Annotated in this window: 46 protein-coding genes; 29 read left to right on the plus strand and 17 right to left on the minus strand. The window is 62.0% G+C overall.

Annotated features, from left to right (window positions below; translation table 11 throughout):
- Positions 1-410: 410 nt before the first annotated feature.
- From J4F42_05400 to J4F42_05425, 6 genes are all read left to right on the plus strand, one after another.
- The gene (locus J4F42_05400; GenBank protein ID MCE2484926.1) at positions 411-1,025 is read left to right on the plus strand and encodes a TetR/AcrR family transcriptional regulator; all 615 of its coding nucleotides are present in this window, start codon (positions 411-413) and stop codon (positions 1,023-1,025) included.
- A gap of 251 nt (positions 1,026-1,276) precedes the next feature.
- A complete protein-coding gene (locus tag J4F42_05405; protein MCE2484927.1) occupies positions 1,277-1,729 on the plus strand; it encodes a hypothetical protein in 453 nt (150 codons plus the stop codon).
- 18 nt (positions 1,730-1,747) lie between these two features.
- Positions 1,748-1,894: a hypothetical protein gene (locus J4F42_05410; GenBank protein ID MCE2484928.1), complete on the plus strand. Its 147-nt coding sequence runs from the start codon at positions 1,748-1,750 to the stop codon at positions 1,892-1,894.
- A gap of 34 nt (positions 1,895-1,928) precedes the next feature.
- Complete coding sequence (locus J4F42_05415; GenBank protein ID MCE2484929.1) at positions 1,929-2,399, plus strand: helix-turn-helix transcriptional regulator; 471 nt, start codon at positions 1,929-1,931, stop codon at positions 2,397-2,399.
- A 225-nt stretch (positions 2,400-2,624) separates the two neighbouring features.
- A complete protein-coding gene (locus J4F42_05420; GenBank protein MCE2484930.1) occupies positions 2,625-3,536 on the plus strand; it encodes a rhomboid family intramembrane serine protease in 912 nt (303 codons plus the stop codon).
- 37 nt (positions 3,537-3,573) lie between these two features.
- A complete protein-coding gene (locus J4F42_05425) occupies positions 3,574-4,233 on the plus strand; it encodes a TIGR03619 family F420-dependent LLM class oxidoreductase (protein ID MCE2484931.1) in 660 nt (219 codons plus the stop codon).
- A gap of 384 nt (positions 4,234-4,617) precedes the next feature.
- On the opposite strand, the gene J4F42_05430 is transcribed toward J4F42_05425, so the two are convergent.
- On the minus strand, positions 4,618-5,499 hold the full coding sequence (locus J4F42_05430; protein MCE2484932.1) for an LLM class F420-dependent oxidoreductase: 882 nt from the start codon (positions 5,497-5,499) through the stop codon (positions 4,618-4,620).
- Positions 5,500-5,555: 56 nt separating this feature from the next.
- A complete protein-coding gene (locus J4F42_05435; protein ID MCE2484933.1) occupies positions 5,556-5,954 on the minus strand; it encodes a hypothetical protein in 399 nt (132 codons plus the stop codon).
- Positions 5,955-6,091: 137 nt separating this feature from the next.
- On the opposite strand from J4F42_05435, the gene J4F42_05440 reads away from it, so the two are divergent.
- Positions 6,092-7,081, plus strand: a complete 990-nt coding sequence (locus J4F42_05440) for a D-glycerate dehydrogenase (protein MCE2484934.1) — start codon at positions 6,092-6,094, stop codon at positions 7,079-7,081.
- A gap of 102 nt (positions 7,082-7,183) precedes the next feature.
- Here J4F42_05440 and J4F42_05445 read toward each other — a convergent pair whose 3' ends face one another.
- From J4F42_05445 to J4F42_05470, 6 genes are all read right to left on the minus strand, one after another.
- A complete protein-coding gene (locus J4F42_05445; GenBank protein MCE2484935.1) occupies positions 7,184-7,417 on the minus strand; it encodes a hypothetical protein in 234 nt (77 codons plus the stop codon).
- Between the two features lie 30 nt (positions 7,418-7,447).
- Positions 7,448-7,732: a hypothetical protein gene (locus tag J4F42_05450; GenBank protein ID MCE2484936.1), complete on the minus strand. Its 285-nt coding sequence runs from the start codon at positions 7,730-7,732 to the stop codon at positions 7,448-7,450.
- 22 nt (positions 7,733-7,754) lie between these two features.
- Positions 7,755-8,831 carry a hypothetical protein gene (locus J4F42_05455; GenBank protein ID MCE2484937.1) on the minus strand — a complete coding sequence of 359 codons (1,077 nt, stop codon included), beginning with the start codon at positions 8,829-8,831 and terminating at the stop codon, positions 7,755-7,757.
- 88 nt (positions 8,832-8,919) lie between these two features.
- A complete protein-coding gene (locus tag J4F42_05460) occupies positions 8,920-9,180 on the minus strand; it encodes a type II toxin-antitoxin system VapC family toxin (GenBank protein ID MCE2484938.1) in 261 nt (86 codons plus the stop codon).
- The gene (locus J4F42_05465) at positions 9,149-9,316 is read right to left on the minus strand and encodes a hypothetical protein (protein MCE2484939.1); all 168 of its coding nucleotides are present in this window, start codon (positions 9,314-9,316) and stop codon (positions 9,149-9,151) included. Before J4F42_05465 ends, J4F42_05460 begins: the two co-directional genes overlap by 32 nt.
- Positions 9,295-9,528 (minus strand): type II toxin-antitoxin system prevent-host-death family antitoxin, encoded by a 234-nt coding sequence (locus J4F42_05470; GenBank protein MCE2484940.1) that lies wholly within the window; start codon positions 9,526-9,528, stop codon positions 9,295-9,297. Before J4F42_05470 ends, J4F42_05465 begins: the two co-directional genes overlap by 22 nt.
- 209 nt (positions 9,529-9,737) lie before the next feature.
- On the opposite strand from J4F42_05470, the gene J4F42_05475 reads away from it, so the two are divergent.
- Genes J4F42_05475 through J4F42_05490 form a run of 4 tightly spaced genes read left to right on the plus strand, consistent with a single transcriptional unit; the run spans position 9,738 to position 13,702 of the window.
- Positions 9,738-11,762, plus strand: a complete 2,025-nt coding sequence (locus J4F42_05475) for a TonB-dependent receptor (GenBank protein MCE2484941.1) — start codon at positions 9,738-9,740, stop codon at positions 11,760-11,762.
- Positions 11,662-11,949: a hypothetical protein gene (locus J4F42_05480; protein MCE2484942.1), complete on the plus strand. Its 288-nt coding sequence runs from the start codon at positions 11,662-11,664 to the stop codon at positions 11,947-11,949. The genes J4F42_05475 and J4F42_05480 overlap by 101 nt, the downstream gene beginning before the upstream one ends.
- A 59-nt stretch (positions 11,950-12,008) precedes the next feature.
- A complete protein-coding gene (locus J4F42_05485; GenBank protein ID MCE2484943.1) occupies positions 12,009-13,061 on the plus strand; it encodes an ATP/GTP-binding protein in 1,053 nt (350 codons plus the stop codon).
- 2 nt (positions 13,062-13,063) lie between these two features.
- Entirely contained in the window at positions 13,064-13,702 is a 639-nt protein-coding gene (locus tag J4F42_05490) for a hypothetical protein (protein MCE2484944.1), read from the plus strand.
- A 335-nt stretch (positions 13,703-14,037) separates the two neighbouring features.
- Here J4F42_05490 and J4F42_05495 read toward each other — a convergent pair whose 3' ends face one another.
- From J4F42_05495 to J4F42_05505, 3 genes are read right to left on the minus strand one after another with little or no spacing between them, the layout of a single operon-like run.
- Positions 14,038-14,238: a hypothetical protein gene (locus J4F42_05495; GenBank protein MCE2484945.1), complete on the minus strand. Its 201-nt coding sequence runs from the start codon at positions 14,236-14,238 to the stop codon at positions 14,038-14,040.
- 27 nt (positions 14,239-14,265) lie between these two features.
- Positions 14,266-15,642, minus strand: a complete 1,377-nt coding sequence (locus J4F42_05500; protein MCE2484946.1) for a sigma-54-dependent Fis family transcriptional regulator — start codon at positions 15,640-15,642, stop codon at positions 14,266-14,268.
- Between the two features lie 36 nt (positions 15,643-15,678).
- On the minus strand, positions 15,679-16,965 hold the full coding sequence (locus J4F42_05505) for a GHKL domain-containing protein (GenBank protein ID MCE2484947.1): 1,287 nt from the start codon (positions 16,963-16,965) through the stop codon (positions 15,679-15,681).
- Positions 16,966-17,159: 194 nt separating this feature from the next.
- Here J4F42_05505 and J4F42_05510 point away from each other — a divergent pair, with 194 nt between their 5' ends.
- The 4 genes from J4F42_05510 to metH all read left to right on the plus strand — a co-directional run bounded on the left by J4F42_05510 (position 17,160) and on the right by metH (position 22,519).
- Positions 17,160-17,720 carry an RNA polymerase sigma factor gene (locus J4F42_05510; protein ID MCE2484948.1) on the plus strand — a complete coding sequence of 187 codons (561 nt, stop codon included), beginning with the start codon at positions 17,160-17,162 and terminating at the stop codon, positions 17,718-17,720.
- Complete coding sequence (locus J4F42_05515) at positions 17,710-18,507, plus strand: hypothetical protein (protein MCE2484949.1); 798 nt, start codon at positions 17,710-17,712, stop codon at positions 18,505-18,507. The genes J4F42_05510 and J4F42_05515 overlap by 11 nt, the downstream gene beginning before the upstream one ends.
- A gap of 21 nt (positions 18,508-18,528) precedes the next feature.
- Positions 18,529-18,894, plus strand: coding sequence for a DUF3106 domain-containing protein (locus J4F42_05520; GenBank protein ID MCE2484950.1), 366 nt, complete (start codon positions 18,529-18,531; stop codon positions 18,892-18,894).
- A 94-nt stretch (positions 18,895-18,988) separates the two neighbouring features.
- The gene (metH, locus tag J4F42_05525; protein MCE2484951.1) at positions 18,989-22,519 is read left to right on the plus strand and encodes a methionine synthase; all 3,531 of its coding nucleotides are present in this window, start codon (positions 18,989-18,991) and stop codon (positions 22,517-22,519) included.
- 62 nt (positions 22,520-22,581) lie between these two features.
- Here metH and J4F42_05530 read toward each other — a convergent pair whose 3' ends face one another.
- Both J4F42_05530 and J4F42_05535 read right to left on the minus strand, forming a co-directional pair.
- Positions 22,582-22,782: a type II toxin-antitoxin system HicB family antitoxin gene (locus J4F42_05530; GenBank protein ID MCE2484952.1), complete on the minus strand. Its 201-nt coding sequence runs from the start codon at positions 22,780-22,782 to the stop codon at positions 22,582-22,584.
- 100 nt (positions 22,783-22,882) lie between these two features.
- The gene (locus tag J4F42_05535; GenBank protein ID MCE2484953.1) at positions 22,883-23,119 is read right to left on the minus strand and encodes a hypothetical protein; all 237 of its coding nucleotides are present in this window, start codon (positions 23,117-23,119) and stop codon (positions 22,883-22,885) included.
- Positions 23,120-23,394: 275 nt separating this feature from the next.
- Here J4F42_05535 and J4F42_05540 point away from each other — a divergent pair, with 275 nt between their 5' ends.
- The 14 genes from J4F42_05540 (at position 23,395) to J4F42_05605 (ending at position 36,760) form a co-directional block, all read left to right on the plus strand.
- A complete protein-coding gene (locus J4F42_05540) occupies positions 23,395-24,192 on the plus strand; it encodes an alpha/beta hydrolase (GenBank protein MCE2484954.1) in 798 nt (265 codons plus the stop codon).
- A gap of 20 nt (positions 24,193-24,212) precedes the next feature.
- Complete coding sequence (locus tag J4F42_05545; GenBank protein MCE2484955.1) at positions 24,213-25,361, plus strand: hypothetical protein; 1,149 nt, start codon at positions 24,213-24,215, stop codon at positions 25,359-25,361.
- Between the two features lie 13 nt (positions 25,362-25,374).
- Positions 25,375-25,794, plus strand: coding sequence for a Zn-ribbon domain-containing OB-fold protein (locus tag J4F42_05550; protein ID MCE2484956.1), 420 nt, complete (start codon positions 25,375-25,377; stop codon positions 25,792-25,794).
- A 133-nt stretch (positions 25,795-25,927) separates the two neighbouring features.
- Positions 25,928-26,596 (plus strand): PHP domain-containing protein, encoded by a 669-nt coding sequence (locus J4F42_05555; GenBank protein MCE2484957.1) that lies wholly within the window; start codon positions 25,928-25,930, stop codon positions 26,594-26,596.
- A gap of 11 nt (positions 26,597-26,607) precedes the next feature.
- On the plus strand, positions 26,608-27,051 hold the full coding sequence (locus J4F42_05560) for a MaoC family dehydratase N-terminal domain-containing protein (GenBank protein MCE2484958.1): 444 nt from the start codon (positions 26,608-26,610) through the stop codon (positions 27,049-27,051).
- Positions 27,048-27,470, plus strand: coding sequence for a hypothetical protein (locus tag J4F42_05565; GenBank protein MCE2484959.1), 423 nt, complete (start codon positions 27,048-27,050; stop codon positions 27,468-27,470). Before J4F42_05560 ends, J4F42_05565 begins: the two co-directional genes overlap by 4 nt.
- A 74-nt stretch (positions 27,471-27,544) precedes the next feature.
- Positions 27,545-28,288 carry a VacJ family lipoprotein gene (locus J4F42_05570; protein MCE2484960.1) on the plus strand — a complete coding sequence of 248 codons (744 nt, stop codon included), beginning with the start codon at positions 27,545-27,547 and terminating at the stop codon, positions 28,286-28,288.
- A 6-nt stretch (positions 28,289-28,294) separates the two neighbouring features.
- A complete protein-coding gene (locus J4F42_05575) occupies positions 28,295-28,933 on the plus strand; it encodes an ABC transporter substrate-binding protein (protein MCE2484961.1) in 639 nt (212 codons plus the stop codon).
- Positions 28,934-28,952: 19 nt separating this feature from the next.
- The gene (locus tag J4F42_05580) at positions 28,953-31,877 is read left to right on the plus strand and encodes an MMPL family transporter (protein ID MCE2484962.1); all 2,925 of its coding nucleotides are present in this window, start codon (positions 28,953-28,955) and stop codon (positions 31,875-31,877) included.
- Positions 31,878-31,888: 11 nt separating this feature from the next.
- Complete coding sequence (locus tag J4F42_05585) at positions 31,889-32,374, plus strand: hypothetical protein (GenBank protein ID MCE2484963.1); 486 nt, start codon at positions 31,889-31,891, stop codon at positions 32,372-32,374.
- On the plus strand, positions 32,371-32,934 hold the full coding sequence (locus J4F42_05590) for a hypothetical protein (GenBank protein MCE2484964.1): 564 nt from the start codon (positions 32,371-32,373) through the stop codon (positions 32,932-32,934). Before J4F42_05585 ends, J4F42_05590 begins: the two co-directional genes overlap by 4 nt.
- Before the next feature lie 96 nt (positions 32,935-33,030).
- Positions 33,031-34,104, plus strand: a complete 1,074-nt coding sequence (locus tag J4F42_05595; GenBank protein MCE2484965.1) for an aminotransferase class V-fold PLP-dependent enzyme — start codon at positions 33,031-33,033, stop codon at positions 34,102-34,104.
- Between the two features lie 87 nt (positions 34,105-34,191).
- Positions 34,192-34,953 (plus strand): phosphocholine cytidylyltransferase family protein, encoded by a 762-nt coding sequence (locus tag J4F42_05600; GenBank protein ID MCE2484966.1) that lies wholly within the window; start codon positions 34,192-34,194, stop codon positions 34,951-34,953.
- A 43-nt stretch (positions 34,954-34,996) separates the two neighbouring features.
- Positions 34,997-36,760: a glycosyltransferase family 39 protein gene (locus J4F42_05605; GenBank protein ID MCE2484967.1), complete on the plus strand. Its 1,764-nt coding sequence runs from the start codon at positions 34,997-34,999 to the stop codon at positions 36,758-36,760.
- Between the two features lie 161 nt (positions 36,761-36,921).
- Here the strand turns inward: J4F42_05605 and J4F42_05610 are convergent, their stop codons facing one another.
- The 4 genes from J4F42_05610 to J4F42_05625 all read right to left on the minus strand — a co-directional run bounded on the left by J4F42_05610 (position 36,922) and on the right by J4F42_05625 (position 40,121).
- Positions 36,922-37,509 carry a hypothetical protein gene (locus J4F42_05610; GenBank protein MCE2484968.1) on the minus strand — a complete coding sequence of 196 codons (588 nt, stop codon included), beginning with the start codon at positions 37,507-37,509 and terminating at the stop codon, positions 36,922-36,924.
- Entirely contained in the window at positions 37,464-38,855 is a 1,392-nt protein-coding gene (locus J4F42_05615) for a hypothetical protein (protein ID MCE2484969.1), read from the minus strand. Before J4F42_05615 ends, J4F42_05610 begins: the two co-directional genes overlap by 46 nt.
- A complete protein-coding gene (locus J4F42_05620; GenBank protein MCE2484970.1) occupies positions 38,791-39,345 on the minus strand; it encodes a hypothetical protein in 555 nt (184 codons plus the stop codon). The genes J4F42_05615 and J4F42_05620 overlap by 65 nt, the downstream gene beginning before the upstream one ends.
- 200 nt (positions 39,346-39,545) lie before the next feature.
- Complete coding sequence (locus tag J4F42_05625) at positions 39,546-40,121, minus strand: hypothetical protein (GenBank protein MCE2484971.1); 576 nt, start codon at positions 40,119-40,121, stop codon at positions 39,546-39,548.
- Between the last annotated feature and the right edge of the window lie 582 nt (positions 40,122-40,703).

Here is a 40,703-nt window from a genome sequence, read left to right on the forward strand (position 1 = left end):
CAAACGCGCGGTCAGCTTTCTGGGAGCTATCTATCTGGCCGCCTCGGTGATCCTCCTTAACTGATGACACTCCCTAGGGCCTCAGCCGCAGCGTCAGCTGTTCCGTACTCAGCCTCGGGTGCAGGGGCTCGACGTCGCTAGGTGTCGGGGTCCGGCGTTGCGCAGACTCTCTCGGAACCGACGCCGCTCCTGGTCTCCCCGTCCCACACTCCAGGAGCGGAGGCAACACACCGTCCCTTCCCGCGGTGTGTTTACCACCTCCCCGGCCCGGCGGAACCGACCGGGGAGGTGGCCTCACACGTCTGAGAACGGCCACAGTGTCACGCTTGCTGGCCTCCCGTTGAACTCACTTGCCGCCCCCAAAAATAGCGCGAAAGTGCCACAAGAGAGAGACGAGGAGGAGAAAGAACATGGCGGGCCTCTCACACGCCGACCGGTCGGAATTGACGCGCCGGGCCCTGCTCGACGCGGCCCAGGAGTTGTTTGCCGCGCAGGGATATGCCGCCACCTCGGCCGTAGCGATAGCGCGGCGCGCCAAGCGGACCCAGGGTGCGCTGCAATATCACTTCACCGACAAAGCCACGCTCTTCCAAGCCGTGTATGCGGAGCAGAATGCGGCGGTGCTCGACTTCATCGTCGAGCGCATGCAGGCCGCGGACGGGGAGCTGTGGCAGCAGACGGTGGTCGCAGCGGACGCCTATCTGGAAACGGTCACCGACACGCGCCGATTACGCATTTTGTATCTCGATGCCCCGGTCGTGCTGGGCAGGACCGCTCTTCACCGGACCGGGCCGTGGCTCGGCTTGCTCCGCCAACTGTTCGCGCCCCTCCTGGCCACGGGCGTCATCGCGCCGCTGCCGCTCAATCCGTTGATCCATCTGGTCTGGGCGGCCTTATACGAAGCGGGGAACTACGTGGCCTACGCCGCCGATCCGCGCCGGGCGCAGGCCGAGATGCGCACCCTCTTGCTGCGCGCCCTCGACGGACTGCGGCCCAGACCCGAGAGGCGGCCCGATACCGGCTGATACCGGCCACAGTGTCACGCTCGCATGCGGGCCAAGCAGGGCCTCGACCGGCCCGGTGACAGGGAGTGTCCCGAGTCACATGACTCGGGATAGGTGTGGAATTTTTACCTGTTTCTACTACATTATGCCTCAGCAGGACCACGTGCAGCAGCCTGGAGATTCTTCCGCGAGATTCTTCCGCATTGACAGGACTACGCGGCGGGAACGATGTAGGACAGGCGTCATCCACGGGGCTTGCCGGAAGCCGTGCCATGAGCGACCAAGACGCATTCGACCGTATTCTCGCGTCCTTACACGACGCCATGCTCGACGATACCCTGTGGCCAGCCACCTCGGCCCTGATTGATGAAGCCTGTGGCGCCAAGGGCAATGCCCTGCTGGTCGGCGAAGGGCCGAAGCACGCTATCCAGGATCACTTCGTTGGGCTGTCCTACCGGGGGCAGCGCCGCGCAGACTGGGAGCGTGAGTACCTCGAAATCTATCTTCCCATTGCCGAACACGCGCCGCGTTTCCGACAACTGCCCGACAGCCACCTCGTGCACATCACCGACCTGTACACCGCCCAGGAGTTGCAAACCTCACCCACCTACAATGAAGCCTTGTCCAAAGGCGATGCCCAAGACGGCTTGACTGTGCGCCTGGACGGGCCGGGCGGCTCCATCATCTCCTGGAGCCCCCTGGACCCCGTCACCCCGGGCGGCTGAGGGTCTCAACAGCTCGCCATGATCAAGGGAGTGCTACCCCATCTCCGGCAGTTTGTCCGCGTCCGCCAGGCGCTGGCCGGCGCCGAGGCGCTGGGGGCGTCCCTGACCGCCCTGCTCGACAACACCCAGATCGGCATCATCCATCTGGACCAGCGCGGCCAATGACCGCGCCCGAGACCTCCTGCGCCACGGCCAGGGAATGACCGACCAGGGTGGGGTGCTCCGTGCCCAGACGCCGGCGGACCGGCCCCGACTTGCGCGCCTGGTGGCCGCCGCCTTGCCGACCTCCAGCAGCCCCCCCATCAGCGGAACAACGACGCTCCACCGGGGCGCCCTGCTGCCGCGCTTCGTGGTCCACGTCAAACCCGTGGGGGGCGGACAGCAGGGCTATGGCGCGCGGCGCGCTGCCGTGCTGGTACTGGTCGCCGAGCCGGGGCGGCCGCCCTGTATCGATCCCGGTCTGGTGGCCGCCACCCTGGGTCTCACCCCGGGGGAGAGTCAGGTGGCAGTCTGGGTGGCGGAAGGGTGGACGGTGCGCGAGATGGCCGTGGCGACAGGACGCACGGACAAAGCCATCCGCTGGCACCTGCAGCAGATCTACCACAAACAGGGCATCTCACGGCAGGCGGACTTGGTGCGGCTGGTGCTGTCGCTCGCGACAATCGCCTGACCGGGGTAGTCAGGGGCTGGGCCGGCACAATTCTCCGAACGCGGTATTCGGTGCTGGGCCGGCACAATTCTCCGAACGCGGTATTCGGTGCTGGGCTGGTCCCCTGTCCATTCAGCATCGCCTCCCAGCCTTGCCACTGGCGCGATTGAGCCTGGGAGAGGCAGAGGGGGCGCGGCGGCTCTGCCCTGTCTTGCCAAACGGGGAACAGCGGCAAGAATAGGGGCAATGCCGTTTCAGCCGCTCCGACACGTCACCAGCCATCAACACGCCGAGGACATCTCCCTGCTGCTGCAAAGCCTGGGTATGGAGGTGCATATTGACGAGCCCACGCCCCAAGCCGGATGGCTGATCTGGGTCGAGAGCGCCCGCTATGACGAGGCTCGACGGGTGTTGGCAGAGGAGGAGGCCGCAGCGCAGACCCCGGTCGCGGCGGTCCACACCCCGGGGCGATCCGGCGATTTTGCCTGGGTGCTTGGTCTGGTCCTGATCAATATTGCGGCCTGGGCGATCATGGAGCAGCACGGCGGAACCCACGACCGGCACACCCTGCTGCGCTTTGGCGCCGTATACAGCCCGCTGCTGTACGCCGGGGAGTGGTGGCGGCTGGTCACCGCCCAGTTCATCCACATCGGTGTGCGCCATCTGTTCGGCAATATGGCCGCGCTGCTGGTGCTGGGCGGCCTGACCGTGCGGATTCTGGGACCCGGCCGCCTGCTGTTTGTGTACGTCGTAGCCGGGGGGTGCGGCAATCTGGCCGGTTTTGCCTTTGGCTCGGACACGGCGCTCAAGGCCGGGGCCTCGGGCGCGATTTTCGGACTGCTCGGCGCGCTGGCGGGCAGCCGACTGCGCCAGCTGCACCGGCAGTCGGCCTCGGCTCGTCCAGCCCGCTTTAAGCCGTGGCATATTCTCGCTATGGTTCTGGCCTTGTACGGTTTTATCGGCGGGGTCCAGTACCCGTATACCGATCATATCGCCCATTTTGGCGGCATCCTGGGCGGCATGCTGGCCGCCGCCATCCCGACCGCTGCGGAAGACGCGGAGCGGAGGATACAGGCGGGACTCGGGCTGTTGGCCGCCAGCGTGTGCGTGGCGGCCTGGCTGTGGGCGGTGGTGACAGGGCTGCATGCCACATACTGAACGGAAAAGAGGAGGATCAGGCGCGGGCGGGGCGTCTGTGTGCGACCGCGCGGCGCTGCGTGAGGTGGCGATGGCCGCCGAGGCGGAGGGTTACGACTGTATTCTGATCGGCGACCATATCGTGCTGCCGAAGACAATCACCACCCCCTGGCCGTATGAAGAGTATAACGACGGCAAACCCAACTATGACATTTACACCCAGATGGAGTGGCTCGACCCGTTTGACACGGTCGCCTTTATGGCCGGGGTGACGGAGAAAGTGCGGCTGGGCCTGGGGGTGCTGATCGTGCCCTACCGGCATCCCTTTGATGTCGCCCGGCGGGTGGCAACCATCGACATCCTGAGCGGTGGGCGCTTTGTGCCCGGCACCGGAGTCGGCTGGCTGGCCGAGGAGTTCAAACTGCTGGGCGTGCCGTTCGAGCGGCGGGGCAAACGGACCCGCGAATACATCGCGGTGATGAAGGCGCTGTGGACCGAGGACAAGCCGCGCTTCTCGGGCGAGTTCGTGCAGCTGGAGGAGGACGTCAACGTGCTGCCGCGGCCCTTGCAAAAACCCCACCCCCCGATCTGGGTCGGCGGCGAGTCGGTGTATGCCCTGAAACGGGTGGTCGCCTTTGGCGATGGCTGGCATATTGCGCTAAAGAGGAAACGCGTTGTCCTTCAGCATCTATCGGTGAACACGTTTCCTCTTCGCTGACGTTTGAGCAGATTGCGAGCATGCTGGAACAGCTCAAACGCCTGAGCGAAGAGGCCGGCAGAGATTATGCATCCCTGGAACTGACCGCCATGAGTGAAAAGGCAATCGTGATAACTAACGATATCCAGATGAGATCACGATTGCCTTTTTCCGACGCGAATGAGCCAGGACACGATACAGCGCTACCGCGACTTTGGGGTGAAGACCCTGTTTACCGTCCCGCTGAGTCGAGACCCCGACGGCATCGTGCGTGAGGTCCGTGAGTTTGCCAAAAGGGTGCAGGATGCGGGCTAACAGAATGCGGGCTGGCCGGCCCTACTCGTCACGCCGCAGAATCTGATCCAAAGTAATCAGGAGCAGACGCCCGAATCGGGCGTCTCGTCTCTACAGACTCGCCGACGGAACAACGAGCTTCTCGGCCAGCTTTTCAATCTCGCCCCGAATCTTGCTCGGATCGTCGGCAAAACCGCCGACAATCACCTGATCCACCCCGAGATCGCGGTAGCGCTTGATCTGCTCCATCTCCACTGTCGAGCCAAGCCCCGGAGACACCGCAAAGCTTAGCGCCTCGGGGTCACGGCCGGCGGCTGTGGCGTACTCTTTCATGCGCGGGATCTTTTCCTGAGCGGCCTCGAAGCTCACATTCACCCCAAACCAGCCGTCGCCGACCTCACCGACCCGCTTGAGGGCCGGCGTGCTCTCGCCGCCAAAGATAATCGGCGGGTGGGGCTTTTGGACCGGCTTGGGCAGCATGACCGACTTGGGAAAGCTACAGAATTCACCGTTGAATTCGGGTTCGTCCTCGGTCCACAGCAGCTTCATGGCCTGCAAATACTCGCGGGTGCGCTGGGCGCGGCGCGGCCACGGCACCCCGACCGCGTCAAACTCCTCGGCCAGCCAGCCGATGCCGACACCAAAATCGAAGCGTCCGCCGGACAGTTTGTCGAGGCTGGCGACCTCCTTGGCCGTGACCACCGGGTTGCGCTCCGGCACCAGACAGATCCCGGTGCCCAGGCGGATGTTTGTGGTCGTGGCCGCAGCAAACGTCAGGGCCGTGAACGGGTCGAGGATATCGACCTGAGTTGACATCGGCAGCCGGCCGTCCTGGGAGTACGGATACTGGGAGGCGTACTGGTTGATCAGCACCACATGCTCGGGCGCCCACAAGGAGTGGAACCCGGCCTGTTCAGCCGTCTGGGCGGTGACCGTCACGTTCTCGGGCTCGGCCCCAATACCAATTCCCACTGCAAAATAGCCAATCTTCATCGCTGTCCCCTTTCTTCATACAAAAAGGCAATCGTGTAGGTACCACGATTGCCTTTCTAGGTTTTTTCACGCTTGGCCCGGGCCTCACGTCCCTTGTCCGGGGTCGGGTCTTTGACCAGCCCGTAAATCTGGCGGCCCTCATGGTCTTCGGGCAGATGCTCGGTAATCGGCACGCCCTCGGGAGTCACAAACAGCAGACAGTGACAATACTTCCACTGTTTCATCTCGTCGCAGGCGCACACCCACTCGCGGCTGCGCTCGACCTCGGCCTGTTTGTCAGGATAGAAATTGCACGGGCACAGCGGCCGGCCGACCTGGTCGATATTGCTGGCCAGGCCCATGATGACCGACTCGGTGACCTCCTCATCCGGATGGCGCGAGGTACCCGTCTTGTGAAGATACTTCTCCACGTAAATCCGCATCCGCTTGAGGCTTTTTTCCGACGGCTGTTCCATACCGGCGCTCCCTTTCCTCGGCTGGCTGCACGAAGAGGAAACGTGTTCACTAGATTGATGCCGTTGGACAACACGTTTCCTCTTTGTCTAGTATTGTCTGTCTGCGGCAAAAGATAAAGAGCGTGAGAGGCAGCGGCGTGTCACAACCAAAGATTTATGTCACCCGAACCCTTCCCGACCAGGCCCTGGCACTGCTCAGACCGTGCGGGCGGCTGGGGCTGTGGGAGCCGGACGAGGCCGTGCCCCGCGACACCCTGCTGCACGAGGTCCGGGACACGACCGCCCTGCTCAGCATGGTCACCGACCGGGTTGACGACGAGCTGCTCGATCACGCTCCCCAGCTCCGCATCGTGGCCAATATGGCGGTCGGCTATGACAATGTGGACGTGGCGGCCCTGAGCCGTCGCGGGGTGCTGCTGACCAACACGCCGGGCGTCCTGACCCAGACCACCGCGGATCTCAGCTTTGGCTTGATTCTGGGCATTGCCCGGCGCATTGCCGAGGCCGACCGGTTTGTGCGGGACGGGGGCTGGCAGGCGTGGGGGCCGCTCTTTTTTGTCGGCCGCGATGTCCACCACGCCACCCTGGGCATCATCGGTCTGGGCCGGATTGGCACCCAGGTCGCCCAGCGGGCCAGGGGTTTTGACATGCGGGTGATATACACCAACCGGGGCCGGAATCGGGAGGCCGAACAGCGCCTCGGCTGCGTGCGGGTTGATCTGCCGAGCCTGTTGCGGGAGTCCGACTTTGTGAGCGTCCACGCCCCGCTCAGCCCGGACACCCACCACCTGCTGTCGGGCCCGCAGTTTCGGCTGATGAAGAAGACCGCGTTTCTGATCAACGTGGCACGGGGCGGGCTGGTCGATCAGCGCGCCCTGTATGAGGCGCTACGCGACGGGGAGATTGCCGGGGCCGCGCTCGACGTGACCGACCCGGAGCCGATCCCTATGGACGACCCCCTGCTGTCGCTCACAAACTGTCTGATCGTACCCCACATCGGCAGCGCCAGTCTGGCCACCCGGACCCGCATGGCCAGCCTGGCGGCCGAGAACATCACCGCCTTTCTGGCCGGCCAGACACCGCCGACACCGGTCAACCCGGAGGTCTTGACCCCGTCTCAGGGCTGAGGGGCCGGGGAGGTCGACTTCTCCCTCGGCCTGATCTGGTATTTCTGAGCCGCGTGTGACGCAAAAAAGCGGGCGTTGCCGCCCGCTGTGTAATGAAGCCGCCTATAAGGCTGCGGCGCGCGCGTCTTCGCTGATCAGCCGGGCCACGATGGTATCCATGACCGCGTCGGCACGAGCCCAGACTTCTTCGTGTGTCAGGGGCACGATGGGATGCGGCACCGTCACCACCTCATACGAGGGAACGCCCAGGTTGGTGCACTGCACCTTGGCTGCGGCCACAAATTCGGTGGTGGAAATATTGGCGGTCGGAATTCCCTGCTCTTCAAAATAGGCCACGTCGTGCGAACTGCACGAAATGCACGAGCCTCAAGAGCTGACCGCTTCGATGAGCCCCTGGCAGCGGGACACAATATCCTGGCGCGCCTGGGGATTGACGACCCGGGTGGGGGCCGGCTTGGCGTGGCGGACCACCTCGGCCACCCCGTAGCGATCCTTGAGCAGCGTCTCAATGCGATCCAGAAAGATGTTGCTGTTGGGGAAGCCGATGTCTACCAGCGCCAGGGTGGTGCCCCGCAGGCTGGAGAGACGCGGGGCCAGCGCTTTTTCGGCCTTGCCGCTGTAACCAATCGGGTCAAGCATGTCGTCTGCCATGTCGTTCCTCCTTGTCACAAAGCTAGAGTGCTATTTTTTTGCTCACCGGCGTGCTGCCCAGGTCGTCGGCAACCCAGCCGGGAATGGTGACCGAAAAACGGCCTGCGGTGCCGCCCGCAACGACGACCAAGATCGAGTCCGGCGAGCGGAATTTACGGACACGGTCATTGACCACAAAGCCGCCCTTTTCGGCCGCATTCAACAGGCTGGCGCCAAAGCCCTCGCCGCCCTTGTCGCCCGGCCTGAGGTCGTCTATGGCGCGTGTGACCTGTTCGTACAGAAACTGCCGCACGTCTGTGCGTGACCAGCCGTCGGCCGCAATGACCTGGGCGTGCTCCGGGCTCAGGACCAGGATTGTATCGCCAAACAGCGGATAGTTTTTGTAATTCCACAGACCGCCGCCCATGGTCAGGCCGACCGAGTACATCAGCTGTTCGGCGCTCCGGCTCTGAAAGTCGCTGATCTGCTGCGGCCCGCCGCCGGCAAACAGGGTGATGGCCGATTCGTCCTGAGTGAAACCCCGCTCGGTATGGAACGGCGGCCAGGGCGAGTCTTCCTCGTTCTCGCCAATAATCGCGCTGTACTGACCGGGCTGGCCCATGGTCGCCTTGGTCAGCTCATGCGGACGGGCGCCACCGATATTCATGATGGTCAGCCGCAGGGCGCGGCCGATGGTGGCGTTAGGCCGGAAACCGTGGCCGAGCGCGTTATGCCCACAGTTGAGCCCGATGTGCAGCCGGGCCGGGCCGTTGATAATCGCCCACGGCGCTGCGGAAAAGAGGGTGACATTCATGCCGTGGGCGCACAGCCGTTCGTCGCACAGGGCTTCGACACCGGCCAGCACGACCGGAAAATACGTCGGCGCACAGCCGGCCATCACCGCGTTCACCGCCACCCGCTCGACCGTGGCCTCGCCATAGCACGGTCCCAGCACACCGATGAGATCGTCCCTGGCCCGATCCGGCGCGCCGGCCAGCATGCGTTCCACCCGCTCACGGGTCGGCGGTACGGCCGGCAGGCCATCGGTCACCCCCCGCTCGAATAACTGCTCAATGGGATCATCAGCAAGCGTCAATGTGTCAGCTGCGGCGGTCGCCATGACGTGCCCTCCGTTGGCGTCGTAGTCTAAGAGCTTGGATCGGGGATTGCAAGCGCGAAAAGTCTATGGCTACGCAGGCACCTCGCTCTCAGGAGATGATGGAAATCCCGTACTGAGAAAATACCGGATCGGTCGTGACCACTGGCAAATTGTGTAGCTGAGCTACGGCAATAATCATTCGGTCACATGGATCAGCGTGAATAGCGGGTAATTCAGTGGAATGGATGCAGACATCCAAGGTCAACGGCAGCACTTCAATATCGTGATGATCAAGGACGGCTGAGAACCAATCTGAGGGCTGAGCCGGGAGGAAAAGCTTATTTTTTTCGGACTTTGATGCCGATTTCAAAACCGCTGATCGCTAAGACATAAACCATGGGAGCACTGTCAATGCGTTGCAAGGTCGTTTGCGATAATTTTCCTCCTCCCTGAGCCAACCACAAAAGCGCACAGGTATCGAGGATCAACTGCTGCTCTCCGGCCATTCGTCCTCAGTGAGCGCTTCAGTCGGGTCGTAGTCGATATTGATCTTACTCATCACCGGGTGTGGATTGAGCCGACTTCTCTTACGGTGCGGGACCAAGTCAGCCACAGGCTTGCCATTTCGACAGATGTGGATTGCTGTCCCCGTTTCTTCCACCTCGGAGAGCAGAGCCGAGAGCTTTGTTTTCGCTTCGTGTACACTAACGCTCTTCACACAACACCTCTCTTTGGACTTCGAGCCTTAGTGTATCGAGCCCGCTTTTGCAAGCGTTACGAGAAGGGCTATATGAGAGCGACACTCATAAGGTCGTCTTCGAGGGAGGCAGACACCCTGACGGGCGAGCCGGAGAGCAGCGAGGAGGCACAAGCATGGTGGAACGCTTGTTTATAGAGAATGATCGCGTCTTCAATATAGGAAGAGTGGTGGCACTCCTTGCCCTGCTGGCATGCGCCACGCCGTCCGTCGCGCAACAAGCGTTCACAAGCGGGCCACCAGCCCAGCGGGCATTTGAGGAAATCACCGTCACCGCCCGCAAGCAGGAGCAGCGCGCCTTTGACGTGCCGTTGTCGCTATCCGTGCTGCGGGGCGAGGGGCTCGACCGGCTGCGCGCCTCGGGCATGGACATCCGTTTTCTGACCAACCGGGCGCCAAGCCTGCAGGTTGAGTCGGGCTCTGGCCGCGTCTCGCCGCGTTTCTATATTCGCGGCCTAGGCAATACCGACTTCGACATGAACGCCTCCCAGCCGGTTTCGGTCATGCTCGACGGCATTCCGCTGGAGAACCCGTTCCTCAAGGGCATCCCGATCTTCGATGTCGAACGCGTCGAGGTCTTGCGCGGACCCCAGGGGACGCTGTTCGGACGCAACACGCCGGGCGGCATCCTGAAGTTCGAGTCGGCCCTCCCGACCTGGGACCTCGAGGGCTACAGCCGGCTGTCGTACGGACGCTTTAACGGCGTCAACTTCGAGGGAGCGGTGTCCGGTCCGCTGATTCCGTCGGTACCAGCAGCGCGCGCCTCGCTGCTGGTACAGCGCCGGGACGACTGGGTGGACAATAGCTTTACCGACGAGGACGACGCCTTTGCCGGTTACCGCGAGGTTGCCGGCCGTGTGCAGTTCCTCTGGACGCCGGTCGAGAACTTTTTCGGGCGCTTTAAGGTCCAGGTCCGGGACTTCGACGGTGACGCGCGGATGTTCCGGGCAAATGTGGTCAGGCAGGGCCGGTCCGACCTGGGTCCGGGTTTCCGGCGCGACAAGGTCTGGCTGGACGGCAAAAACTCGCAGACCCTGGGCGAACACGGTTTCTCCGCAGAGATGCAGTACACGCTGGGCGACTCCCGCCTGATCTCGCTGACCGGCGGGGAATGGCTCGACAGCTTCTCGCGCGGCGACGTGGACGGCGGCTTTGGCGCGGTGTGGAGTCCGCCCAGCGGGCCGGGCCTGATTCCGTTTCCGTCCGAGACGGCCGACGGCGTCTCTGCTCTGCGCCAACTGACTCAGGAAGTCCGGCTGGAAAGCACGGCCTGGCAGCGCCTGGACTGGCGGGTCGGCTTCTTCTACTTCCACGAGGACATGGAGGCCGAGGGCTTCAGCTACGACACGCTGGCCGGCAACGAGCAGAACGGCTACATCCGCCAACAGCAGCGCACCGAGGCCTGGGCCGTGTTCGGCGCGGCCACCCTGACGCTGACCGAGAAGCTTGAGGTGGCCGCCGGCATACGTGTCTCCGAGGACGACAAGCGCTTCAAGGCCGAACGCCTGGTGTCGCCAATCGGCAGCGGTCCGCTGGGTCCGCTGCGCACAACGGCGCGCGCCCTGGTGCCGAGCTGGGACCTGAGCCTGCGCTACCAAGTGACGCCCGGGATGCAGCCCTATGTGCGCGTTGCCAGCAGCTTTCGCGCCCCCAGCGTTCAGGGCCGGCTGCTGTTCAGCGACGAGGTGAGCGTGGCCGACACCGAGGACATCATCTCGGTCGAGACCGGCCTCAAGCTGCGCCTGTGGCAGCAGCGCCTCCACCTCGACGTGGCGGCCTATCACTTCTGGATGCACGATCAGCAACTCACCGCAGCCGGCGGCGGGACCAACGCCATCCGGCTGCTGAATGCCGAGCGCACTATCGGCCGGGGCGTCGAGGCCGAGGGCTCGCTGAACCTGGGCTACGGCCTGCGTCTGACGGCCGGCATGAGTTACAACTACACCCGGCTGGACGACTCGGACCTGGCGGTCCAGCCGTTCGGCTCGCCCTGCACGGCTGGACCCGCCCGGCGCAGTTCCCGGCACGGTCTCTATCGACGGCAACCGTTTGCCCCAGGCGCCGCGCTGGATCGCCAACGCCAGCCTGAGCTATATGCGGCTGCTGCCCGGCGGCTCGGCGCTGCTGTTCTCGACCGACTGGGCGTACCGCAGCCGCATCAACTTTTTTCTGTACGAGTCGCGCGAGTACCGTGACAACTACCTGCTTGAGGGCGGCCTGCGCCTGGCCTGGCTGTCGGCCGAGGGTGGCCTGGAAGTGGCAGCCTTTGGCCGCAACATCCTGAACGACGTGTCGCGGACCGGCGGTATCGACTTCAACAATCTGACCGGCCACGTCAACGAGCCGCCGGTCTGGGGCATTGAAACGGTCGTACGCTTTTGAGTTGCGCCAAGTCCGGGGAATCGCGTATCTGTGGAGAGATACACCAAGGGGCAGCAACCATGTTGGAACGCTTGAATATACGGAATTATCGCGTCTTCAACGACCTCAAAATCGACCGACTGAGCCGCATTAACCTCATTGCCGGCAAGAACAATTCCGGCAAGACCAGCCTGCTTGAGGCAATCTTTCTGCTGGCTGGGGGCGGAAATGCGAAAATGGCGCTGCATTCTCACGGAGTAGGATTATACCTCGGTTCAAAGACCGGCGAGACCTTGTGGAAACCGATGTTCTCCGAACTGGATATGAGCCGATCCATCGAGATCGTGGGGCATCATAAAACGCTCGGTCAATTGACTCTGGAAATCTCTCTGGAACAACCGCGCACCACTGAGATTTCTCTTGATCGTACTGGCGGCGCCTACTCTAACGCCTATTCCGACGCCTACAAAACGTATGAATGGACGCTCGTCTTTCAGTACACCGACCCCAATGGTCAACAACCCAAAAGCCACATACGCCAGAAGAAGGATGCGTTTGAGATCGAGCCGATTCATACTGATTTCGCGTTCGAGGCAATGATTCTCCCCTCAGGAATTGGCGATATCCGGGAAGAGGCCCAACTTCTGGGAAGGTTGAGAAAATACAAACGAGGTCAGGTGCTCTTGGAAGCCCTTCGAGTCATTGAACCGAGGCTGCAAAGCATTGAGGACAATTCTGCTAGCGGCGCGCCCATGATCTGGGGCGATATCGGGTTACTCGAACTGATACCCTTGTCGGAAATGGGCGAGGGCATGACCCGAGTCGCCCGGCTTATTTTGGCTATAGCTTCCACGCCCGGCGGTGTAATCTTGGCGGATGAGATCGAAAACGGCCTGCACCACTCCATCCTGCCCAAAGTCTGGAAAGTCGTCGATACGGCGGCCAAGCAATTTAAGACGCAGGTTTTTGCCACTACGCATAGCTTTGAATGTGTAGAAGCGGGGCATAAAGCCCTTGGCGCAGAAGGTTTTCTCCTGCATCGGCTTGAAGCCAACGGCACAGAGAACCGCTGTGTCACCTATGAGCCCGAGGAAATTGACGTGGCACTTCGACACAACCTGGAGATTCGCTAGAAATGTCTGAGCCAAGCACGATCGAGTCGAGAATCCAGCTTCTCGTCGAGGGAAACGACCAGCGCAATTTCTTTGAAGCGTTCATTGACCATCTATCACTTGCGGATATTCAGATTCAGAACTTTGGGGGTGTTACCGACCTGCGCCCCTTTCTGTCGATACTTGTGAAGAGGTCGGGATTTCGTGAGACCGTCCAGAGCGTCTGCATCGTTCGAGACGCGGAAACCTCCGCCCAGGCGGCCTTTCAGAGCGTTCAGTCTTCGCTTGAGAAGGCCGGACTTTCCGTGCTGCGGAAGTGGGCTGGCTCCGACACGAGCGTGTACGCACTGGCTGGTGTCCGCCGGCTGAGGACCCGCATGAGGATCGCCTATACCGGCTGTCCCTACGCCACTGATCTCTGTCCGCCGGCCGAGTTTGTCTCGGGAGCGGATACCTGGACTGAGCATCTCATCGGCTGGACGAGCGGCGTCGGTCTGGAAAAAATGCTTGGACAGAACCTCGCGCTGCGGGGTGAATTTCGTTACGTCGGCTACGAGAACCATAGCTGGCTCAGCTTACCCGACGATGGGAAAATCCGGGTTCCGGCGGAAATGGACAGCGACGAGGTAGATCTGTCGTTGAGCTTGGTCTGGTACTTCTGAATCCGGGCTACATCGCTTGCCGGCCCTTGAGAATAAGCGAACTACCTACCAGCCCGATCACGATCCCGAGTATGCCATCGACGTACATCATGACCCAGCCGCCGGCCAGGGCGACGATTGTTCCTAAGACCATCAGATTCATGCGTGCCTCTCAGAGCCAAGCCTCAGGCCCCCATCCCTTTACTCCACAGTAAGGTGTTCAACGATCCGCCCTGCTCATAGTGACAGCCACGCGCCTTCTCTGACAACACCTAGGAGACAAGCGTATCGTATTCAGCGCGAGTACCGATCCAGAACCAAGTGATATCGCCTGCTTCTTCGATTCCTAGAATATCTCAAAGCTCCCGGGCCTTCCCCGTCGCAAACTCCGCGCGAGCCTCGTCGATGAGGCGTTCCAGCTTTCCGGTACGGGCGTCGGCCTCAATCTGTTTGTCCCACAGCTTGTGGTCGAGATCGATAAACCAAGTCCGAAACTTGGCCAAGTCTTCTGGCGATAGGTGCAATACCTGTTGCTCAAGCCGTTCAAGTTCGCTCATGTTTCACACCTCACCTGTGGTCGTTCTTCATAGCGCCTGCGCCCCACGCTGAATCTCGATCCCATATTTCTCAATCTTGCGATACAGGCGCTGCCGGTCAATGCCGAGCAGTCGCGCCGCCTCGTTCTTATTGCCCCGACTCTTGCCCAGGGCGGCGGCGATGAGGCTCTTTTCCATCTCTTCCAGGCTCGGCAGCCGGGCCTCAGCCTGAAACGGGGGCGGTGCCTCGTGCAAGCCGGCAATCGGCTCCGGCAAGTCGCCAAGCCCAATCTCGTGCCCCGGACACAGCGCAAACAAACGCTCGATCACGTTCTGCAACTCCCGAATGTTGCCGGGCCAGGCATAGGCTTGCAGCTTGGCCAGCGCCTGGGGCGCAATCGTTTTGGGCTCGACCTTGTAGGCCGCACTGAACGCGGCAATGAAATGGTCGATCAAGAGCGGAATATCCTCACTCCGCTGGCGTAAGGGCGGCAGATGGATGGGGATCACGTTCAGCCGATAGAACAGGTCTTCCCGGAACGCGCCGTCTTCGACCGCCTGGGACAGGTCGCGGTTGCTGGCCGCAATAATCCGCACATCGACGCTGACCGGTTTGCTGGCGCCGAGCGGGGAGACCTCGCGCTCCTGGATGGCGCGCAGAAACTTGACCTGCAGGGCGAGCGGGATCTCGGCGATTTCGTCCAGGAACAGGGTTCCGTCGTGGGCGGCTTGAAACACCCCGTTGTGATCGGCAATCGCGCCGGTAAAGGCGCCCCGGCGGTGCCCGAAGAGCTGACTGTCGAGCAGGGTCTCTGACATCGCCCCGCAGTTGAGGGCTACAAACGGCTGGGCGGCCAAGGGCCCCTTTTGGTGGATTGTGCGGGCCACCAGCTCCTTGCCGGTGCCACTCTCGCCAGTGATCACGACCGTGCTCTTGTTGGTGCTGACCGCCTGAATCACCGCGTAGATGTCCCGCATGACCGGACTCTGACCGATCAGCTCGCCAAACTTCTTATACGCCCAGACCTCGCGTCGCAGCTGGCTGACCTCTTGCTGCAAGCGTCTGGTTTCGAGCAGCTTCTCGACCTTGATGAGCAGCGCGTCCGGGTTACACGGTTTGGTCAGATAGTCGGCCGCCCCGCACTGCATGGCCTCGACCGCGCTCTCAATAGTCCCGTGTCCGGTCAGAACAATGACGGCACAGCCCCGCTCCTCAATATTCATGCGGCGCAGCAGCTGCATGCCGTCCATGACCGGCATTTTCAGGTCGGTGATGACAATGTCGAACGGGCCGGCGTCGAGTTGGCGCAGCGCCTCGCGGCCGTTGCCCGCAGTGCTGACCACATAGCCCCGGCGCTGCAGAATCCTGGCCTGGGTTTTGGCCATGTTGATTTCGTCTTCAACCAACAGGACTCGGGCAGACATGGCAGTCCTGGCCCCCTCTGCTCCCCGTCTCCGGCCCTAGGTCGCACCTGCGGCCGGAAGTTTGTGGCTGGGGGAGATGATGGCGTCCTGGTGACACGGGCAGGGCAGGTCGATCAGAAAAGTCGTACCCCGCTCCGGCTCACTCTGGACGGTGATATTGCCCCGGTAGCGCTTGAGCACCGAATGCACGACCGATAGGCCCAGACCCGTGCCCTGGCCCGGCTCCTTGGTGGTGAAAAACGGGTTGAAGATATCCTTAAGGTGCTCCCGGGCGATGCCGACTCCGGTATCGCCAAATTCGATCCGGACTTGCGTGGGGTCGTGTCGCTGGGTGCGAACCCGGAGTTGTCCGCCCCGGGGCATGGCCTGAACGGCGTTGGTGATCAGGTTCAAAAACACCTGCCGCAGGGCATTCTGGTTGGCAAAACACGTCCCCACCTCGCCCCACGCGGTCTGGACGGTGACCTGATGGTTGGCCAGGTATTTCTGCATCAGCTGGAGCGTCTTGCGCAGCAGATCGTTCAGATCAACCGCCTCCAACTCGGTGCCGCTGTCGCGCGAAAACTCCAGCAGGTTGGTGATGATTTCCTGGGCGCGGGCGATTTCTTCCTTGGCAATCTGAAGGTCTTCGCCGATTTCGGGCTTGTCGGTATCGACAATCTGGCCCAGATCGTAGATCGCGTTCAGGATAATGCCCAGCGGATTCCGAATCTCGTGCGCGATCCCGGCCGCCAGCTGACCGATCGCCGCCATCTTTTCCGACTGGATGAGCTGGCTCTCCAGCCGTTTATGGGTTTCCTGCTCGTTGCGCAGGGCTTCCTCGTGGGCCTCAACAAAAAAATCGGTGATATGCAGGATGCGCTCGGAGAATTCCTGATCCAGCAGGCTGGCCAGCTCGGCCAGGCGTTTGCGATCCGCGGCATAGGCCGTCTGCAAGCGTTCGAGCAGCAACAGCCGGATCTTCATCTGCCCGGATAAAAATCGGGAAGCGGGCGAGTGCGAGATGAACCCGTGCCGGGCGTGCTGGTAGAGATAGGCGTAGGTCTCGGTGTTGGACGGATCTTCGATATGCGTGGCCCAACGCGCCAGGGCGTCGTACATATTCCGGGAGATCTCCGGCATCAGGCTGGCCTGAATATCAAACACCGGCGCGATGCGCGCCGTCCATTCCGAGACGACCTCGGCCGCGTGGCTGCGGATGAAGGCCGCCAGCTCGGTCCGCAGCGGGTTGCGTCGGCGCGGCCAGGGGATCAGCGCACAGCCGCGCATATAGTTTGCAATCCGTCGCAGGTGGGCTGCGAGTGGCTGTTCAAAAAGCGGCACACCGGACTCCTTTTTCCTCTCCCCTAGCGCCTCCGGAGGGGTGAAACAAGCCCTTGACGGCTCTTCATTTTCTGGCCTGTCCTGGCTATGCTGAGCGGCCCTCGGTTGCCGAGACGACCGAAGTCGGCGCAACCTCGTGCGCGCATAGATGTTTGATGAAGCACCACACGCATTCTGTTGGGGAGGACCCCGATGTGCAGCTCATGCTGCGCTTTCAGAATGGAGACATGCAGGCATTCGATGCCCTCTTCCAGAAATATGCTCCGGCGCTCGTCAACTTTGCGGCCCAGTTCCTCGGCAATCGCGCCCGGGCCGAGGAAATTGCCCAGGACGTGCTGCTCAGAGTCTACGGCCAGCGGGACCGCTATCAACCCACCGCCAAGTTTTCGACCTGGCTGTTCAAGATTGCCCAGAATCATTGTCTCAACGAGGTGCGCAGGCGAGAGTACAAGCTGCGGCGTGAACCGCTTGATCCGCAGGAGGGGCAGCCCGAGCCGAACCTGCCGAGTCCGCAGGCAGGCCCCGAGCAGGTCTTGGAGGGAGAAGAGCTAGCAGCTAGAATACGCGGGATATTGCTCGCAATGCCAGACAATCAACGGACGGCGATTTTGCTCAGCCGCCAGGAAGGGATGTCCTACCAAGAGGTCGCCACAGTCATCGGGTGCACCCAGAAGGCTGTCAAAAGCCTGGTTTTTCGCGCCACCCAACGCCTCAGGGCAGGACTCCAGGACATAATGGACGAGGATGAAGCCTAGCCGAGAAACCCAGGTCACGCCGGAGCTGGTGGCCTATCTTGACGGCGAACTCTCGGAGCGGGACCACAGGCGGGTTGCCGCAGCCGTGGGAGACTCCATGCCCCTGCGGGAGGAAGCCACCCGTTTTGCGCGGGTAGGCGCTGTGGTCGCCGGGCTGGAGCGGGTCGCCCCGTCCGCAGACTTTGCCGCCACTTTTCGGCGACGGCTTGAGCGTGAGGGCCGGCTTGAGCCCGAGTCGCGGCTCGACCGCTGGCGCCGAGCATGGTCCGCATGGCAAGCCGGAACAGGCTGGAGACTGGACACTCGGGACTGGACGCCGGTCTTGGTGCCGGTCGCCAGCCTGCTCATTATTCTGGCGACCCTGTTCTCGGGCACACTCTCGTCGATGCCCTCTCCCCAGCTGACCCGGTCGGAGCGGATTCTGGCTCAGACGGAGGCGATGCGCGCGAGGGCTGTCCTGGCGGACGACTCATCCCGCCTTCCTCCCCCGTCCGAGCCTCGGCCCCAGTCAGAGCGGATTCCGACTCAGGTGGTGGAAAACGCGGCTTTTTTCCGTGACTACTGGCTCACCGCGCGCCTGGAGCGCTGGACCCATTTTGAGGACATCATGCGCACCCGGGTTCCGCGCCGTCCCGACAGCCTGACCCAGGAGCAGCTGCCCCCCCCGCTCATTGAGAACCCCAGCTTTTTTATGCATTATCAGATTCTGCGCCGGATGGAGCAGTTTCGGCATTTTGAATCCGTCCAGAGTCTGCCGTTTGATCGGGCAGACCAACGGCAAGGCTGAGCACTCGAGCGAGGAACAGGTATGGAGTCTCCACACATCATCCGAGGCGTCGTGGCCGGCGCGCTGCCGCTCATCCTGACGCTGGCCTGTTGGCCGGGACGAGCCGCAGCGGACGACGATTCTTTCCGACTCAGCCCGGTTGACCAGGGCTGGGAGGAGATGTCGCCGACTGAGCGGGAACGAGCCCTGAGGAACTTTCGGCGCTTCGAGCAGCTGCCCGAAGACCGCAAACAAGACCTGCAAGAGGCGTATGACGCCTGGCAGCAGCTGCCCGCGGCAGAGCGTGAGCGCCTTCGACACAACTATCGGCGCTACCGCGAAATGAATTCCTACGAAAAAGAAGAATTCCGCCTCAAGTACAGGCACTGGCAGTCGCAGCGGCGCTGACCGCCCCCGCCTGCCCCTGTTTCCCATCGTTCTATCACTCTCACCTGTCTGTGACCCTTTCTTCGGTCGGGTTTGACCGCTAGGATGGGCGGCTATGGCCTCTTCAGACCCTGCTCTTCCTCCTGTATCTCCGCTTGCCCAGGACCTGCTGTGCCTGCTGTCCGAGCGCATCCTGCTGTTCGACGGGGCGATGGGCACCTCGATCCAAGACCGCCACCCCGATGCCGCCGCGTTTGGCGGACCTGACTACGAGGGCTGTAACGAACACCTGGTACTCACCGCTCCGCACCTCATTACCGATATCCATGTCGGGTTTCTCGAAGCCGGCTCCGACATTATTGAGACGAATACCTTTGGCGCAACCCGCGTCGTCCTGGCCGAATACGGGCTTGAGGGCACTGCCACAGAGATCAACCGGGCTGCGGCCGAAATCGCCCGGCAGGCGGCCGACCGCTATAGCACGCCGGCCAAACCCCGCTTTGTGGCCGGCTCCATGGGCCCGACAACGAAGACGATCTCGGTGACCGGCGGGGTGACGTTTGCCGAGATGCGGGCCGCGTATGCCGAACAGGCCGAGGGGCTCGTACGCGGCCGGGCTGACCTGCTCATCCTTGAGACCGCCCAAGACGCGCTCAACCTGAAGGCCGGTCTGCTCGGCATTGATGACGCGTTCTCCACGCTCGGCCTACAGGTGCCGGTGGTTGTGTGCGGCACAATCGAAACCATGGGCACCACCCTGGCCGGTCAGGGCGTTGAGGCGCTGTACGTCTCGTTGGCCCACAGAGAGCTGCTGGCCATGGGTCTCAACTGCGCGACCGGCCCGGACTTCATGACCGACCATCTGCGCAGCCTGTCCGAGCTGTCCCGCTTTCCGGTCATGTGCATGCCGAACGCGGGTCTGCCAGATGAAGACGGACACTACAACGAATCCCCCCAGCTGCTGAGCGCCAAGCTGGAACGCTTTGTCGATCAGGGCTGGGTCAACATGATCGGCGGCTGCTGCGGCACCACCCCGGCCCATCTGCGGCTCCTGGCCGACATGCTTGACAGCAAGAAGCCGCGCCAGCACCGCCCGCCACGCCGCAGCGTTGTGTGCGGTCTCGAACCGCTGGTGATCGACGAAGACAAGCGGCCGGTCCTGGTCGGAGAACGGACCAACGTGATTGGCTCGCGGAAATTCAAACGCCTGATCAGCGACGGGGCGTTTGAAGAGGCGTCCGAGATTGGACGGCGGCAGGTCCGGGGCGGCGCCCAGGTGCTTGACGTGTGTCTGGCCGACCCCGACCGCGAAGAACAGCAGGACATGACGACCTTTCTGGACATCCTGGTCAAAAAGGTCAAAGCCCCGCTGATGATCGACTCGACCGATGCGCGGGTCATCGAGGCCGCGCTTGAGCGCTGCCAGGGCAAGGCGATCATCAACTCGATCAACCTCGAAGACGGTGAGGAGCGCTTTCAACACATCGTCCCGCTGCTCAAACGCTACGGCGCGGCCGTGGTCGTCGGCTGTATTGACGAAGACCCGGTTCAGGGCATGGCGGTCACCCGCCAGCGCAAGCTCGATATCGCCCGGCGCAGCTACGAGCTGCTGACCCGGCAGTACGGCCTGGACCCGGAAGACCTGATCTTCGATCCGCTGGTGTTTCCGCTCGGCACCGGCGACCGCAACTATATTGGTGCGGGGCAGGAAACGGTCGAGGGCGTGCGGCTGATCAAAGACGCTCTTCCCGCCTGCAAAACCATCCTCGGCATCAGCAATGTCTCCTTTGGCCTACCGCCGGCCGGCCGTGAGGTGCTGAACTCGGTCTTTTTGTACGACTGTGTCAAAGCCGGCCTGGATATGGCGATCGTCAATAGCGAAAAGCTGGAGCGCTACGCCTCAATTCCAGAAGAAGAACGCCGGCTGTCAGAGGACCTGATCTACTGGCGGGGCGCCGATCCGGTGGCGGCCTTTGCCGACCATTTCCGGCAGCGCAAAACAAGCCCAAAGGCGGAGATGGGCAGAGACCTGCCGCTCGACGAACGCCTGGCGCGCTATATCGTTGAGGGCTCCAAAGACGGGCTGATCAACGACCTGAACGAGGCGCTCCAAGACCGCCAACCGCTCGATATCATCAACGGCCCGCTCATGGCCGGCATGGATGAGGTCGGCCGCCTGTTCAATAACAACGAACTCATTGTGGCCGAGGTGTTGCAGAGCGCCGAGTCGATGAAGGCTGCGGTCGCCCACCTTGAGCCGTTCATGGAAAAAGCGGCTGAGGCGCTCAAAGGCACGGTCATGCTGGCGACGGTCAAGGGTGACGTGCACGATATCGGCAAGAACCTGGTTGAGATCATCCTGGGCAACAACGGCTATCGGGTCGTCAATCTGGGCATTAAGGTCGCCCCGGAAACCCTGATTGCGGCTCACCGGGAACATCGGCCCGATATCATCGGCCTGTCCGGTCTGCTGGTCAAATCCGCCCAGCAGATGGTGGTGACGGCCCAGGATCTGCACAACGCGGGCGTGCGCTGCCCGATTCTGGTTGGCGGGGCCGCCCTGACCGCCCGGTTTACCGCCAACAAAATCGCCCCCGAGTACGAGGAGTTGGTGTGTTATGCCAACGACGCGATGAACGGGCTCGATCTGGCCAACCAGCTGCTCGACCCCGACAAACGCCCTCACCTGGTCCGAAAAATCGCGGCCGAACGGAAACGGTTGGCGCGACCGACGGCCGAGCCGGCACGCGTCGCCAGCAACGGACAGTCGGCGCCGCAAACGTCGTCGGTGACCCATGCCCAGCCCATACCCAGTCCGCCAGACCTGCGTGTGCACGTGATTGAGGATCACGACCTGGAAGAGATTTTCACCTATATCAACCCGACCATGCTGTACGGCAAACACCTGGGCCTCAAGGGCAACCTCGACACCCTGCTCGAACAGCAGGATGACAAGGCCGTGGCGCTACACGCCCAGGTGCGCGCCCTGCAGGATCGCGTGGTGGCGAAAAACCTGATGCGCGCCAAGGCGGTCTATAAGTTCTTTCCGGCCCAGTCTGAGGGCAATACGCTGCTGGTGTACAACGCGGCCGGCAGTCAGGTGGTCGAGACCTTCACGTTTCCGCGCCAGCTGCACGGCCAGGGGCTGTGTCTGAGCGATTTTGTGGCCCCACGAACCGCCGGCCGGATGGATTATATTGCGCTCTTTGCGCTGACCTGCGGCGGCGGCATCCGTGTGCTGTCGGAGGGCTACAAACAGGCCGGGCAGTATTTCGCCTCACACGCCGTGCAAGCCCTGGCGATTGAGAGCGCCGAGGGGTTTGCCGAACTCCTGCACCGGCGCCTGCGCGAAATGTGGGGCTTTGCCGACCCGGCCGACCTGAGCATGCGCGACCGCTTCAAGGCCCGCTATCGGGGGGTGCGGGTCAGCTTCGGCTATCCGGCCTGCCCACGTTTGGAAGACCAGCGCATCCTGTTTCGGCTCTTGCCCACAGACAGTATCGGCCTCCAGCTGACCGAAGGCTGCATGATGGAGCCGGAGGCGTCGGTGTCGGCCCTCGTGTTCCACCATCCCCAGGCGCGCTATTTCAGTATCCTGGAAGACGAGCTGAGTGCCTTCGAGCAGCGGCTGAGCGCCGTCGATTGACACACGCGGCACCAGCCCTCGTACCGCGTTGAGATGGTTGACACCCGGGACCTTTGGCATACCTAGACAGCTACCTCAACTTCTCTCGTTTCCGCGCCTTCAAGCTGCTCCGCCACAACAGCAAGATATTCACGGATAGCGTCGGCAATATTCCTGAGAGCCTCTTCTTCTTCGGTGGTTCCTTGGGAAACGCATCCTGGCAGCCCAGGGACCCAGACACTGATTCCTTCTTCTGATCGGTGAAAGGCGACTGTGTATTTCATCTCGGGTCAACCTCCATACGCTTTGCATCAGCGAACAGACTCTGAAGTGCTAAAGGAGTTCAGCTCGCCAGAAAGTATCGAAGAGTTCGACCGTATTCGCTTAAGGAGCCGCTTCCAGGGCCAGCAGTTTCTTTTCAACCGATTTCGGAAAATCGACGAACGCAAAGAGACTCTTGTGGTACAGATAGTCCTCGCCACTCTCATCAACAATACGGACCAAGTCATCCCGAGCGGCTGCCTCATCTGTAATGATTCGGTAGACTTTACCGGGGATAAGCGACACCTGGTAGTCGGCGTTGTCCAAACACAGGGCAAAGCGTTTTTTCGGTTGTCTCATGATTCGTCCAAGTAGCGTTTAATCTTCATGTCTCTCTTGCCGATACCGTGCGCCTCATACCAGTGCAACTCTACCTTACGGACAGCGCCATTGGGAAGACGTACTCGGGCGATGCCCTTCAACCTTCCCTAGGCTGATCCTTACCACCAGTATATCCTGAGAGTCGCGTCAGTGCCGCAACATGAGGCTGCCCGAGCATGGAGCGGCTGCGCCTTCTCTTGACAAAGCCCAGCCACCCGACTAGTCAGGGGGCAGTTTTTTCCTGAGAGGGGCATATGCCAACAAAATACGTTGAGGTGGACGGCTACGCGGTCCATTATTTTCATACCGGCCAGACAACCCTGCCCCCGGTCGTTCCGGATGTCAGCCGGGGCAAACTGATCGTGTATATTCACGGGGCGGGCAGCAACGGACATTTTGCCCACAAACTGCTCGATGTCCTGTCGGCCCAGCACAGCCCGCTGTCCTTTGATTTTCCGGCCCACGGCCGTTCGAGCGGCATCGACAGCCTGGGCAGTATCACAGCCTATAGCGATTTCACCTACAGTTTATGGAAAACGCTCGGCGTGCGACCGGCCGTGTTGATGGGCCACTCGATGGGCGGGGCGATTGCCCTGGACCTGGCCGTGCGTCACCCCGAGATGGTCGATGGGCTGATCCTGACCTGTACGGCCGCCACCTTCAACATTCCGGACGAGCGGGTTGAGACCTGGGCGCAGGTCATGAAGGGCCGTCAGCCCCAGCCGTTTACCAAAGATTCCTGCTCGCCCAAGACGCCCCAGGACATTGTCCAGCAGGGCTGGATGGAGCAGATCAAGACCGACCCGCGCGTCCGTCACTTCGACCTGGTGGCCTGCCAACAGGTCGATCTGCGGCCCAGGCTGGGTGAGATCAAGACCCCGACCCTGGTGCTGGCCGGCCAGGACGATAGCGCCACGCCGGTCGCCCAGAGCGAAGAGCTGCGCGACCAGATTCCCGGTGCCCAGCTCAGCGTGATCGAAGCCGCCGGCCACTGGCTGCCCATCGAACAGCCCCAGGCAGCCTGCGATGCCATTCAGGCATTTTTCGGCTGATCGGGAAAAGAGGACGAATCATGAGCATTACAGGAAAAACCGCGGTCGCCGGCGTGTACGAGCATCCGCTCCGCTGGGCGCCGCAGAAAACCCAGTACCAGATCATGGCCGAGAGCGCCCGCGGCGCGCTGGACGACGCCGGCCTGACGCTGAAAGATGTCGATGGCCTGTTTACCTCCGGGGTGAGCGGGATGGGCATCGTCTCCCTGGCCGAACACCTGAATCTGAACCCCGATTATCTGGACTCCAATTCCATCGGCGGCTCGTCTTTTGTGTCGCACACCGCCCATGCAGCCGCCGCCATTGCGGCCGGCTACTGCACCGTCGGCCTCATCCTGTACGGCAGCAAATGGTCGTCCGACCGGTTTGCGATCGGCACCGCCGGAGGCGGAGCCGGCGATCCGCCCGACCAGCACGAAAACAGCTTTGGGCCGACCACGGTCGGGGCGTATGCCCTGGTTGCACAGCGACATATGCACGAATTCGGGACAACCAGCGAGCAGCTGGCTGAAATCGCGGTGGTCACCAGACAGCACGCCTCGCTCAACCCCCGGGCCAAGTTCCGCGATCCGATCACCGTCGAGGACGTGATGAAATCGCGCCTGGTGTCGTCTCCGCTGCACCTGCTGGACTGCTGCATGATCTCGGACGGTGGGGGCGCGATTGTGGTCACCTCGGCCGAACGCGCCCGCGACCTCAGAAAGAAACCCGTCTACATCCAGGGGGCGGCCGAAGCCTGCTATCACACCAGCGCCGGCCTGCGGGACCTGACCGATGCGGCGGCCAAACAGTCCGGCCCCAAGGCTCTGCAGCGGGCGGGCGTGACGCACAAAGACATCGACATGGCGATGGTTTACGACTCGTTCACCATCACCGTGTGCGTCACCCTGGAAAGCCTGGGCTTCTGCGGCAAGGGCGAGGGTGGCGCGTTCATCCAGAATGGCCGGATCGGGCTGGGCGGTGAGCTGCCGATCAACACCGACGGCGGCGGCCTGTCGTCCAACCATCCCGGCATGCGTGGCATTTTTCTGGTCATCGAAGCCACCAAACAGCTGCGCGGCGAGTGTGCAGAGCGCCAGGTCCCAAACTGTCAGCTAGCGTTCTGCCACGGCACCGGCGGAACCCTGGGGCTGCGCCACAGCGGCGCCAGCCTGGTGTTGGGCGTGTAAGGGAGCATACCGAATGGCTGAAGAAAAAAAATACCGCAAACCGCTGCCTCGCCTCGACGAGGAAAACCGCCCCTTCTGGGAAGCCTGCGCCCGGCACGAACTCTACGTACAGAAATGCCGCAGCTGTGGCACGGTTTTTTATTACCCGCGGGCGTTTTGTCCCGAAGACCTGTCCACCGACCTGGAGTGGCTCAAATGCAGCGGCCGGGGCACCGTCTACACCTATACGGCAACCTACCAGAATCAGAGCGCCGGCTTCCGTAACAGCCTGCCCTACATCATGGCCTACGTGGAGCTTGAAGAGGGCGTGCGCATGCTGACCAATATTGTTGACTGTACGCCGGAAGAGGTCAGCATCGGCATGCCGGTCGAGGTCACCTTTGAGGACGCCACGCCGGAGATTTCCATTCCGCTGTTCCGTCCGGTCCGCTGAGCACACAGCCCACCCGTGGGTGCCGACGCACGGCGCCCGCGTCCATTGCCAGACCGGCGGAGTTCTGGCACTATAAGCGCCGATATCGACCAAAAGCCGAGCCGTTCGGCAGGCTATTTAGGGCAGATACACTATGGCACGTATTCTCGATCTCCATTCGCACTCCGAAGCCTCCGACGACAGCCGCGCCCCAGTTGAGGCCTACCTGAAATGGCTGGCCCGCAAACGTGAAGAGCGCCCCATCGACGGCCTGGTCTTGACCGAGCACCGTAAATTCGATTCCGCCAGCGACTACCGCGCCCTCGAAGACAAATACGGCCTGCTCATCCTCAAAGCCTCCGAGGTCGAGACCGAGTACGGCCATATTCTGGTCTACGGGGTGAACGACGACATCCTCAAGCACTTCGATTTTTCCAACGTCCGGCTGCCGGCCCAGCACGTCATCACCGAGGTGACCCGGATGGGCGGCATCGCCATGCCGTGTCATCCCGGTCGGCCGACCATCGGCCTGATCGAACACTACGAAAAACGGCCCCCGCTCGAAGGGGTGTGTGGCGTTGAAGCCCTCAACGGCGGCAGCAAAAAAGGCGAGAACGAGCGGGTGGCCGAGTTGATCGACCACTACGGCTACCACGCCTTTGGTGGCAGCGACTCGCATCTGGTGAGCTTTATCGGCATCTGCGCCACCGAATTTGATCGCGACATCAGTTCGACCGAAGATCTGGTCGACGCGCTGCGTGGCGGAGGCTACCGACCGCTGGACTTTCGGGTGCGCAGAGCCCAGGCTTCAAACGCAGCCTAAAGGATACGACCATGGCACTCGACTTCGACCGTTCCATCCTGGGGGCCGTCTTTGATGAGACCTCCTTCGCCCCCATCACCACACAGGAAATCCTGGACTTTGCCGCCGCCCTGGGCGAGACCAACCCGCTGTATACCGACGAAGCTGCGGCGGCCGAGGGTCCGTATGGCGGTCTGGTTGCGCCGCCGACCTTTCTGACCAAGCTGCGGCCGAATAAAATGACGCCCGAGAATATGCCCAAGTTCGGCAAATTCGGCTTTGACGGCGGCAGAGACCTCGATGTGTTTGCGCCGGTCCGACCCGGCGACAGCCTGACGATGGTCAGCAAGATCCACGACATCTATGAAAAAACCGGGCGCAGCGGCAGCATGTATTTCATCGTCCTGCGCAATGAGGTCAGTAATCAGAACGGTAAAAAAGTGGCCGTCATTGACCATAGGATCATGCAGCGATGAGCAGTCTCTACTTTGAAGATGTCGAAGAGGGCGACGAGTTCCCGACCCTGGACATGTTTCTGACCAAAGACCAGGTCCGTCGCTATGCGCGGACCGCCAATATGGATTTCCCCCGCTTCACCGACGACGAGGGCGCCCGCAAGGAGGGTCTGCCCGGCATGATTGCACCCGGCGTGATGAGTATGGGCCTGCTGGCGCGGATGATCAGCGACTGGAACCCCGCCGCCCGCATTACCCGCATCGGCACGACCTTCCGCAGCCCGGTCTTGCCCGACAAGAATATCCACCTGTGCGGAGCGGTCACCCAAAAAGACGAACAGACCCATACCGCTGAGTGCGATATCTGGATGGAAAACGACGACGGTGAACGCTGGGTGATCGGGACGGCGACCGTTGCTTTGCCGACCAAATCGGCCTGATGCTCCTCCCCTACTTGTCTGCGTCCGAACGTACTCTATCCTGGGAGAGAGGAAAGAGAGAGGGAGGCCCTCACATGATCAGTCGAATCGTTCTTCGGTCCCTCGTAGCGCTAAGCCTGTGCCTGGCCGTGGGCTGGCCGACACCGGTTCGGGCGCAGCTCGACGCCGGCCTTGGCGACTCCCTGGACACCCCCGTCGAGGTGTACAAGGATTCTCGGCTTGAAACGTTCAACGAAGCCATGTTTGACGTCAACCTGTGGCTGGATGAGAAGCTTATGCGCCCGGTGGCCAGGGGCTACACCAAAGTCGTTCCCGAGGAAGCCCGCCTGGGCGCGCAGCGCTTCTTGCTCAACCTGGGCGTTTTGCCCCGTGTCGCCAACAGCCTGTTTCAGTTCAAGTTTCGCGGTGCGGCGCGGGAGGTAAGCCGCTTCATGCTCAATTCCACGCTGGGCGGACTCGGCCTTTTTGATGTGGCCAAGAACCAGTTCGGGATTCTGGAGAGCAACGAAGACTTCGGCCAGACACTGGGCCATTACGGCGTCGAAGGCGGCGCCTATCTCGTCCTGCCGTTTCTGGGTCCGTCAACCGTCCGTGACACCGTCGGCTTTGTGATTGACGGGGCGATGGACCCCAAACAGTATATCCTGTCCGGCACGCACAACCTTGCGATCAGCAGCGGCACGACCGTCAGCAACGCCGTCAACGAACGCTCCTTGAACCTGGAGCTGTTTGAACAGGTTGACCGCTTCTCGCTGGACCTCTACAGCGCCGCCCAGGACTTCTACCTGCAGCGCCGAGAGCAGCAGATTGAGGAATAGCGCGGCATGCCATATCGCCGAGAGACTGCCCGAGAAACTGACATGGAGTTGCGCCGCCGTCCGGCCCGGGTCTGGATGGGCCTCAGCCTGGGTCTGGTGCTGGCCTGTGCCGGACTGGCTCGGGCCGAGACCCCGACCCAGATGACGCAACAGCTGATTGAGTCCATCATCGCCTGTAGCGAGACGAACGGCGCCCAGTCGAGCGGCTGTGATATCGAAAAGATTGAGGCGCATCTGGCCCTGGCCCAGCTCGCGCGTTGGCTGATGGGCCCCTACTGGCAGGATTTGGGCCAGGAAAAACAGCGCGATTTCGCCGCCCTCCTGGCGCGCCTGTTGCGCGATATCGCCTACCCGCGAGCCGCCGAGTTCTTATCCAGCAACCAGATCGTGTACGGTCAGAACCATGTTGAGGGTCAGGAAGCCGTTGTTGAAACCTCGCTCGTCAACGCCGAAGAAGGACAGGTCGCGATCAAATACCGCCTCCACCTCATCGACGACAGGTGGAAGGTCTGGGACGTGCATCTCGACGGGGTGAGCATGGCCGGCAACCTGCGCAAACAGGTCCAGTCCATCATGGCCCGCAGATCCTACGAGGAACTGGTCGAGCGTATGCAGAGCAAACTCACATGGGACGGTCCTCAATAGGCGCCAGGTGGAGAACCGCGTGCCTGTGTCCGTCCCTCCCTCCCCCTCTCCTCCATCGCACCTGAGCCGGGAGCAGCGCGCCCTGTACGCCCTGGCCCGGCTGACCACAACCTATCCGGTCACGCTTCTGGTCGCGTGTCTGGTCCTGGTCGGGGTGGCGCTGAGCTATACCGCAGCCCATCTGGAGTTTGTCACCGGTCGCAACGACCTCATCGACAGCGACAAACCGTATATCAAGCTGGAGGAGCAATACACCCAGGAATTTGGCAGTGTTGACCAGTTCTTCGTTGTTGTCGAACCGCAGGATATCGCCCAGGGCAAAGCCTTTGTGGCTCGGCTGGGCGAGCTGCTGGTCCGCGAGACGGCCTATATCGAAGAGGTCTTCTACCAGATTGACACCACCTCGCTCGACGGCAAAAAGCTCCTCTACCTGCCCAGCCAGGATCTGCACAGCCTCTTCGACGATTTGTCCGGCTCGCGTGAGTTGGTCCACGAAATCACCACCACCCCAGGCCTGAATACCCTGTTTGAGGCCATCAACCATCAAATTGCCGAAGCAACCGTCTCACACCTGGTCGGTGGACTCTTCGACTTCGCTCCCTCCGAAGAGGAACCGCTCGGAGATGACCCTGGCCGGGCGTCTGCCCCTCAGCCCGGTCTTTTTGACTCTGACCTCCAGGACCCACCGAGCAGTGAGGAAGCGCAGGATGCTGCGGACGAGGCCCCGGCACCGCAGATCGGTTTTCTCAACTCCCTGCTGCACGAGATGGACCAGGCGCTCAGCAACCCGGCCCACCGCTACCGTTCGCCGTGGGAAGAGTTTTTTGGCGACACCCAGGAGTTGTCGGACGAGGGCTTCCTGGTGTCCGGCAACCGCCGGTTTCTTTTCATGCTGGTCCAACCCGCCGAGCCCGAGGAGGCCGGCCTGACCGAGCTGCAAGACGCTATTGTGACGATCCGGCAAATTATTCACGAGTTGCGCCCCGAATTTCCCGGGCTGGACGCCGGGCTGACCGGCATCGAGGTGCTTGACACCGATGAGATGACCAGCGCCCAGAGCGACGCGCCGGCCGCCACCCTGGCCACCACCCTGGGCATCGGCCTGCTGTACCTGGGTTTTTTCCAGCGTATCCGGCATCCGGTGCTCATCCTGTCCTCGCTACTGGTCGGGCTATGCTGGACCATGGGTTTTGTCACCCTGGCGGTCGGTCACCTGACGATCATCAGCGTGTTTGTGGCGCCCCTGCTGCTGGGTCTGGCCGACGATTTCGGGGTCCACTTCATGACCCGCTACGAGGAAGAGCGTGGCGCCGGCAGAGACCCGGTTGCCGCCCTGCACCAGGTCTATATTCATACCGGGCCGAGTATTATTGCCGGGGCGTGCACGACCGCGCTGGCCTTTGCCGCCATCATGCTGGCCGATTTTCGGGGCATGCAGGAACTCGGCCTGATGTCCAGCGTGGGCATTCTGCTGGCCCTGCTGGCCATGTTCAGCTTTCTCCCGGCTCTGATCGTGGTGGTCGAACGCGTCCGGCCCTGGCGCGTCCGGCCCGCCCGAGCCGGCTTCCTGAGCGCCGGCTTTGCCGCCCTGGGCAGGCTGATAGAGCGCCGGCGGCGGCCGGTGTTAGCGCTGGCCGGTCTGCTGACCTTGGCATCCCTGGTCGCCCTGCCGACCGTGCGGTTTGACTACGACCTGCTCAATCTGCAAGCCCACGGCACGCCATCGGTGGAGTGGGAGCGACGCATCATTGCCCACTCGGAACGCGCGTCCTGGAACGCCCTGGCCACAGCCACCAGCCCCCAGGCAGCCGTGCAGAAAGCCGCCGCCTTTGAAGCCCTGCCAGTTGTCGAAACGGTTGAGAGCGTGGCCTCGTTCATTCCCGCCGGACAGGACCAGCGGCTGCCCCTGGTCCGCGCCCTGCAACCTCTATTGGCCGACCTGCCGCCAACCCTGGCGGCTACCCAGCCGGTTGCGGTGCCGGCCCTGCGACGTTCCCTGGACCAGATTCGGTTCAAGGTCCGGGAAAGCAACGAAGACTGGGACCCTGAAAAAAGGCCCACCGAGAGTGAGCTGAGCACAGCCCGCGCCCGGCTGAAAACCATTGTCGGCCAGTTGCAAGACCTGCCCGAGGACGAGACCCGAGCCGCGCTCAGCCGGTTCCAGGCCGATCTGTTTCAGGATTTTGCCGATGTCTGGAGCCTGCTGCGCAACAATATCCAACCGGCGGGTCCGATTACCATGGCCGATATTCCGCCCCAGCTCAAAAAACGCTTTGTCAGCCGCACCGAAGACAAGTTCCTGCTCCAGATCTATCCCAAACACAATATCCGTGAGCAGCACGCGCTCGAAGCCTTTATCCGCCAGCTGCGCGAGCTTGACCCGGATGTCACCGGCTCGCCGGTCATCGGCTACGAGTCGATTCGGGCCATGCAGCAAGGCTATATCGAGGCCGCGATATACGCCCTGATCGCCATTGTGCTCGTCACCTTCGGCACCCTGCGGCGCGTCACCGATACCCTGCTGGCCCTCCTGCCGCTGGGACTCGGCATGATCTGGGCCGCCGGCCTGATGTGGCTGTGCAAGTTGCAGTTCAACGTGGCCAACCTGGTCGCCGCCCCGCTCATCATCGGCATCGGGATCGAAAACGGCATTCACCTCGTCCACCGTTTTCGAGAGGACGACCGGATGACACCGGCCAGCCTGGTCGCGGGCAGCACCGGCCAGGCCGTGGCCCTGTTTTCGCTGACCACCATGGTTGGCTTCGGCAGCCTGATGATCGCCAAATACTATGGCGTTTTCAGCATGGGCTTGCTACTCTCGCTGGCGGTCGGCAGCGTCCTGGTCGCCTCTCTGGTTGTGCTGCCCATGCTGCTCTTCCGTCCGGCACACCAGACAGCGGTGGCGGGAGAAAGCTGTCGCGGCCGGGTCGAGGCCGAGGGGTGAAACCGAACGCCATGATGACTGGAACCGACTTTCTCAGCGTGCTGCGGGCCGAGGGCTTCGATTTTTTCACTGGCGTGCCCTGCTCGCTGGTCAAAAGCCTCATTGCCCGCCTGGAAGACGGGGGTGGGTATATTCCCGAAACCCGCGAAGACGCTGCGGTCGGCCTGGCGGCCGGGGCCTATATGGCCGGCAAACAGCCGGTCGTGATTATGCAGAATTCGGCCCTGGGGGTGTGCCTCAACGCCCTGGCCTCGCTGAGCCTGATCTACGATCTGCCGTGTCTGCTGCTCGTGACCTGGCGTGGCTATCAGGGCAAGGACGCGCCCGAACATCTCATCATGGGCGATATCTCCCCCCGTTTATTCGAAACCGTCGGCATTCCGCATCAGGTGTTGAACGCCGAGACCGCCACGCAGGTCGTGGGCTGGGCCGCCCAGACGCTGCGCCAGACCAAAAAACCGGTCGCCCTGCTCCTCCCTCCGGGGGTGCTGGCGTGAAACTGGCAGACGCCTTGGGGGTGGTGATTCCCCTGTTGCACGACGAACTGCTCGTGCACGCCAACGGCTTTATTTCGCGCGAGTCCTTCAACCTCGACGACCGACCGGGCAACTTCTACATGATCGGCTCAATGGGGCTGGCCTCGTCCATCGGGCTGGGCCTGGCCCTCAACCGCCCCGAGCGGCGGATTGTGGTCTTTGACGGCGACGGCAATGTGCTGATGAACATGGGCTCCCTGGCGCTCATTGGCGCCACCCAACCGTCCAACCTGGTCCATATCGTTTTCGACAACGAAGCCTACGGCTCAACCGGCAATCAACGCACTATCTCGGGCCAGGTCGCCCTGGACGACATCGCCCGCTCCAGCGGTTACCGCCACGTCGGCCGGGTTAAAACGCTGAGCGATCTCAAAGCCGCGGCAGGCGAAGTGCTTGGCCAGGCCGGTCCCGCGTTTCTGCTCATCAAGATCGAACCCGACTGGCAGGAACGCAAAATCGGCCGGATCGGCCACGAACCGCCACAGATTGCGCGGCGGTTTATGGAGGCGGTGCAAAAATGAAGAAAAGGCAAAGAGCAAATGGCAGACAAGCAAGAATACGGTTTTCAGTTTTGACTTTTGAGCTTTGAGCTTTGAGCTTTGACTTTTGCATTCCCCATGCAACCCATCCTTCTCAACCCCGGCCCGGTCAACGTCTCCCCGCGCGTCCAACAGGCGCTGCTTCGGGGCGACCTGTGCCACCGCGAAGCAGAATTCTCGGACCTGCTGGACGCTCTCCGCACCAAGCTCCTGAGCGCCTTTGCTCCCCAGGACTATACCTCGGTCGTCCTCGGCGGTTCGGGCACCTCGGCGGTCGAAGCGATGGTGTCCTCAGCCCTGCCCCAGGGAAAAAAACTCCTGGTCATCAACAACGGCGTCTACGGCGAGCGCATGCTGCGCATGGCCACCGCCCACAGGATACCGAGCGTGGAACTGCGCTCCGACTGGACCGAGCCGCCCGACATCGGCCAGATCGAAGCCCGGCTTGAGGCCGACCCGTCTATCGGCGGGGTAGCCCTGGTCCATCACGAGACCACCACCGGCCTGCTGAACCCCGTGTCCGCAATCGGAGCCCTGACCAGACGAATGGGCCGTGTCTTCCTGCTCGATGCGGTCAGCGCCCTGGCGGGCGAAGATCTTGACCTCGTTCGTGACCAGGTCGATATATGCGCCTGCACGGCCAACAAATGCGTGCAGGGCCTGCCCGGCGTGGCCTTTGTCCTGGTTCGGACGGCCCTCATGCGGGCGATGCAAGACCACCCGGCCAGCTCGCTGTCGCTGCACCTGCCCGTCCACTGGCAGGCCCAGGAACGCCACAGCGTCGCCTTTACCCCGCCGGTCCAAGCCTGCTACGCCCTCGACGCCGCCCTCGATGAGCTACTGGAGGAAAGCGTAGCGGCGCGGGTCGAGCGCTACCGCGCGGCCGCGCAACTGCTGCGGACGGGCTTCAGCCGTCTGGGGCTGCGCTTTGTGTTGCCGCCCGCGCTGCGGGTCAACTCGCTGACCGCCCTGTTCCTGCCCGAAGGGATGGACTACCACGACCTGCACGATCAGCTCAAACAGCGTGGGTTCGTCATCTACGAGGGCCAGGGCCGGCTCCAGACCGGCATCTTCCGGGTCGCCAACATGGGCCATCTGAGCCTGGACGACTTTCGCCGTTTCCTGGACAGCCTCGAAGAGGTTCTGGGCTAGAATTCTCAGCCGCCTTGGCTCCTGGAGACAAGCGCGATAGTCTGGGGACCGCCTCAGCCTGAACGGGCCGAAGAGGATTGAAACGCCATGAAAGCCATCATTCTCGCCGCCGGCATCGGCAAACGCTTCACCCCCCCTTCTCCCCCCCAGTCGGAGGGGAAGGGAGGGGGGCTGCCCAAGTGCCTGATCGAAATCCAGGGCCAGACCCTCTTGGAGCGGACCCTTTCCGCCCTTGGCGCGGCTGGGGTTGACCGAGCGGTGGTGGTCATCGGCTATCGGGGCGAGATGGTCGAGGACAGGATTGGGACGCGCTGCGGCGGGGTCCAGGTCTCGTATATCACCAATCCCCGCTACGACCGGGGGGCGATCCTGTCGCTATGGAGCGCCCGTGAGGAATTTGACGACGACCTCCTGATCATGGACGCCGATGTCCTGTTCCCGACCGCCATGCTGCGCCGGCTGATTGCGTCGCCCCAGCCAAACTGCTTTCTGCTCGACACCAGCGCCAGCAATACCGGAGAAGAACAAATGCTGCTGACCCGGGGCGGGCGGGTGCTGACGATTATCCGGGGCGGGTCCGGGGATTACGATCTGATTGGCGAGTCCATCGGCTTTCTCAAGCTCGGCCGGTCTGACGCGCCGCTCCTGCGGACCATCCTGGACGACCATATCGCCCGCGGCCAGGACACCATCGAGCATGAAGAGGTCTACCCGATCTTTCTCCGCCAGCGCTTTGTCGGCTTTGAACGGGTCGAAGATCTGCCCTGGATAGAGATAGATTTTCCCCAGGATCTGGAGCGGGCCGAGCGGGAAGTGTTGCCGCGTATTGTGGCCCTCGATCAGTCCTAGACCGATCTCCGTGCGGCTTCCCGTCGCCACACAGCTGTTCGTGATGTCCAATCGAACGAAAACCGATCACGAATATCTTTTGCTCCCCTCCACCCTCGCTCCCCTCACCCGCCTGTCCCCACCAGTGCTGGCCGGCCTGTTCGTGCTCGTGGCCGGCCTTATCTTCCTGTGGCGGCTGGGCGAAGGACCGATTTACCGGACCATGGAAGGCCGGGAAGCCCTGGTCATGCAGGAGATGCTGCGCACCGGCAACTGGGTGCTGCCCCTGCGCAACGGGGAAACCATCCCCTCCAAGCCGCCCCTGTTGCACTGGCTGGGTGCCGGCGTAGCCCTGCTAAGCGGCGGGATGTCGGAATGGGCCGCCCGCTTTCCGGGCGCCGTGTTTTCGGCCCTGAGCGTCGGCCTGACCTGTTTGCTCGGCTGTCGGCTGGCCAACCGTGAGGTCGGCATCCTGGCCGCCCTGCTCGTCCTCACCACGCCGCTGTGTGTCGAAATGGCCCGCGAGGCCTGGGTCGATCCGGCCCTGGCCTTTTTTGTGCTGGCCGCCCTGAGCAGTTTCGCCTGCATGTATGAAGCCGACGAGTGGCGGGGCTGGCGCAGTCTGGCCTTTGGCCTGTCTCTGGCCGGCGCCTGCCTCAGCAAGGGACCGGTCGGCATCATCCTGCCCAGCGTCGTGATTGGACTCTATCTCGCAGCCCAGGGCCAACTGTCGCGCATCCGCCAGCTGCTCAGCCCGAGCACCGTCGTGGTGGGCGTCGGCCTGCCCCTGAGCTGGTACGTGCTGGCACTCGACCAGGAGGGCTGGGCCTTCTTTCAGAAGCAGCTGCTCCAGGAAAACGTCCTGCGCTTCACCTCCGGGTCGGGCAAACGGATTCCCTCTTCGGCCTTTTTTTTCCCGCCCTTCGTGCTGGGCGGCCTACCCTGGAGCCTGCTGTTCGGCTTTGGCCTGTGGCACTTTGCCCGCCAGGCACCCATCCGTGAGAAGGGGGTGCTGGCCCTGCTGTGGTGGCTGGCGATCATCGCCTTTTTTTCGGTCGCGGCGGGCAAGCGGGACGTGTATCTGCTACCCCTGTATCCGGCCATGGCCCTGTTTGCTGCGGAATGGGGCTGGGCACGGGTTCCCGGCCGGGCGGACTCGCTTCCCCGGTGGCTGGGAACGGGCCTTGTCCTGGCCGCCCTCGGCCTCAGCCTGGCGATAGTGTTGGCTGCGGTCGCAACCGCGCTCGGCAGCCTCAGCATTGACTCGGCCGCCGTGGACTCGGTGTTTGGCGACGCTAAGTGGAAAAGTGTGGCTCCGTTTCTCCGCTTTGTGGATGAGCAGCCGGTGTATGGAACGGCTCTGCTCGTCGCCCTGTGCGGGTGTGGGCTGGGCGCGGTCCGGGCCGCCACCCAGGGCCGCTGGCAGAACGCGCTGTGGCTGGTGCTGGGTCTGCTGCTGCTGGTGACCGCCGGCCTGTATCCGTTTACCCGGGCCTACGCCAAAGAGTTCAAGGCCCTGACCGGATTTGCCGCTCAGATCAGTCGGACTGTTGGGATTGAGCAGCCGCTGTTCTTTTACACCCCCCAGCCCTACTCGTCGGAGTTTGATGAATTCTCCCAGGTCTATTTTTACCTGAACCGTTCGGTTCCCCTGGCCCGGTGTGCCGAACAGGGCGACTTTTCGCGCTGCCCGCCGGGCTATTATGTGCTCCGTGAGCGACACTGGCGGCCGATTCAAGCCACGCCCGACAGCCACCTGATCCTGGACAGTCGAAACGGCTCAGGACCGGATGCACGGCCCCATCTGGTCCTGGTTCGCCGGGATTAATAGAAGGAGCGAGTGATGAGTCTCAATGAATGGGTGGCGCTTATCGGTGGGCTGGCTCTGCTCGGTGGTCTCGTCCTGTTCTTCTGGAAAGCTGTTCATTACAACTGAGCCAGCCCATATATTCGCACCTACCTTTCTGCGGCCACGGGCCGACAGGACCATCAGGGAACAATCACGAAGTTCTGGAGTGACTCTTCCCACCGAATCCTGGTTTCCTCGCCCGGGCGGGGGAAGTCCGAGAGAGTAAACGTGCCACTGACACCCCGTAAGACCTCGGTCCCAAGCGTCGTCACCCGCATCGTAGTCCGGGCAAACTCCACCCCATCGGCCAGCGCCCGAATCGTGTGCTCCCCATTCCCCAGAATGTTCCAGTTCATCGGCATGCTGAAGCCGTTGTTACTGTCTCCGCAGATCGGCTGGGTATCTGCTCGGGGCGTGCCGTAGGCCGCCGGCACTGGAGTCCCGGCCAACTCAATGACGATTTCTTGCGCTTCACACGCCCAGCCGTAGATGAGCCCAATGCCGCTCTGGAAGGAGTTTGGGGCGGGACCCTCCAGGGTCGCTCGTGGTGCCGGTGGGGGCTGTGCGGTCTCGAAATCTGACGAGTACACCGCCACATCATCAATATACCAACCGTCGGCGGTCTCAGTGGCGTCGGTCGTCATGGAGAAGGACAACTGTATTGACTGCCCAACGAAAGGAGTCAGGTCAAGACAAACCTGCTGCCACGTAGAATACTTACCGTACAAGTGCCGACCTCCCTGTTCTTCCCACGTATCCGCACAAGGCCCCTGTCGCCACTGCCCCACTCGTACCGATGCCAGAAGACCAGGGTTGCGGATTCGACCTCGGTCAGATCAATCCGCGGAGAGAAAAGGTCAGCCAATACATTATTGTGATAATTGCCACCGGGACTATCCGTCCAAGCATGAGACCCACTCTGGGAAGAAGCTGTCGTCAGAGCCCAGGGATAAGGGTTCAAAGAACAGTCGTCCCGCTCTGGGAGGGTACAAGAAGAAGGCCACCAACCCTCCGTGCCACTCTCCATATCGTCTTCAAACAGGTTGTCATTGATGCCGGCCTGGATCACCGTCAATATCCGTCCGGCGATGGTGAGCGTGCCAGTCCGGGCGTTAAGGCTGGGATTTGCTGCGACCGCGTAGCGGACCCGCCCATTGCCACTGCCGCTACCAGCGATGACCGTGATCCATGGGCTATTGCTCGTGGCGCCCCACCTACACTCACTCGGAGCCACGACCGCTACGCTGGCGTTCCCAGCCCCGCCCCTCAGCAACTGGCGTGTGGACGAGAGCGCCTCGGCACAGACCGTATACGCGATGGTCACTTGGAAGCCGGTGGCGTGTTCCGCATCAACCGAGACCCGGAGCCCATTGGCGAGGTCGGTAAAGGTCTCACCCACCGTCCACATCGCTCCTTCGTCGTTCGGGTCGCCGTTGTTATCCACGTCTACCACCTGGGCTAGTCGGTCTTCGCGTGTGGTATCGACTTTATGGATGACAATCGCTTCGTCCGGGATTTCCTCATCGTAGCCGGCAAACAGACGCGCTTCGACCGTGTAGAAGTCGGTCGGCGAGTTGCCGATGGGAATCTGAGCCATCAGATAGCCGTCAGAGCCGGGCTGGGCCAGCCGTTCGAGGGTAATCGTACGGGTGCTGTTGCGGGGAGCCACATACTTCCGGTCCGGCGGAATCCATCCCAGGAAGTCCTTGTGGTAGGCGATGGTATGGACGCCGACATAGCCATAACGGGAAATAGGGAAACGAGACAGGCCCCCGCTCATGACATCCCAGCCAGAGTCATAGGTGGTGGGACTATATATGGGATCATCTTGCCCATAGGGGCCGGAGGAATGCAGCAAGCCAAATGTATGGCCCATCTCGTGGGCTATAACATTCTGGCTATCCCCCCTCCTTCCAATAGTTGTGACACCATAGAACTGCTCTTGTCCATCCTTCGTCAAACGATAACTCGGGCCAAGGGTGGCAAACCCGCCGACAAGTATATCCCCGTTAAGTATCAGGTTGATCCGCATCGCCGGCGGCAATGCAATCTTCTCGCAGTCTTTCGACATCACGATCTTCGTCCCCGTCCCCGTCTTGGTCGTACATATAATACGAGCGGGGCCGGGGCAGGTTATACCAGCCCACCACAATACTGCCGCTCAGGTCGGGAATGTTCCCGTCAGAGACTTCGTTCCAGTAGTGCCCCAGAGCGGGATAAATTGATCCAAACAGGTCCTCATAGTAGCTGACCGAATGCGGGGTAAAATCTGTGGCATCGGCAAACCGGCACAGTATGGTCACCCATGCCTGCGAGCCGGTGACCGTTTCCTGAGAAGGTGCTTGAAGCGCCTGATACGCTCCGTCAGGCGTCGTTCTCTTACTCTCCGACGAGTCGAGCCGGATGGAATAGACCCACAACTGCGCTGGGGCGTTAGGTCCGACCGCCTCCCACTCTCCTACCACCGTCACCCGCTTGCGGCTCAAGGCTACCGGGCCGCCCAACGGCCGCATGAGTTCAGCCTCAATCAAGAGTTCATGCCGCTCGCCCGAGTCTTCGGTCAACGTGTAAGTGGTTTCCGCAGCCCGCCGGACTCAGTTGGGTAATCCGCAACCGTTATAGTGAACCAGCCGGTGAGGGTCTGCGGCTGGGCTGCGACCGGCTGAGCGGACAGCGCCCACGCTCCAAAAAGAAGCACGACTCCCCAGACCCGACAGGATAATGCCCAAATTTGTGTCATAAGGTTCCCAGCGAGGGCAACCCGTCAATTGATCTCGGTGACCACGAACCGTTGTTGGGAAACGTCCCACTCCACTGTGGCGCTCTGGCCTGGGGCCGGGAATTCCGGGACGGTCTCCATCCACATCCCTGTTAGGAATTCTTCCCCAAGTGCCAACACAGAGAAGTTGTGCGACGCCACTTCTTCGCCATTTTGAATGAGGTGGATGCTCGCCTCTCCGGCGGGCAGCAGGTTCCAGTTCATGGTCGCGCTGAACCCGTTGAGGGTATCGCCACAGGTGGACTCGGTATCGCCCCGCGGGGTCCGCGTTCCCAGTGGAACGGTGCTGAGCACCTCCCCAGCGGCGTTGCGGAACTCCGCCGCCAGTTCTCCACCCAGACACGACCAGCCGGAGATGACCCCGATGCCGCTCATCGTTGAGCCCTCATCAGGCACCTCGATGGTCACATCATTCGCCGGTAGCTCGTATTCGGGATCGGTGAGTGTGGTCGTCGCCATTCCTGTATAGGTGCTGCTCGTTCGCTGCATGGCCCGACCGCTGGCCAGGTCATACTCTGTCTCCTCAATGGTGACTGTTGCTACTGTTTCACTGGTCTCCATTCCGACATCCGACATCGTTGTATAAGTATAGAAGGCAGTATACGTGCAACCGACTTTGATAGGATAGTATTCGGTGCCCGCGTCCGTTGTCAGCGGCCCTTCAAAGCACGAGTAGGGGACGCAGCTTACTGAGGTGCCCGGGAGGTCAACAGTGTAAGTCAGGTCTGTGTCTTCTCCTAGGCAGTCTGTATAACTGTAGTTATATGAGCCATATGCCCAGATGAATGCCGAGGCGGGGTCACACACCCCCTCCACATCTGCGGCAGGCGGCTCTGCCAGTCCGAGATACTGACTTGTCCCTGCGGAGTTGCACGTCCTTGAGCCAAAGACGCTGTCTACACCCATATCGATCCCACGGAATGAGGACACAGGATTGGCGGCAAAGGTATCAAGATTCCATTCAAAAACAAAAGATGCTCTTCCAGCGCCCCTGCTCGTAATTGTCGATTCGGAGTCGTCCTCCTGAGCCCATGCTGGGGCGGGTCCCGCCAGAAGGCAGAAGACACTAGAAGCGGTCTCAAAAATATTGGCGCAGCAGGATGACGATGCAAGCGAGATGCACGAAGCCGAGATAGTTCGCGG

Source organism: Desulfurellaceae bacterium (assembly GCA_021296095.1).
GTDB lineage: Bacteria > Desulfobacterota > Binatia > Bin18 > Bin18 > JAAXHF01.

Excerpts from the sequence above, each read along its gene's own strand:
- J4F42_05400 (MCE2484926.1), top strand. The coding sequence starts at position 411 with ATGGCGGGCCTCTCACACGCCGACCGGTCGGAATTGACGCGCCGGGCC.
- J4F42_05405 (MCE2484927.1), top strand. The coding sequence starts at position 1,277 with ATGAGCGACCAAGACGCATTCGACCGTATTCTCGCGTCCTTACACGAC.
- J4F42_05410 (MCE2484928.1), top strand. The coding sequence starts at position 1,748 with ATGATCAAGGGAGTGCTACCCCATCTCCGGCAGTTTGTCCGCGTCCGC.
- J4F42_05415 (MCE2484929.1), top strand. The coding sequence starts at position 1,929 with ATGACCGACCAGGGTGGGGTGCTCCGTGCCCAGACGCCGGCGGACCGG.
- J4F42_05420 (MCE2484930.1), top strand. The coding sequence starts at position 2,625 with ATGCCGTTTCAGCCGCTCCGACACGTCACCAGCCATCAACACGCCGAG.
- J4F42_05430 (MCE2484932.1), bottom strand. The coding sequence starts at position 5,499 with ATGAAGATTGGCTATTTTGCAGTGGGAATTGGTATTGGGGCCGAGCCC.
- J4F42_05435 (MCE2484933.1), bottom strand. The coding sequence starts at position 5,954 with ATGGAACAGCCGTCGGAAAAAAGCCTCAAGCGGATGCGGATTTACGTG.
- J4F42_05450 (MCE2484936.1), bottom strand. The coding sequence starts at position 7,732 with ATGGCAGACGACATGCTTGACCCGATTGGTTACAGCGGCAAGGCCGAA.
- J4F42_05455 (MCE2484937.1), bottom strand. The coding sequence starts at position 8,831 with ATGGCGACCGCCGCAGCTGACACATTGACGCTTGCTGATGATCCCATT.
- J4F42_05465 (MCE2484939.1), bottom strand. The coding sequence starts at position 9,316 with ATGGCCGGAGAGCAGCAGTTGATCCTCGATACCTGTGCGCTTTTGTGG.
- J4F42_05480 (MCE2484942.1), top strand. The coding sequence starts at position 11,662 with ATGCGGCTGCTGCCCGGCGGCTCGGCGCTGCTGTTCTCGACCGACTGG.
- J4F42_05485 (MCE2484943.1), top strand. The coding sequence starts at position 12,009 with ATGTTGGAACGCTTGAATATACGGAATTATCGCGTCTTCAACGACCTC.
- J4F42_05490 (MCE2484944.1), top strand. The coding sequence starts at position 13,064 with ATGTCTGAGCCAAGCACGATCGAGTCGAGAATCCAGCTTCTCGTCGAG.
- J4F42_05495 (MCE2484945.1), bottom strand. The coding sequence starts at position 14,238 with ATGAGCGAACTTGAACGGCTTGAGCAACAGGTATTGCACCTATCGCCA.
- J4F42_05500 (MCE2484946.1), bottom strand. The coding sequence starts at position 15,642 with ATGTCTGCCCGAGTCCTGTTGGTTGAAGACGAAATCAACATGGCCAAA.
- J4F42_05515 (MCE2484949.1), top strand. The coding sequence starts at position 17,710 with ATGAAGCCTAGCCGAGAAACCCAGGTCACGCCGGAGCTGGTGGCCTAT.
- J4F42_05520 (MCE2484950.1), top strand. The coding sequence starts at position 18,529 with ATGGAGTCTCCACACATCATCCGAGGCGTCGTGGCCGGCGCGCTGCCG.
- metH (MCE2484951.1), top strand. The coding sequence starts at position 18,989 with ATGGCCTCTTCAGACCCTGCTCTTCCTCCTGTATCTCCGCTTGCCCAG.
- J4F42_05530 (MCE2484952.1), bottom strand. The coding sequence starts at position 22,782 with ATGAAATACACAGTCGCCTTTCACCGATCAGAAGAAGGAATCAGTGTC.
- J4F42_05535 (MCE2484953.1), bottom strand. The coding sequence starts at position 23,119 with ATGAGACAACCGAAAAAACGCTTTGCCCTGTGTTTGGACAACGCCGAC.
- J4F42_05540 (MCE2484954.1), top strand. The coding sequence starts at position 23,395 with ATGCCAACAAAATACGTTGAGGTGGACGGCTACGCGGTCCATTATTTT.
- J4F42_05545 (MCE2484955.1), top strand. The coding sequence starts at position 24,213 with ATGAGCATTACAGGAAAAACCGCGGTCGCCGGCGTGTACGAGCATCCG.
- J4F42_05550 (MCE2484956.1), top strand. The coding sequence starts at position 25,375 with ATGGCTGAAGAAAAAAAATACCGCAAACCGCTGCCTCGCCTCGACGAG.
- J4F42_05555 (MCE2484957.1), top strand. The coding sequence starts at position 25,928 with ATGGCACGTATTCTCGATCTCCATTCGCACTCCGAAGCCTCCGACGAC.
- J4F42_05560 (MCE2484958.1), top strand. The coding sequence starts at position 26,608 with ATGGCACTCGACTTCGACCGTTCCATCCTGGGGGCCGTCTTTGATGAG.
- J4F42_05565 (MCE2484959.1), top strand. The coding sequence starts at position 27,048 with ATGAGCAGTCTCTACTTTGAAGATGTCGAAGAGGGCGACGAGTTCCCG.
- J4F42_05570 (MCE2484960.1), top strand. The coding sequence starts at position 27,545 with ATGATCAGTCGAATCGTTCTTCGGTCCCTCGTAGCGCTAAGCCTGTGC.
- J4F42_05575 (MCE2484961.1), top strand. The coding sequence starts at position 28,295 with ATGCCATATCGCCGAGAGACTGCCCGAGAAACTGACATGGAGTTGCGC.
- J4F42_05585 (MCE2484963.1), top strand. The coding sequence starts at position 31,889 with ATGATGACTGGAACCGACTTTCTCAGCGTGCTGCGGGCCGAGGGCTTC.
- J4F42_05595 (MCE2484965.1), top strand. The coding sequence starts at position 33,031 with ATGCAACCCATCCTTCTCAACCCCGGCCCGGTCAACGTCTCCCCGCGC.
- J4F42_05600 (MCE2484966.1), top strand. The coding sequence starts at position 34,192 with ATGAAAGCCATCATTCTCGCCGCCGGCATCGGCAAACGCTTCACCCCC.
- J4F42_05605 (MCE2484967.1), top strand. The coding sequence starts at position 34,997 with ATGTCCAATCGAACGAAAACCGATCACGAATATCTTTTGCTCCCCTCC.
- J4F42_05625 (MCE2484971.1), bottom strand. The coding sequence starts at position 40,121 with ATGGAGACCAGTGAAACAGTAGCAACAGTCACCATTGAGGAGACAGAG.